Genomic DNA, 54,985 nt, shown 5'->3' with positions numbered 1-54,985 from the left:
CGAGGGCAAGGTGCGTGGCACGCCGCAGCAGATCATCGACAAGTACAACCAGCTGGCGCGTGACGCACAGTTGGCGAACGATCGTGTTGCGACCGAGAATTTCCAACAGCACGCAGAACATTATCAGCGCATGCTTTCCGAGGCGCAGCGCGAAATGGACGCCCGCCGCGAAGAGCAGGAGCGTCAGAACCGCGAACGCCAAGCAGAGCGTGACCGCGAGCGTCAGGAACGTATGGACCGTCAGGAGCGCGAGGCCAATGCGTCGGCACCCGCCGCCGATCCCGGCAGCGCGGCGCAACCTGATGTGATTGACGTGAACGAAAGCGGCGACACCGGTCTGGTTGAAACCCCCGAGGCCAAGGCCGAGGAAAAACCAAAATCGACACGCAAGCCGCGTCGTTCCTCTCCGCGCAAAAAGCCCGAGCCGAAAAAGGCCGAGGACGCGCCCGAGAGCAGCGCCAAGCCCGCCGAAGGCGACAAGCCTGAAGCCGCAGAATAAGAACAAAGCCCGGGCAATGACCCGGGCTTTTCTTTAGATCGCGTCCACCTGTCGGGCGAGGGCGCAGAACTCTTCGAGAGATACCTGCTCTGCACGTTCCGTTGGCTTGATGCCCGCGGCCAGGAGGCGATCTTCGATATCTGGTGCCACGCCCTTGAGGGACGCCCGCAGCATCTTGCGACGCTGATTGAAGGCTGCGGCAACGACGCGGCTCAGCGTGGCTGCCTCGGCCTCGAAGCGGGGCTTTTCAAGGGATTTGAGATGCACGACGGCGCTGTTGACCTTTGGCGGCGGCGTGAAGGCGCCGGGCGGAAGGCTCAGCACGATCCTGGCCTCGGCCCGCCATTGTGCGAGGATTGCCAGGCGACCATATGCCTTTGATCCCGGCTGCGCGACGATACGCTCGGCGACTTCGCGTTGGAACATCAGCGTCAGGCTTTGCCAGAAGGGCGGCCATTCCTTGGGTGTCAGCCAGCGCACGAGAAGCTCGGTCCCGACGTTGTAGGGAAGGTTGGCAGCGATACGGATCGGCGGGGTGAGATGCGAGAGCGGGTCGATTTCAAGCGCATCTCCGTTGATGACCTCAAGGCGTCCGGGATAGGCCACGGCGATTTCGGACAGTGCCGGAATGCAGCGGGTGTCCTTCTCGATGGCAAGCACCTTGCGTGCGCCTTCGGACAAGAGTCCGCGTGTCAAACCGCCGGGGCCCGGACCGATTTCAAGAACGTCACATTCGCTCAGATCGCCCGCCTGCCGCGCGATCTTGGCTGTCAGGTTGAGGTCGAGAAGAAAGTTCTGCCCAAGGGACTTGCGTGCAGAGAGGCCGTGATCGGCGATGACTTGCCGCAATGGTGGAAGATCGTCAATTGCGCTCATCAGGCAGTGTTTCCTTGGTTCATTGAACGTGCAGTGGCCATTTCAAATGCCATCCGCAAGGCTTCGATCATGCTTGAGGGATTGGCGATACCTTGTCCCGCGATGTCAAAGGCGGTGCCGTGATCGGGCGACGTGCGGATAAAGGGAAGGCCCAAGGTCACGTTTACCCCCTTGTCGAAGTCCAGAGTCTTGATCGGGATGAGCGCCTGATCGTGATACATGCAAATCGCTGTGTCATACTTGCTGCGGGCAGCGGCGTGAAACATGGTGTCAGCCGGCAGTGGGCCAAGCAGATTGTAGCCTTCGGCACGCAGTTCATCGACCAAGGGCGCAATCATGGTGATCTCTTCGTCTCCCATCGCGCCGCCTTCGCCAGCGTGCGGGTTCAGACCTGCAATGGCGATGCGCGGTTTCGGGATGCCGAACTGATCCTGTAGGGCGCTGTGGGTGATTTCGATCGTTTCCCGAAGGAGTTCCGGCGTCAGGGCATCGGGAACGTCAGAAACGGCAATGTGAATGGTCGCGGGAACCACGCGAAGTTGCGTGCTGGCCAGCATCATCACAACCCTGTCGATACCAGCCAGATGGGCAAGATACTCTGTATGGCCGGGGAAGGGGAAATCAGCGCCATCCTTCAGCGCCTTCTTGTGGATCGGTGACGTGCAAAGCGCCGAGGCTTCACCGTCCATGGCCATTTGCGCCCCCATCGCGATGGCATCCATGACGCCGGAGGCATTGTCGGGGTCCGCGGTGCCTGGCGTCGCGACACCGTCAAAGGCCAACGGCATAACGGGAAGGGCCGTCGCCATTGTTTGGGCGGCTTCGGAGGGATCAGTGATGACCTGTGCAGGAACCGAACCGGGAAGGTGAGAAGGATCGCAGATCACGAAAAAGGCAAGCTCGTCTTTCAGAGCTTGCCAGGATTTCTCCACCAGTTCCAATCCGATCCCGGCGGGTTCGCCACAGCTTAGGGCAATTGGGGCAGGGTTCATTTCACGACGATCGTGTTTTCTGCGCGAAGTTGCTCGAGGTAGCTTTCTGCATAAGACTGCAAGCGCTGGTTTCGCAAGCGGGCCGCAACGTCTTCACGCTCGATTTCTTCCCGCAGTTCCGCAGAACGCCCACACAGCATGAGAACTGCCAGCGCAGGTTGCCCATCCGACATCGTTGTCGCGAGGGTTGTCGAGATCTCGTTGTCGTCCAGCTTGGCCAACTCAAGAGCGATGTCGCGTGGTACCGCTGCGGGTTCAACGGCCTGGCGAAGCAGACGGTCTTCTGGCAGGTCAACTGCTTCGCCATAAAGGTCATCGCAAGTGTCGACACGTGCCTTCAGCTCTTCCGCATCTTCCAGTGCTTCCGGTGTACGTCCGCCCGGAATCTTGAACATGGCGTAGTCGATGGCCGAGTAGCGCGGCGCCGGAACATCGGTCTCGCGCTTGCCGCGCATCATGAAAATGGCCACTGCATTGGGAAGTGCGACGGGCTCGCTGACATCGCCGGGGCCAAGGGCCAAAACAAGGGGGCGAATTTGAACAGGGAGCCGCGTGATCGACAGCCAGTTCAGTCGGCCACCTTTGTCTTTCGTTGCCGATTGCGAATAGCGGCGCGCGGCCTCTTCGAAGTCGGCTTGACTCTGGACTTGAGCAATCTGGTCCGCGATCGTCTGGACCTGCTCCGCAGTTTGCGGTGTTACCGGAATGACAATCTCGGACAAAAGGACGTTGATGCCGCTGCTTCCAACATTTGATGCGATTGCGCGGTCGATTTCAGCTTCAGAGACTTGCACCGCGCCGCCGTATAAGGCCTGAACAACGGCACCCCACTCAATTCCAGCGCGAACGAACGCCTGAAGTGTTTCCTTGTGAACGCCGGCTTGTGCCAGAACCTTGTACAGTTGCTCGGGATCTTCGATGTTCCCACGTTTGCCAAAGTCGATGACGCCCCTTTCAATCCCCTCTTGATTGGCTTCGATGCCAATAGTGTCGGCTGCCTGTTTTTGCAGACGCTCGTTGATCAACTGCTCTTGGGCGAGTTTGTAGGTGTCGCCGGGCGCATTCATCAGAGCAAGCAACAAAGCGCGTTGTTCAACCTCGTAGTAGGTCACCACTTTGTCACCCACGACAACCGCCGGAGAAAACGCACTTTGGGCGCTTAGCTGGGTGGTTGTCAGACCTAGACAAAGTGCTGCTGCGGCTGCCAGATTGGTAAGAACACGATGCGGTTTCATTTTTTGTTTATCCTGCGCTCTGTTTGCACGTGCGGCTGTAACTCTTATCACCAGAGTTGACGCTGAAGCCCAAGAGGGCGACCGTCAATCCGATTGATGTACTGGGCTGAACTGTATTGGACGTTGTGAAGTTTCGCGAGAGAGAAAGGCCAACTTTCACACATTCGTTTCGGTACTCAAGACCGACGCCCGCTTCGGCAGTTTGGTTCGAGCCGGTATCATACCGCCAGTCAGCCAGTGCAGTCCAATGGCGATCTAGCCGGTAGCGGCCGTCGATGTTCCACTCGGACAGTGTGCCTGTGCGGTTTTCGGCTACATCTGACCCCAGCCAAATATAGCTTGCGTCCAACCAAACCTTGTCATTGGTCCATGCGACCCGGGTTGCTGCCTTATCGACACCAGTGTCCCAATCGAACAACCCGCGGGCCATGAAAGAAAACCCGTTTTGCATCGCGATCTGACCAGCAACCAGCAGATCCGAGCGCTTGCCGGAGAGGCCGGAGCTCTGCGTGAAATCCGGTTGCGTTTCCCAGTGGTAGACCTGTCCCAGAGAGAAATGTGCGTTCCAGCTGTTTTCAGCAAACCGAGACCAGTTGAGGCCTACGGCCGCTGTTGCACCGCGTTCGCGCCGATCACTTGACGGAAACCGAGACAAAGCCAGCAGGTTGCCCTCATCGAATTCTACAAAAGTGCTTTCTTCGTTCTCAACGTTGAGCGTGTTTCCACCAACCCAACCAACCTGGGCGAGGGGTTCAAGAATATAGGTTTCGCCGTTCGGACCAACTTTGCTCATCGGATACCGAAGGTGCGCCGCAATTGCGGGTGTAACCTGCGTTTCTGTTCCGACAAAGCTGGCATCCTGATGGGTATCGATAGCATCAAATGCAAGAGATGAACTCAGGCCCGGACGCAAACCGTTGGCTAGGCTCCAGTTGCGTTGCCAGGACAGCGAGGCGGTCGCTCTTGCGACATCGCGGCCGATCACGTCGGCATCAGCTTCTCGGTAGTGCCCGTGAAGTTGCAGGCTGAGGCGGGCTTCACCGCCAATAGAGGTGGGAAAGAAGCGCTGTTCTGTCTCTGCGACACCGACAACCGATGGAATCGTATTGTTGTTCTCGTTTGCGCGCAGTGATTCAAAGTGAATGAGCGAAAAACGGGTGTTTTCATCCCGTTCGATGCGGCGCACCGTTACATCGCTTTCCAGACGATCAAGGTCTGAATAGTCGTAGTCAAGAAGATAGGCGTTATCTGACACGGTGCGAAGTTTATACGTGAGCGTATAGTTGCGCGGGAGCAGTTGCCAGCCGTGGATGAAGCCATAGAACCTTGGCTGGTTGGGGTATATTGAATCATCGGAAATCGCACCATTGATTTCAATGCCGCCACTCCTGAATGCTTGGCGATACCGGAATTCAAGTGTGTTGGTATGCTCTGCCAGATAGGGAACGAGCGTCAGGTCCCGGTGATCTCCAAGAGTGATGAAATACGGAACTTTGAAGCCGAAACCGAGGTCACTGTTCTGAGTGATCTCCGGGATAAGGAAACCCGTTGCACGTTCCAGAGTAGGGTCGGGCAGCCGTAATTGCGGGAAGTACGCCACTGGCATATCCATAATACGGAACTGCGCGTGATCGAAATAGATCTGCCGCTCCTCTTGGTCATGTACGACACGCTTAGCACGAATTTGCCAGATTGGTGGGCGGCCATCGTCACACACTTTGCACGAGCTGACGGTTGTTTTGTGCAAAACGTTGTAACGCCCATCGACGCGGTTCATCTGCGCGGAGGCCATTTGTAGCTGCTGATCGAGAACGACGCGCGCGCTCTTCAATAGGGCTGTGCGGAATCCGTCACTTAGTTCCGCGTAGGATGCAAGCACGTGAACGGTGTCGCCTTGCTCAAGTCGGATTGGGCCCGTAACCCGAACAATGTCTGACTGGCCGTTATATTCGATCCGATTGGCGCGGATGCGAACATCGCCTTGGAGGGCTTCAACATGCCCTTCGGCAACAAGAAGGTTTGACCGGGTCATGTAAACCCGATCCGCAATCAAGACCATGTTCCCACCATTTGGCAGGGATTGGGCAGTTGCAGGTGTGGTGCCGGCGACGAGCAGAGCCAGCGACACCGATGTAATGGCAGCTTTCATCCATCCTCCATATGCAACAACAAGCCCAGTGCCAACATGACACTTGCGAAGGGGGGTGCCCATGCGGCGAGATATACCGGAATTTCGCCATTTTCCCCCAGGATCTGTGCGAAATTCCGAACGTAATACAATGCAAAACCCGTCATCACAGCCGTCAATACGGCCAAGCCAGTGCGTCCAAATCGGGTATGACGCATGGTGAAGGCCGCTGCAATCAATACCATCGCTGCAAGGAAAATTGGTTGTGCAAGTTCCATCTGTAACCAGACGCTGTGGCGGCGTGCGGAAAAGCCTGCCTCTTCAAGTTCGCGAATGAACTGCGGGAGATCCCAGACGGAGACGACCGATGGCGTACCAAACCGGTCTCGGATTCGATCTCGTGTCAGGCTTGTTTCAATTACTAGGGTTTCATGGTCCTTTTTTCCGGCTTCCGGGTTGATACCCGGTATCAGCGGCCAGACCCGCGCATTCTTCAATTCCCAGCCTCCGTCGACAAGTGTCGCCGAGTCGGCGACGATGCGGTGAGACGGGGTGCCTCCCGTGGCATAGGAAAGGATCGTCACATCAAAGAATGTGCTGGCATCAGGGTTTGTTGACTCCGCGTGAATGACGGCTTGGCCGCCCACGCCCCCCTGACGCAACCAAAGACCCTCGCTGCTGATAGACAAGGTGCTGCCGCCTCCGGAACGGAAGCGATCTGCGAGCGCGTGATACTGATCGGACGTTGCCGCAACGATAGGGTTGAACGTTGAAACCGCCAGCAGTCCCAAGATAAGCGCCACCGATACCGGTGACAGAAGGGATACTAGCGCAGACCTCCCTGTTGCGCGGACAACAACAAGCTCGCTGCTGCGTGCAAGGCCGATAAAAAGGGTGACCGTGGACAGGATGACCAAGAGTGGCAGGATCTGGTAGAGGCCCTCTGGCGCGCGCAACAAAGTCAGACGCAGGATTTGAGCAAAGCCGATCTCATCCACGTTGAAGCGCCGCAGCTGCTCCATAAGGTCGATGAGGGCCAGCAGTGCAAAGAACACGGCAGTCATCCCGAGAAGGATCAAAAGAAAACGCCGCGCGAAATAGAGATGAATGGTCATGCCGTGACCCTCCCGCGGAGTGCGTTTGGGTGGGACGCCAGCCACAACAACACGAAACTGAGGGTGAAACCAAGCATCGCCGGTACGTACATAAGCGCCCATAGGGAGGCATCGGATCGCACGGGATCAATTGTGGCGCTGCGGACGATTTCCATGAAGATCAACAGCACGAAAGCCACGATGATCTGCCTCCAGACGCCGAAACGGCTGTAGCTGCCAAGCAGCAGGGTCGCGAAACCGATGATGGCGGCGGAAATAACCATGAGCGGGCGATTGATGCGCCCATGCGCTTCTTCGGCGATCCAGCCAAGAGGGATATTCAAACGCTGGGAAATGGCACCGGCGTCGCTTAGAAGAGCTGCCGTGCCTATGAATTTGATGTCTTCACGCCGCTTCGTACTGGCGTCGATCAAACCGCTGATGTCATAGGTAAAGTCCGAGAAGTTGGTCGTGAAGAGGCGTTCGTCGCCGGACACTTCAATCTGCGAAAGGCCGTCAACCATAACCAGCTTGGGGCCGGTCTCGGTTCGCAGAAGGTATGCTTCGGACGCTGTATAGGTCCAGACTTCGCTATCGCGACGTCGATCCGACAAATAAACATCCTTCAAAATCCCCTCGGGTGAGATTTCACGGATGTAGAACGTAACCCCTTCGGTCGGATGGAGGAATGTGCCTTCGGTCAGAAGGCGCGCGGTGATGTTCTCGGTGATTTCGCGCTGTCGCTGGTCCAGTTGCGATGAACTGCTTGGGACAAGGAAATGGGTTAGCATGCTCATCATGAGAGCGACAAGAACGCCAAAGAACATGACCGGCCGCGCCAGCCGCCAGGGGCTGAACCCCGTGGCCTGCATCACGGTCAGTTCGCTTTCACTGCTCAACCTGTTGGTCACATAGACCGTGGCCGCAAATACGGACATGGGCAGCACAAGCCGGATCACGTTGGGCAGGCTGAGCAGGGTGAACTCAAGGAACACTACCGCCGACTGGCCGTTGGCAAGAATCTGGTCGAACAGCGAAACCGCCCGGTTGATCCAGTAGACTGAGACCAACACGAGGGCAAAAAAGCTGAACAGAACCAAAAGCTGCGACAGCAGGTATCTGTCGAATCTGCTCACGTTTCCAGAATCCCCCACGGTTTCTTTTCTTTTGCCAAACCTTAGAGGAAATGCCCGACCTGGAAAACTGCTATCTGGTCATCCAGCGGACAGCGCGGTAGGACTCGTTGTAACAAACAGGGGAGTAGTCCATTGCTTAAGCCGGCATCCATTCAGTTCAAGGAAACAGATATTGATCTCTTGGCAGAGGTGGAGGGGCGCGTGGCATTACTTGTCGCACCGGACGGATCGCTGGACAAAGCCGCGCGACGCGTTAACCGACTGACGAAAGGGGCCGTTGCACGTCTGGTAGAGGCAAAGGCAGAAGCGGCGTCGACAGGCCAGACCTTTTCACTGGCCTTTCCAGTTGGGATGAAAGCCGAGAGTGTTGACGTGGTTTTCCTGCCGCGCCGTTGCACGGACGTCGAAGCGCGCAAGGCGGGTGCCGCCTTGGGAAAAATCCGTTCGGGGGCCGCCCTTACAATCTGCGCTGGTAGCCAAAAACGCGCTTCACAACTGGCTTTGGGGGTCGCTCTTAGGGATTACTCCTTCAATGCACACAAGGCAGGCGAGCAGGAAGAAACACGCGCGGCAGTCACGCTGTTGGTCTCCAAGCCGGAAGAGTTCAACCACGCTGCCGTCACGACCCAAGCGATTGCTGAAGGTGTTTTCTTCACCCGCGATCTGGTGAATGAGCCCGCGAATGTGCTTACCACGACCGAGTTTGCCAAGCGCATCGAGGACATGTCTTCGCTTGGCCTTGAGGTTGAAGTTCTGGAAGAGGCGGACCTCAAGAAGCTCGGGATGGGTGCACTTCTGTCCGTTGGCGAAGGATCTGAAAGCCCCTCCAAAGTGGCGATCATGCAATGGAATGGCGGCGAAAAGGGAGAGGCGCCTTTGGCGTTGGTGGGCAAAGGCGTCGTCTTTGATACCGGCGGCATTTCGCTCAAACCGGCGGCCGGCATGGAAGACATGACAATGGACATGGGTGGTGCCGGGGTTGTGGCGGGCGTGATGCGCACGCTTGCCATGCGCAAGGCCAAAGCCAATGTTGTGGGTCTTGTCGGGCTGGTTGAAAACATGCCATCGGGTCGTGCGACGCGCCCGGGCGACGTCGTCACCTCGATGAAGGGCGACACCATCGAAGTCATCAACACGGACGCCGAAGGCCGTTTGGTACTTTGCGATGTGATGCACTATGCGCAGGAGCGGTTCAAACCGCAGGGGATGATCGATCTGGCGACTTTGACAGGTGCGATCATCATTGGCCTTGGTCACGAAAAGGCGGGTGTGTTCTCGAATAATGACAAACTCTGCGCCCAGTTTCTGAAGGCGGCCGAAGCAGAAGGCGAAGGCGCGTGGCGCATGCCGCTTGGAAAGGCCTACGCCGACCAGCTCAAGTCGCGGATTGCCGATCTGAAGAACACCGGCGGTCGTCCGGCCGGTTCCGTTACGGCTGCCGAATTCCTCCATCGTTTCGTTCAGGAAGACACGCCCTGGATTCACCTCGATATTGCAGGTGTGGCCAGCGTGAAGGCCGACACGGACTATGCGCCCAAGGGTGCAACGGGTTGGGGTGTGATGGCTTTGAACCGTCTTGTTCAGGATATGTGTGAAAAGGCCGAGTGATCGTGGGAGGGGTCTATTTCTATCATCTGACGCGACAGCCCGTGGACGTGACGCTTGCTACCCTTATCGGCAAGGCGCGCGGGCAGGGCTGGCGCATTCTGGTGCGCGGGACCGCCAAGGATCGACTGGAGTGGCTGGATCAGAAGCTGTGGCTGGGCGGTGATGAGAGTTTTCTGCCGCATGGCGTGTCTGGTGGCCCCCATGACAAGGATCAGCCGGTGTTGCTCACGACCACTGCGGAAAACGCGAACGAGGCCAATTGCGTCATGAGCATTGACGGTGCCGAACTTACCGCGGAAGAGATCAATGCCGCAGACCGGTGCTGCATTCTGTTTGACGGGTTTGACGAGGGTGCGGTGCAGCACGCACGCGTCCAATGGAAAACGCTGACGGATGCCGGCTGTGCGGCGCAATACTGGTCGGAAGAAAGCGGTAATTGGCAGAAGAAGGCCGAAAAGGCGGCCAGCTAACCTATTGCACGAGAATGAGTTTCCCGCTTGCAATGGTGATCTGGCTGTACCGTCCTAGGTAACTCATCCCCAAAAGAGATTCATCCAATTCGCCTCCGTTCACCGCGGCGACAACATTCCTTTCTGTTACCCCCTGCAGGCTGAGCGTGTCGATCGTGATGGGTGCCGTGCGAACTTCGCCATTTGCGGTTCGTGCGCGGCCAAAGAAGGGGAGGGTGTCCGGATCAAACCCTGCGCGTTCGGCGTCCCGTTTGCTCAACACGACATTGCTTGCGCCGGTGTCGACAATAAAATTCACTGGCGTGCCATTCACATCCAGCGAGAGGCGATAGTGTCCGTCCGGACTTTGCGGGATTTCAATCCGGCCTTCCGCAGAATGCACCGATGCAGTTGGGATGACCGTTGAACGTATATCTCCCCACATGCCATAGGCGGCAATGATCCCGACGAAAATCAGGACCCAGACGAGAATTTGCTGAACCGTCTTCGAGAGGCTTTGGCGGTTGCTGGCCACGAACCAGAACACGATAGCAGCCCCTAGGACCGCAAAATAACTTAGTTGTGCAATCTGGTCGCCGCTCATGACACCCTCAATCCTTTCCCTTGATATAGTGTCGGGCAGGGGAGCACAGAAGGGCCTAGCCCATAAATCCGAAGTCGCGAAGACCTTCGAGCACGAATTGAACAGCGAGGGCCGCCAACAGCATCCCCAGCAATCGTGTGGCGACATTGATGCCGGTCTTGCCAAGGGCACGTGCCAGAAGCCCGCTTGCCATGAACAGAATGAACACGACCGCCAACACCGCCAGGGCAACCGCCAGAACAAGTACCGTGTTTTCGATTCCCGAGTGCTGACCAGACAAGAGAATGACGGTGGCGATTGATCCGGGCCCGGCAATCAGCGGAATCGCCAGTGGGAAAACCGACGGGTCAGGGCGCTCGTCCGCCTGATCCTCACGACGTTTCGTGCGCCTCTCGAACAACATGTCTAAAGCGGTCAGGAACAACAGGATCCCGCCAGCGATCCGGAATGCCGGCATTGAAATACCGATGAAGCCGAGAACCGCTTCGCCAAAGAACGCGAAGACCGACAGGATGATGAACGCGATGACACAGGCGCGAATGGCAATACCACGACGATGGGCCGAGTCCATGTCGTGCGTCATGGTCACGTAGAGCGGTGCCAGTCCAAGGGGGTCGATGATCACGAAGAGCGTGACAAAGGCCGTGATGAGCGCGGGTGTATCCATGAGACTAGGCTACCGTTCAAGCTTCGGCGGTTTCAAGCTTTTCGAGGGCGTCCATCCAAAGCGCTTCGGCGCGTTCGAGACCGTCCAGAACTTCGGCATGTTTCTTCTGCCACTTGGCAATGTCATCGGTCTTGCCCACCTCGTAGAGAGTCGGATCGGCGAGTTTCTCATCCAGCTTCTCGCGCATCTCGGTCAGTTTTTCGACCCGCGCTTCGCACTTGCGCACATCTGAGCGCAGGGCAAGGATCGTGTCACGCGACGCTTTCTTGGGGGCTTGGACGTCGGCCTTGGGCTTTTGCACAGGTTTGTCCGAGGCAAGCAGTTCGGCGCGGTAGGTTTCGAGATCGCTCTCGTAGGGTTTTACTGTTCCGTCTGACACAAGCCAAAGACGATCAGCGGTCATGCTAAGCAGATGCATGTCGTGGCTGACAAGGATCACCGCGCCCGAGTAATCGGTCAGTGCCTCGACAAGCGCTTCGCGGCTTTCGATGTCGAGGTGGTTGGTGGGTTCGTCGAGGATCAGAAGGTGCGGCGCATCCAGTGTTGCAAGCAGCAGCGATAGCCGCGCTTTTTGTCCGCCGGAGAGCTGAGCCACCACGGTTTCCGCCTGATCCGCGCCAAGGCCAAAACCCGCGAGGATGGCGCGGAGTTTCGCCGGAAGATGATCGGGACGTTCCCGGCGCAAGTGATCAAGAGGCGTTTCGTCGAGATGCAACTCGTCCACCTGGTGCTGCGCAAAGTACCCGATGCGCAACTTGTTCGAGCGCACCATCTGTCCGTCCATCAGCACAAGGCGGTCGGACAGAAGTTTTGACAGGGTGGATTTCCCTTGCCCGTTCTTGCCGAGAAGCGCGATGCGGTCGTCCTGATCAATCCGCAGGTTCAGACGTTTGAGGACAGGAGTCTCGGTGTACCCAACGGACCCGCTTTCAACCCGGATGATCGGAGGAGAAAGCTCTTCCGGTGTTGGAAAGGCAAAACTGCGCAGCGCGGCTTCTTGCGGAGAAGAAATCGGTTCCATTCGGGCAAGGGCCTTCAGACGGGATTGCGCCTGTTTGGCCTTGTCCGCCTTGTAGCGGAAGCGGTCGACATAAGACTGAAGGTGCGCGCGCCTGGCTTCCTGTTTCTTCGCCATCGCCTCGGCCTGCGCGAGTTTCTCGGCGCGTTGCTTGGCGAACTGATCGTAGGGCCCCTGATAGAAGGTGAGCTTCTTGTCTTCGAGGTGCAGGATCGAGCTCACGGCACGGTTCAACAGGCCGCGGTCGTGACTGATGATGATGACGGTGTGCGGATATTTGGCGAGATAGCTCTCAAGCCAAAGCGCGCCTTCAAGGTCGAGATAGTTGGTCGGTTCGTCGAGCAAAAGGAGGTCGGGCTGTGAAAACAGAACCGCGGCCAATGCGACGCGCATACGCCAACCGCCCGAGAAATCGGAACAGGGGCGCGACTGATCGCCGAAATCGAACCCGAGCCCCTTGAGGATCGAAGACGCCCGCGCCTCGGCACTCCAGGCGTCGATGTCGGCAAGCCGTGTCTGTATTTCCGCAATGCGGGCAGGGTCTTGGGCGGTGTCCGCCTCGGCCATCAGGGCAGAGCGTTCGGTATCGGCGGCCAAGACCGTGTTCAGCAGTGACACATCGGTCGACGGAACCTCTTGGGCGACGCCGCCAATACGGGCGCGTTGCGGTATCGACAGCGATCCGGTTTCAAGGGCCAGCTCGCCCCGGATCAAACGGAAGAGGGTGGTTTTGCCCGTGCCATTGCGCCCCACAAGGCCAACCTTGTGACCTGTCGGAATGGTCGCCGAAGCGTTCACGATGAGCGGCCTGCCAGCCACCGAATAGGAGATATCTTCAATCCGCAACATGGCTGAGACAAGTCTATCAGGGGATGGGGCTTGTCAATGACGGATCAGCGTTGTCAGAGCGGCAAATCAAGTTGATTTCGACGCTTGGCCTCCCCGGCTTTGCGCAGGTCCTCTTCTCCCCAGGCTTTCATGGCCTTGACCAGTGGCATGATACTGCGGCCACGCTTGGTGAGGGAATACTCAACACGTGGCGGTATTTCCGCAAAAACCTTCCGGTTCAGGATGCCGTCGGCCTCCAGCTCGCGCAGTTGCTGCGTCAGCATCTGTTTGGTGATGCCGGGGATTGCGCGGTGCAGGGCACCGAAACGGTTCAGTTTGCCGGAAATCCTGAACAGGATGATCAGCTTCCATTTGCCCCCGACAAGGCGAGAGCAATGTGTGACGGCGCATAGTGCATCCTGTGTTTCTTCAATTTGTTCCAAAATTAGACCAAGTTAGTTTTTCAGTATTAGTTTGATATTTTTAGTTAGAGAGAAATTTCGATTTAAGTCAATTATCTGTATTTTCGCGTTGGAAGACTTTCGTCGCGCTTTGGGTGGCACCTGGTCGTAAGAGGGCTGTTGGGAAGTTGGGGAACACTTTGGTTGCAAGGGTCTTCCCAAAGCAGCGCCTGCATGTTACTGCCCGCGCAATTTCAACTTTCAAGCCGAGGGAAAATCATGGCTCTGGAACGCACCTTCTCGATCATCAAACCCGATGCAACCCGCCGCAACCTGACCGGTAAAATCAACGCCAAGTTCGAAGAAGCGGGCCTGCGCATCGTTGCTCAGAAACGCATTCACCTGACCAAAGCGCAAGCGGGCGAGTTCTACGCCGTTCACAAAGAGCGCCCCTTCTACGACGAACTGTGCGAGTTCATGGCTTCGGCTCCGATCGTTGCACAGGTCCTGGAAGGCGAAGGTGCCATCGCGAAGAACCGCGAAGTCATGGGCGCAACCAACCCGGCCGACGCGGCTGAAGGCACCATCCGCGCAGAGTTCGCTGAATCGGTAGGTGAAAACTCGGTTCACGGTTCCGACGCTCCGGAAACCGCAGCTGTCGAGATCGCTTACTTCTTCTCGGGCCTCGAGCTGGTAGGCTAAGCCAAATAAATTAGAGTTTCCGGGGGATTACCCCGATCTCATCAAGGATCGCTTCGAGTTCGGGGCGATCCTTTTTCTTTTTTGCTGCATGTTCGGTTTTGAGGGCGTCAAACCGAATGCGCAAATCGTCTTTTTCTTTGCCCTGACAGTCATTCCAAGGTCGTCCTTGAAGTGCCATTACAAGAACGTAGTACCCGATGAAGTGGGGTTTGGTGCCGTTTGCGAGCAAACGCCGATATGTCTCGTCCGCACCTAGGGCAATGAGATCTTCGGCAGAGTGTATGCCAGCCCTGGCGCAGGCGGCCTCTACGGCTGGGCCGAGATTGCGGAGTGACGAAACGGGACGGGACATTCGCAGACAATACGAGGCCCCTTTGACCTTGTCACCGATTCAGATGGAGGCCCAATCCGAAAAAGTCGGCTTGCGCGGCTCATCTTTGGGCGCCTGCGGTTTTTGCTGCGCAGGTTGCTTGGGCGGTGTTTCCTGGCCTGTGAATGGCATGGGACTGCTCCTGTTTTGTGCAGGCCAGCCGGTATGCGCCGACTGGCGCGCGAGGGTTTGTTATCCCTTAAGTAAAGCAGATCAATGTGGCCCAAATTTGCCGGGAATCGGGAATTCGAGTTCCAGCTCTGATGAGACCTCGGGCGACCGAGACAGTCTGGGATTATGCGAGGAGAGGGAGAAGATTGGCTCCGGCGGTAGGGATCGAACCTACGACCAATTGATTAACAGTCAACTGCTCTACCGCTGAGCTACGCCGGAACATCAATCTTGTAGCACCTTCCGAGGAAGGTCTGGCTCCGGCGGTAGGGATCGAACCTACGACCAATTGATTAACAGTCAACTGCTCTACCGCTGAGCTACGCCGGAACACGAGGCACCGTATAGCCAACGATATTTGCGGCGTCCAGAGGGGGCGTCATATTTTTTTCGTTTTCGTTTCAAAAAGTCAGGTGAGTTCGAAAATGGCTTCTGATTCAAGGGTTTGCTGTGGTCTGACAATGCCTCTTCCTGTCAGGTCGACGAGGTGCGCAAAGACATTTCGCGTCGCGGCCCCCATCAGCGCCGTCGGGGTTTCCGTGTAAATCTGGCAGGCGAGGTCATAGGCTCTGGCCGCGCCTGTCTTGCCAAGGGTCTCCAAAATTTCGCGTTCGCGCCCCTCGCGGTGGGCAATCAGCCAGTCCAACCGGTCGTTCGGCGCTTCGATCGGTGCGCCGTGTCCGGCGTGAAAGACGCGCCACTTTCTTTGGTTGAGGCGGCGACAAGAGGTCATGAAGTCGGTCAAATCCCCGTCGGGGGGCGAAACAAGCGAGCTTGCCCATCCCATGACAAGATCCCCTGTGAAACAGGCATCGCCCCAGGCAAATGCGAGGTGATTACCAAAGTGGCCCGGTGTGTGGATGGCCTCGACTTCCCAGCCGTCGGCCGAGATGATCTCGCCTTCGCGGACAATCTGGTCGGGAACGAACTCTGCATCAACGCCTTCGCCGCCCCCTGCAAGGCCATGCGCCGCGAGATCGGCCATGACGGGGCTACGGCCGGCGAGAACGTCACCAAAGGCCAGAACCGGCGCGCCGGTTGCTTTTGCGAGTTTTCGCGACAGGGGGGAGTGATCCACATGTGCGTGAGTTACAAGGATATGTGAAATCCGCTGATCGCCCGTGATGGACGCAAGGATGGCGTCGAGATGGTCATCAAGGTCAGGGCCGGGATCGATGACGGCGATCTCCTTGGTGCCAAGAAGATAGGTATTGGTACCACGGAAGGTCATCGGCGATGGATTTGGTGCAAGAAGGCGGCGCAGACCGAGTTCCAGATCTTGTGCTACGCCCGCAGGGGGATCGAATTTCAGGATTTCCGCGTCCATAGTCTTTCCTTCCAGTACTGCTCACGGCATGGTTTAGCTCATGAACTTCAGGTGGCTCAAACTCTATTTACCCAGAGGGCTTTATGGTCGCGCGGCGATGATTCTCATCCTGCCGGTCGTGACGCTGCAATTGGTGGTGTCCTTCGTATTCATCCAGCGACATTTCGAGGACGTGACGGAACAGATGACGCGTACTGTTTCGCGTGAACTGGTTCTGCTCATCGATACCCTTGCGCAGTCCGACAAGGGGGGCGACATGGCGGGGTTTGTGCGTCTTGCCGATTCTCTAGAGTACACGGTGGTGCTTGGGGAGCGGCCGCCCCAGGAGGACTTTCGGCGTTGGTACGATTTCTCGGGCCTCGTTGTCATAAGAACCTTGGAAAAACTGGTGCCGTCGGTACGTGGGGTCGAGCTTCCGGACAACAGGAAAATTCTCGTTTATGCCGCGACCGCTCAAGGTTTGGCGACGTTCGAGTTTGACCGCCTGCGCGTTTCTGCGACCAATCCTCACCAGCTTTTGGTGAATATGGTGTTTTTTGGCGGATTGATGACCTTGATTGCTTATGTCTACCTGCGCAATCAGTTGCGCCCGATCACCCGTCTCGCCGCTGCGGCCGAGGCCTTCGGACGCGGGCGGCATGTTGCCTATACTCCTGGCGGCGCGATTGAGGTCAGGTCTGCGGGCAATGCCTTTCTTGATATGCGTGCGCGGATTGAAAGGCAGATTGAACAGCGCACCCTGATGCTTTCCGGAGTGAGCCACGACCTGCGCACCCCCCTGACGCGCCTGAAACTAGGCCTTAGCCTTTTGGATCACGACGAAGCCGAACCCCTTGAGCGGGATGTAGAAGACATGCAGCGTTTGCTTGACGAGTTCCTGAGCTTTGCCCGCGGCGCGCACGAAGGGGAGCCGGAACTTACGGATCCGATCCAGTTCGTCAAAAGTGCCGTAGAAGATGCCGCGCGAGGCGGCACGAATGTGACCGTGGGATCGGTCGAAGGTGCGGGCACGATTCCGCTTCGTGTGGTCGGTATCAAGCGGGCGCTGGAAAATCTGATTGGCAACGGCGTACGCTATGGGAATGCCGTGCGTGTTTCGGTGCGTCTTTCAGATAAGTCACTTCGTATTCGTGTGGAAGATGACGGCCCGGGCATCCCGGCGGAAGCCCGCAGCGAGGCGATCAAGCCCTTTGCCCGCCTTGATCCCGCGCGGAACCAGAACAAGGGAACGGGTGTCGGTCTTGGGCTGTCCATCGCGGCAGATGTCGCGCGTGCCCATGGCGGTGTTCTGCGCCTTGGTGAAAGCGAGGACATGGGCGGGCTTTGCGCCGACATCGTCATTGCGCGGTGATTTCGATTCGGGAAATTTGGTAGGCCCGGCAGGACTTGAACCCGCAACCAAAGCGTTATGAGCGCTCTGCTCTAACCAATTGAGCTACAGGCCCTACCTTGAGGCCCTTTTGCTACCAGAAGCCGCGCCCGCGTCAAGGCTTACCGTTGCCTCTGGTGCAGCTATGGTCTAGTGCCTGCGCAAGCGAAATACGGAGTGGACGATGAGCGACGGCAAGAACGGTATCACCTATGCAGACGCGGGCGTGGATATTGACGCGGGCAACGCCCTTGTGGATCGGATCAAACCGGCAGCGAAGCGCACCATGCGCTCGGGTGTCATGGCGGGCCTTGGCGGGTTCGGGGCATTGTTTGACCTGAAAGATGCGGGCTATGTCGATCCGATCCTCGTTGGTGCGACAGACGGCGTTGGTACCAAGCTGCGCATTGCCATCGATACGGGCAACGTCGATGGCGTGGGTATCGATCTGGTCGCCATGTGTGTGAACGATCTGGTCTGTCAGGGCGCCGAGCCGCTGTTCTTCCTCGACTACTTTGCCACTGGCAAGCTGGAGACCGAAAAGGCCGCGCGTATTATCGAAGGCATTGCCGAAGGCTGTTATCAGTCGGGCTGTGCGCTGATCGGTGGTGAAACTGCGGAAATGCCCGGCATGTATGAAGCGGGCGACTTTGACCTCGCGGGGTTTGCCGTTGGCGCGATGGAGCGTGGCGCGGATCTGCCGGCTGGCGTCAAGGCGGGCGATGTCCTGCTGGGCCTGGGGTCGAATGGTGTTCACTCGAACGGCTATAGCTTGGTGCGTAGGCTGGTTGAAATCTCCGGACTGGGCTGGGATGCCGACTGTCCTTGGGGCGAAGGTACCCTGGGCGAAGCGCTGCTGGCACCGACGCGTCTCTATGTGAAGCAGTCTCTAAATGCCGTGCGGGCAGGGGGCGTGCATGCTCTGGCCCACATCACCGGCGGTGGTCTGACCGAGAACCTGCCGCGCGTGCTGCCTGATGATCTGGGGGCAGACATCGATCTTGGCGCTTGGGATCTGCCGGCGGTTTTCCAATGGCTGGCGAAGACCGGTGGCATGGAAGAAGCAGAAATGCTCAAGACCTTCAACTGTGGCATCGGCATGATCCTTGTCGCGGACGCCGAGCAGGCAGATGCGCTTGCGGCTGGCCTCGAAGAGCAGGGCGAAAGTGTGTTCCGTCTCGGGACCGTCACCGAAGGCGCGGGCATGCGCTTCTCGGGCAAGCTCCTGTGAAGAAACGCGTAGCGATCTTCATCTCCGGGGGCGGTTCCAACATGGTCCGCCTCGTCGAAGATATGCAAAGCGGCGACCACCCGGCAGAGCCCGTTCTTGTGCTTGCCAATGATGCAGAGGCAGGCGGTCTGAAAAAAGCGGCGGACATGGGTGTTGCAACCGCGGTTGTCGACCACCGCCCCTTCAAGGGAGACCGGGAAGCCTTTCAGAAGGCGCTGCAAGCAGAGTTGGACGGGGTTCAGCCCGATATCCTCTGCCTTGCCGGTTTCATGCGTGTCCTGACCGAGAGCTTTGTGGCGCCCTGGGAAGGTCGGATGCTCAATATCCATCCTTCTTTGCTGCCCAAGTACAAGGGGCTTCACACGCATGCCCGAGCGCTTGAGGCTGGGGACGCCGAGCATGGTTGCACGGTGCACCTGGTGACGCCCGCGCTTGACGATGGACCGATGCTTGGTCAGGCCCGTGTGCCGGTTCTCGACGGGGATACCCCCGACGCCTTGGCCGCGCGGGTTTTGACGAAGGAGCACAAGCTTTATCCTGCGGTGCTGCGTAGATTTGCGGCAGGCGACACGAGCTTTCTCGAGCTTTGATGCGACCTTCCGGGGGCGCATTTGCAATTCACCTGTTTTCCCCGTAAGGCTTGCTTCAGGGAATACAGAACAACAAATGAAGACGCCCCGAGTATGAAAACTCTGACCACGACCGAGGAACTGGCCCAGTTTTGTGAACTGGCGCGGACCAAGCCTTATGTAACGATCGACACCGAGTTCCTGCGAGAGCGGACATACTATTCGAAGTTGTGTCTGATCCAGCTTGCGGTGCCCGATCACGACGGCGATGATGCCGTTCTGGTTGATCCTCTGGTGGGCGATCTGTCGCTCGAGCCGCTTTACGAACTGTTTCGGGATACATCTGTCGTCAAGGTGTTCCACGCCGCGCGGCAGGACCTGGAAATCTTCTTTGTTGAGGCCAAGGTTTTCCCTGAGCCGCTGTTTGACACGCAGGTCGCTGCGATGGTCTGTGGTTTTGGTGAACAGGTTGGCTATGAAACCCTAGTTCGCAAGATCGCCAAGCAGGGTCTTGATAAATCGAGCAGATTTACGGATTGGTCGCGCCGTCCCCTGACCGAAGCACAGCAGAAGTACGCGATTGCCGACGTGACACACTTGCGCAAGATCTATGAGTTCCTTGCTGCCAAGATTGCTGAAAATGGCCGTACGCATTGGGTGGCCGAGGAAATCCAGATCCTTACCAATCCCGAAACCTACACAATCCGTCCGTCGGAAGCGTGGAAGCGGGTAAAGACACGTACGACGACACCAAAGTTTCTTGCGGTCGTCAGAGAGCTTGCGCGGTTCCGTGAAGGCTATGCGCAAAGCCGGAATATTCCCCGCAATCGCGTGTTCAAGGATGATGCGCTCATCGAGCTTGCGTCGACGAAGCCTCGCAGCATGCAAGACCTGGGGCGCTCGCGCCTTCTGCTGCGTGAAGCCCGAAAGGGCGAAATCGCAGACGGTATTCTGGCGGCGATCAAGGTTGGCACCGAATGCAAGCCGGAAGACATGCCTCGTGTAGATACCTCGCGTGAAAAGCTTCAGGTTAATCAGGCCTTGGCTGATCTTCTTCGCGTTTTGCTTAAGGCGAAAACCGAGAGTTCCGGTGTGGCGTCCAAGTTGATTGCAACAGCGTCGGATCTGGATCTTATTGCCGCTGGCGAGAGAGATGTGCCGGCACTCAGCGGTTGGCGTCACGAAGTCTTTGGTGAGGAAGCACTTCGCCTGTGCGAAGGGAAAATTGCCCTCGCGGCTAAGGGCAATTCGGTAAAGACCATTCGCTTGAACTGATCAACGGCGGCGCGTTTGACGCGCGTTGCTTTCTCCAACCACCTGAATTGTACGGACGCCCTCAAGCTGCTGATCGGTCATCTGGATCGCACCGGTGAGCAAGCGCGTGGCTTCCGGTCCGCCTTGGGGCGCGCGTGGGTGCTGCACCGCAAGGAAATCAAAGGTGAGTACACCTTTCTCGGGAATACCACCATTGCGGGCCTTCAGTACAACATCATGGGCGCCCTGAACTTTTGCCACCCCTTCTGCGCGGATAATGGCCCCTCCGGGAACACGCTCAACAGCCATTTCCTTGATCTGGAGAACCGGTGTACCTGCGTATTCGGCTTCGGGGCGGCGAAACAGGCTGGTTTCGCGGGTTGGAATAAGGGGATTGATTTCCCTGGCTTCGCCTGCGGGTACAACGACCTCTTCGCTACGGCCAAACCAGTTGAACGGGTTCAGCCGCGTCGAGCAGGCGCTGAGACCCGTCGTTGCAATCAAAATGGCAAAGAGCAGTTTCTTGTTCATCGGCTCGACCTCGTCAACTTTTGCAGGAACAATTATCGTATCCCAAGCCAGTTGAAAAGCATCCATCGGGGGCTGGACCTTTTCCTTTTTGCGGCCTAGTTGAAAAGAAAGCCAAGAGGGAGCAGAACATGGCCACTGCCGCATTCGAAGAGATCGTCGAGGACTTCGAGTTCATCGAGGATTGGGAAGACCGATATCGCCATGTCATCGAGTTGGGCAAGGCGATGGATCCGTTGGATGATGCGCTGAAAGTTCCGGCGACCAAGGTGGATGGCTGTGCCTCCCAGGTCTGGCTGCATCCCAAGATCGAAGGTGGCGTGTTTTCCTTTGATGGGGATAGCGACGCGATGATCGTAAGAGGTTTGATCGCGGTCCTCCGTGCTCTTTATAACGAGTTGCCCGTTGCAGAGGTGGGCAAGGTTGATGCGCGTGCCGAGATGGAACGGCTTGGCATGAACGAACACCTGTCGTCGCAACGCTCAAACGGTCTGCGCGCCATGATCGAACGCATCCGGCTTGTGGCGAGCGAGGCTGCCTGAGACTTCAGGTTTCAGATTTGCGTTTGTAGTGATCGAGTACAAAGAGCCGGATGGCAGTCGCCAGTCCGGTTTCCAATTCGCGTTCGGCATCAATATCGGCCGCCAAGGCGTTGATTGGCTGTTTCTTTTCTTCAGCGATATCTTTGAAGGCATTCCAGAAGGCATCTTCAAGCGAGACGCTGGTGCGGTGGCCGCGGAGCGTAAGGGAACGTTTGACAGGACGCGCGTTCATGGTTCTTCACGCTTGTGATCGTCGATGCGCCGGATGGATTTTTCGCGCTCTGCCGTTTCGCGTTGTTTCTCGGCCTTCGTCCGGCCGAATTTTACCGCGTTTTCGTCAGCGCGGGCCTTTTTCTCGGCCCGCGCTTTTTGTTTTCTGAACCGGTTCAGATTGACCGGCTCTGACATCAGTCTTTCGGCCCGATCATCTGCTCGGGGCGCACAACCGCGTCGAAGGTGGCTTCGTCAACAAAGCCAAGCGCGATGGCTTCTTCCTTGAGCGTGGTGCCGTTCTTGTGGGCGGTCTTGGCAACGGTGGTTGCGTTGTCATAGCCGATGGTGGGTGCCAGGGCGGTGACCAGCATCAGCGACTCTTTCATCAGTTTGTCGATGCGCGGCTCGTTGGCCTTGATGCCCAGCAGCATACGCTCGGTAAAGCTGTCTGCGACGTCGCCCAGCAGCTGCATGGATTGCAGCAGGTTGTAGGACATCATCGGGTTGTAGACGTTCAGCTCGAAGTGGCCCTGCGAACCAGCAAAGGTCATCGCGGCGTTGTTGCCCATGACATGCGCGGCAACCTGCGTCATCGCTTCGGCCTGGGTCGGGTTGACCTTGCCCGGCATGATCGACGAGCCGGGTTCGTTCTCTGGCAGGATCAGTTCGCCAAGGCCCGAACGGGGGCCCGAGCCGAGGAAGCGGATGTCGTTGGCGATCTTGTACATCGCACCGGCAACGGTTGCCAGAGCGCCGGACATGAAGACCATCGCGTCATGTGCTGCCAGAGCTTCGAACTTGTTGGGGGCCGTCACGAAGGGAAGGCCGGTGATTTCTGCCATGTTCGCGGCAACGGCTTCGCCCCAGCCTTTCTGGGTGTTCAGGCCGGTGCCAACCGCGGTGCCGCCTTGTGCGAGCTCATAGATGCCGGGCAGGGCGGCTTCGACGCGGGCAATGCCCTGACGGATCTGGTGGGCGTAGCCGCCGAATTCCTGGCCCAGGGTCAGCGGAGTCGCGTCCTGGGTGTGGGTGCGGCCGATCTTGATGATGTCCTTGAATTCTTCGGACTTCTGCTCGAGGCCCGCAGCCAGCTTGTTCAGGCCGGGAAGCAGAACGTCACGCACGGTCATCGCGGCGGCGATATGCATCGCGGTCGGGAAAGTGTCGTTCGAGGACTGGCCCATGTTGCAGTGATCGTTGGGGTGAACCGGATCCTTGGACCCAATTACGCCGCCGAGGATTTCGATGGCACGGTTGGCGATCACCTCGTTCGAGTTCATGTTCGACTGGGTGCCAGACCCCGTCTGCCAGACGACGAGCGGGAAGTTGTCGTCAAACTTGCCCGCAACCACTTCGCTTGCGGCCTGAATGACGGCGTCTGCAATCTTTGCGTCCATCTTGCCGGTTGCCTTGTTCTGCATTGCGCAGGCCTGTTTGATCACGCCCAGCGCGCGGACGATGGCGACGGGCTGCTTTTCCCAGCCAATGGGGAAGTTCATGATCGAGCGTTGGGTCTGGGCGCCCCAATACTTGTCGGAGGGCACCTCGAGAGGGCCAAAGCTGTCGGTTTCGGTGCGGGTGTTGGTCATCGGTCAGGCTCCGTAACAGTGTCAGCCCGTTTCATAGAGAAACCGGCGAGAATTTCAATGCGGTATACAGTGGAATACAATGGGCGTTAGGCGGCAAATTGGCCCAGTCGCAGGATTTATCCCTTGCGGAAGCTGTCAAGGCTGACAACGTCGGCTTCTTTGCGTTCGGGTTCGTCCTCTGCTTCGATCTCGTCTTCTTCGACAATGTCTTCCAGATCTTCGAGATCATCGTCATCGTCCTGCGTTTCAAAGCGCAGACCGAACTCGACCGAGGGATCAACGAAGGTCTTGATGGCATCGTAGGGAATGTAGAGCGGTTCCGGAGAGTCGCCGAAGTTCAGCGTGACCGAGAACCCTTCGTCGGTGACATGCAGGTTTTCATACCAGTGCTGCATGACGACGGTCATTTCGCCGGGGTAACGATCCACCAGCCAATCCGCGATCTGAACGTCGGGGTGGTGGGTGTCAAAGGTGATGAAAAAGTGATGCTCACCCGGAAGACCGTTCTTTTCAACGTCGCATAACACATCCTGAATCAGGCTGCGCATGGCACGGTGCATAAGGTTTCCGTAGTCGATAGTTCGGGGCATCGGTTCACCATTGGATGATCTGTCTCCCACCATAGAAGATTCGGAGGGAAACAAAAGAGAGGCAGGCAAATTTTACGTGGCCTGTACGGGATTAATTTACGTAAGGGAAATTCCGGTTGCGAGCACCGCCATGGCGGCGAGAGTTGCCAGAAGGGGCAGCCTTAAAGCGAGCAGAAGAAGCGCGGCAACGCCTGCAAGGAAAGCTGGCATCATCGCGAAACTGTCAAGTTTCGGGACCGCGCCAAAGACTGTTTGGGACACTTCGTCGAACAGGAAGTGCATTGCAAACCAAAGGCTTAGGTTTGCGATGACGCCAAGTACGGCGGCAGAAATCATTTTCAGAGCGCCTGTGAGCCTGGGTTGAGAAAGCAGGTTTTCCACGTAAGGAGCCGCTGAGAAGATCCAGAGAAAACACGGTGTGAAGGTGCACCATAAGGTGAGAAGGCCTGCCAGGATCGCCAGCGAAAGGCCGCCTTGGGCGTTGCCTGCAAGGATACCGGTGAACTGGGTGACGAGGATGAGCGGACCGGGAGTCGTTTCAGCAAGGCCGAGAGCGTCCATCATTTGGGCAGTTTCCAGCCACTGATAGTCGTTCACCACGGCCTGAACCATATAGGCAAGCACTGCGTAGGCACCTCCGAAGGTGACCACGGCCAGTTTCGAGAAAAACAGGGCGAGAGTCAGCAGGAACTGGTGGTCCAGCATCCATACCAACAGGATGGGGGCAGCCCAGAGACCGGCCCAGGTCAACACGGTCGAAAGGGGCCGATTGTGCATCGGTGACGCGGGCGCGTCAGAACTTACCTCGGGTTGTGCAAGCAGGGCGCCCAATACACCCGCAAGCAGGATCACCGCCGGGAAAGGCAGGAGGCCCGTGTAAAGGCAGAGGAAACTGAGTGCCGCAACGATCAGGTTTAGCGCTCCGTTCAACACCTTGAAAGACAGGCGAAACATCGCCTGAACTATGATCGCGATCACCGTTGCCTGAATGCCCAGAAAGGCCGCCTCAACAGCGGGGACCGAACCGAAGGCAATATAGAGGTAGGCCAGTAAAGAAATGGTAAGCGCGCCGGGCAGAACGAAAAGCAGGCCACCGATTAGCCCGCCGGGGACACCGCGTAGCTTCCAGCCGGCGTAGGTGGCAAGTTGCATCGCTTCGGGGCCGGGAAGGAACATGCAGAAGGACAGGGCACCAAGAAACTGCTCTTCCTTGATCCAGCCGGTGCGATCGACCAATTCGCGGTGCATCAGGCTGATCTGGGCCGCAGGCCCGCCAAAGGACAGGATGCCGATGCGGCCAAAGACGCGGAAGAGGTCGGGCAGTGTCGGTGTGGTGCTCATGTAGGGCAAGCAACACGGTGTCGCGATTCACGCAAGCAAAATCGGTGACAGGATCAGCCGATGGCCTGTCCCGTGAGGCAAAGGGCCATGGATTGCTCGGGCAGGAGATCGAGTTGTTCAAAGAAGCCCATGAAATCAAAGCAATTGTAGGTTTCGACCATTGTATCCCCCTCGAAACGGGCAAAAAGCTGACCGGTGGCGAAGACGGGTTTTCCGGTGGCGGAAACGGTGGCATTGACGGACAAGAGCGCCGCGGCCCAATCGCCGTCTTCCATGACCTTGTCGAGGGTGAATTTCGGGCTGTCGACCAGTTCGAGGAACATCGGGACAAGTTCGCGAAACTCGGTAGGGCCCATGCGCATTTCGGGGATTAGCCCGGCGGCCTGGGTGTCTGGAGCGAACAGTTCATCTATTGCTTCAAGTTCGCCCTCGCGCCAGACGCGACGATACCATTCTTCCAGAATTTCTTTTTTTCCCATTGGGTTAAATGCTCCTGTGCAGGTCGCGCAAGAAGCAGGCTAAGCCAGAGGTCTGAGGATTTGGTTAAGGGAAATGAGTGCAGGTTTCTGTTGCCAGGTACCTGCGAACCCCGCCTGACGCGGCTAGGCATCAGGGCTTAAAGTCGGTTCGACTCGAACTGCTTACGCAGCCAGAGCAACCGGAGCACGATTGTCGTTTGCAATTGTACTAGTTTCGCCGATAACGGTGGCAGACAGCCGAGACAAAGCTAACCCCTTTAGACGTTCGTCGATCCTATTTCGGCCCCTTGATCCCCAAACGAAGGATGTTGGTGGAGCCGCCGGGTACCGCCCCCGGGTCCGATCCGCTTATTATGAGCGCGTTTATGTCCATAGTTCCCGAGGGAACAGGGCTTAGATAGGCGGCAATCGGGGCGGTTGCAAGGGGTTTGAGGGCTGTCGTGTTAACGGTGAAACCCACGTCGGTATTGCGTCGGTATCATGTCGGTATTGCGGAGGTGCGCCGTCGGGGAATCGCAAAACCCTAATGGAAAGTGCGGTGATTTCCAGCAGTTACCAATTCAATAACCGGATGGGCCTTGGGCGTTCGGGTCGTGGGATTCCGTGCCCGTCAGGGGCGGGTTAAAGACGCTCACCAGAACAAGATCGCCCGCATCATCGGCGGTGAGGACATGTTCATCGTGTTGGTCGAGCGCATAGAGGGTGCCCGGTTCAATGCGATGTGTTCTGCCGCCGCTGCTGACCCAGCCTGCGCCCTGAATGCAGTAGCAGGCCTCGAGATGGTTTTCGTATTTCAACTCGGTAGAGGTGCCCGCGAAAACGATCGTGTGGCACAGGGTGAAACCCATGCCGTCGGATTCCACCAAAAAGCGGTGGCTGGTGCCGTTGCCCCAGTGGACGAACCTGTCGGTCTGTTCGATGTCAGTGCGCTTGCGGATGATCATCGGGGCGCTCGTTTCATTTGGCCGTGCGCGCTTCACGCGCTTTCATGGCCTCTTCACCCAGTTGCAGGGTGTAGGCCGTGAGTTCCGCAAGGGCTGTGTCTGCGTCTTCGGCATTCCGGGCTTCGAGGGCGTCGGCGATGCGGGTGTGCAGGCCGACGATCATCTCGCGGTTGCGTTCGGTGAAGGTGATCATGTTCATCAGCGGCTGCATGGCCTCGACCGCGCCGGCAAGTTGATAGGAGAGTACGGGGTTGTCGGCGCCATCGACCAGTGCGCGGTGAAAGGCGACGTCACTGTCGCAGAAACTCTCGTCGGTCAGGCCGGGTTGGGACTGGCGGTGAATCTCGGCGCGCATGGTGGCGAGGTGGTCGGGTGAGCGGCGCTTGGCGGACATCGGGGCGCAGGCCCGTTCAAGGGCATAGCGGGCTTCGCAGGCGGTTTCGAAATCCACTGCGTTCATCGACAGAAGAAGTGTCGAGGTGGTGATGTGGTTGGCGTAGGCGTCTTCATAGGACAGACGGCGCACGAAGGCGCCGCCGGACGCGCCGCGTTGGGTGCGGATCAGGTTCTGGGCTGCAAGGCGTTTCAAGGCTTCGCGCACGGTGGGGCGCGAGACGTCGAACTGTTCGGACAGTTCCGCCTCGGACGGCAGGCGTTCGTCGACGTCCATCTCTCCGTTGATGATGGAGTCGCGGATCGCCTTGGCAATCTGGGCAGAGAGGTCGGCGCGGCTTTTGGGGTCTATTTTCATTTGTCTGACATTTATTGTTTGATCTGAGTTTAATTGTCTGACAATTTAAATACAAGGATTGAGTCGTCGGAGAGACTGCCGTGGTAGCAGCGCGCATCAGAGCTATGACCGGTTGGCACTGGCTTGCCCTGTTCGGGGGCATTCTGGCGGCATGGGCGGTGCTTTTCGCGATGGCCCTGCCTGCCGAAATGCGCGAGGCGGGCATGATCTATGGGGCGGAGTTCTGGGAGAGCCTGTGCACGGTGACGCCGGATGCGGCCGGATTCCTGCGCGTGTTCCTGATGTGGGTCCTGATGTCGGCGGCGATGATGGCGCCGACCGCATTGCCCGCTTTCGCGACCTATGAAGAGCTGAGCAAAACCACGTCCAGCGGGCGGTTTGCGCATCTGGTCTGGGGCTATCTCGTGGTCTGGATCGGGTTTTCGGTGATTGCCGCGTCGGTGCAGATGGCGCTTTTCGCAGCTGATCTGGTCACGACCTTTGGTGACAGCCGTTCGGTGCTCTTGTCGGCCTTCTTGCTTTTGGTCGCGGGCGGTTACCAGTTTTCGACCGTCAAGGAAGCCTGCCTGAGCAAGTGCCGCGCGCCGATGATGTTTTTCATGCAGCACTGGGACGAGGGGGCGCTGCGCAATGGGGTGCGGCTTGGGCTGGTCTGCCTGGGATGCTGCTGGGCGCTGATGCTGCTGGCGTTTGTCGGCGGGGTTATGAACATCGCTTTCATGGGGCTGGCGACAGTGATCATGGTTTTGGAGAAACTGCCCGATATCGGGCGTTGGGTGACACGGCCGCTTGGGTTCGCGCTTATTGGAGGCGCGGTCTTTGTCGGGGTGGGCGCCTTTTGAATTGTGAGATGAGGAGGAAAGCCAATGGCATCTGATCGTATCGAGGCGCCTGTCAAGATTGACAACCGCCACCCGGAGGCCGCGAAGTCGGGTCTCGGCACCATTCCATGGGGCATCAAGGGCGAATTGATCCTGAACTGTAACTGTACGGTGTTCTGCCCCTGCGTTGTGTCGCTGGGTCTGCATCCGCCGACAGAGGGCCACTGCCAGACCTGGGGTGGTGTGCGGATCGACGAAGGCCATTATGGCGACGTGGACCTGTCGGGGCTGAACATCGGTCTGCTGATCGAGATCCCGGGCATGATGAGCCGCGGCAACTGGAAAGTCGCGCTGTTCATCGACGAACGCGCCAGCACCGAAGCCTATAACGCGCTGATCGACATCTTCTCGGGCAAGGCCAAGGGCACGACCGGTCTTTTCAGCGTTCTGGTCGGCGAGATCATCGGCGTTGAGCGTCAGCCGGTCAGCTATGAGACCGACGGCAAGACCCGCCACATCACCGTGGGCCGCAAGATCGACGGCGTTGTCTTCCCGGTGGAAGGCAAGGACAAGGACGAAGAGATCGTCATCAAGAACACCAAGTACTGGATGGGTCCGGACATCACCGTGGCCACCGCGTCGAAGGGCCGTGTACGCGCCTATGGCCGGGTCTGGGACTTTGATGGACGGTCGGCCGAGATCTGCCAAATTGATTGGCACGGTCCGCGCTGATCCAGAGGTAGGTACGGCGGAGCGGGAAGACATTCCCGGTCCGTCGGAAACGCAAGCGAACAACGAGCGGCCGCTTTTGGAGCGGGACCGCTGGAGATTGACAGATGGCCATGATCTTTCCATCGCGCCGGGTGCGGCGTACGCCATTCAGTGAGGGTGTCAAAGCGGCTGGCATGACCGTTTGCACGGTATACAACCGCATGATCCTGCCCTCGGTCTTTGCCTCGCAGGAGGAAGACTATCGTCACCTCAAGACCCATGTGCAGGTCTGGGACGTGTCCTGTGAACGCCAGGTGGCGGTGCAGGGGCCGGACGCGCGCAAGCTTCTGGATATGCTGAGCCCGCGTGATCTAGACAAGATGGCGGCGGACCAGTGCTTTTACATGCCGGCGATTGATCGCAACGGCGGTATGCTCAACGATCCGGTGCTGGTGAAACTGGCCGAGGATCATTTCTGGATCTCCATCGCGGACAGCGACTACCTGCAATACGTGGCGGGGGTGGCGGATGCCCTTGGGCTGGACGTGCGTGTTTGGGAGCCTGACGTCAGCCCGCTGGCGGTGCAGGGGCCGAAGGCGGATGAGCTGATGGCGCGGGTCTTTGGCGATGCCGTGCGGGATATCCGTTTCTTCCGTTACAAGAAGCTGGCTTTCGAGGGCCGCGAGATGGTTGTCGCGCGCTCGGGTTATTCCAAGCAGGGCGGTTTCGAAATCTACCTCGACGGTTCGGACTATGGCATGCCGCTGTGGGACGCGCTGTTCAAGGCAGGCGAAGACCTTGAGGTGCGGGCCGGGTGCCCGTCGACGATGGAGCGCACAGAGGGTGGTTTGCTGAGTTATGGCAACGACATGAACCAGAACAACACGCCTTTCGAGATCGGGTTGGGCAAGTTCGTGAATTCGCCCAAGGACTATATCGGCAAGGCGGGCCTGATGGCGCGGTCCCAGCCGGAGCGTCAGATCCGGGCGGTCGAGATCGGTGGAGAGATCCCGCTGATCGACAAGGAATGGCCGCTTCTGGCGGATGGCAAATGGGTTGGGCAGGTCACGACGGCGGCATGGTCGCCGGATTTCCAGACCAACGTGTCGATTGCCATGGTCGAAAAGTCCCATTGGGACGCTGGCACCAAGCTGGAAGTGGAAACGCCGGACGGGATGCGTCCGGCAGAAGTGAAGGCGCAGTTCTGGGCCTGAGACATGCGTCTGCGGGGTTCGGCTCGCGGCGTGGAATTTGGATGAGATGAAGCCGGGGCGCAGGCCGCGGTCAAGAGTGGGAGATAGACATGTTCAACGCATTGATCATGGAACAGAACGAAGAGGGCCTGGCGTCGGCGTCGATCAAGGAGATCGGTGAGGAACAGTTGCCCGAGGGCAATGTCACCGTGGCCGTCGAGTATTCGACGGTGAACTACAAGGACGGGCTGTGCCTTTCGGCGAAGGGGGGCGGCCTTGTGCGCAACTATCCCCACGTGCCGGGCATCGACTTTGCCGGAACCGTCGAGTCGTCGGACGATGATCGCTACAAGCCGGGTGACAAGGTTGTTCTGACCGGCTGGCGTGTTGGTGAGATGCACTGGGGTGGCTATGCCCAGAAGGCGCGTGTGAATGCCGACTGGCTTGTGCCGCTGCCCGAGGGTCTGAGCCCGCAGCAGGCGATGGCCGTGGGGACCGCTGGTTTCACCTCGATGCTGGCTGTGATGGCGCTGGAAGACCACGGGCTGAAGCCTGGCAATGGTCCGGTTCTGGTGACCGGCGCGGCAGGTGGTGTGGGGTCGGTTGCGACCGCGATCCTCGCCAACCTTGGTTATGAAGTTGCCGGCGTCACCGGCCGTCCGGACACCGAGGACTATCTGAAATCGCTGGGTGCGACGCAGATCGTTCCGCGTGAAGAGCTGAACGAGACCACCAAGCGTCCGCTTGAGAAAGAGACATGGGCGGGTTGTGTGGATGCCGTGGGCGGCGACATGCTGGCGCGTGTTCTGGGCCAGATGCAGTATGGTGCGAGCGTTTCGGCCGTGGGTCTTGCCGGTGGTGCCGGTCTGCCTGCCACGGTGATTCCGTTCCTGCTGCGCGGTGTGAACCTGCTGGGCATCGACTCGGTGATGCAGCCTTACGACAACCGCCTGCGCGCGTGGGAGCGGATTGCCAAGGACCTGCCGATGGACAAGCTTGAGGCGATGATCCGTCCGGCGGTTCTTTCGGACCTGCCGCAGCTTGGCGCCGATATCCTCAAGGGTCAGGTGCAGGGCCGCGTTGTTGTTGACGTGAACGCATAAGGGCAATCCGGGCCGCGGGGTTGACCGCCGCCCGGTTCCCGACTTAGGGTGCAACGCATGATGTACCTGAACCAAACCCCTTTCTTTTTTGCCACCTCGACATAGGGTTGGCGGGAACAGGTATGTGTGATGAGACCGCCGCGAGGCGGTCTTTTTGTTTCTGGTCTCGCGGCACAGGAGACTGGAGACACGAGATGACACAGAACATGGCTATTCGCGGCGCAAAGGTGGCGGACATGGAGCCGCTTTTGGCGCTGATCCGGGCGGATGCGAAGGAACGCGGGCAGGCCGCCGAGGTGGATGCCAACGGGCTTTGGCGCGAGGTGTTCGGCGCACAGGGTATGGCGACGCTGTTGGTGGCGGAAACCCGTGGGGAACTGACCGGGTATGCGGTGACCGAGCCGCGCCTAGACCTGTTCAGCGGGCAGAGAGGTGTGGAACTGCGCTATCTGTACGTGGTGCCGGGGCGACGGACCAAGGGGGTGGCGCGCTCTCTGGTGGCGGCGGCGCGGGCGCAGGCCTGCCAGAACGGCGAAGGCTGGCTGTCGCTTGCCAAGGCGGCGGGCTAATCTTGGGGCAACCAAGTGATTCTGGAGAGGCCGATGAGCTACGACACCGACAATATTTTTGCCAAGATCCTGCGGGGCGAGATCCCCAGCGAGAAGCTGTATGAGGACGAGGACACCTATGTGTTCATGGACATCATGCCGCGCGCGGACGGGCATTGCCTGATCATTCCGAAAACGCCCTGCCGCAACATGCTGGATGCGTCGGACGAACAACTCGCGGCCTGTCTGAAGACCGTGCGTCGGATGGGCCACGCGGTGATGAAGGCCTTTGGCGCGGAAGGGGTGACCGTGCAGCAGTTCAACGAGGCCGCGGGCGGGCAGGAGGTGTTCCACCTGCATTACCATGTGCTGCCGCGCCACGAGGGCGTCAAGCTGCGTCCGCCGGGACAGATGGCGGATTTCGGGGTTCTCAAGGAGCATGCCGATAAGATCCGGGCGGCCCTGGGCTGACGCGCGCAAGAAATATTCCAAATTCAGCATTTATTTGATCTGGATCATGTTGCCGACTCGCAAGGGTCGGCAATTGTCGTTTTGTAAGGTGTGTTCGGGATGTATGTTTCCTCCGCAATCCTGACAGAGTTTCGGGCGCGCCTTACGTGCTTCTTAGTGGTGAAACGGGCCTTGATCCCCAGAAAGGCCTGTCTTCGGTGAGCGGCGCTTCCTCCGTGGAAGCGCCGTCTTTTTTCTGTCCGGTTTCCGTTAAACTTTGTCGCTTTTGTCTAGATGAAGTCCATTTTGTCAGGCGCGTTTCCGCCGATCTGGCCGATCACTGCTCCACTACAGAGGAGTAGAGTCATGTCTGACAAGAAAGAGGCCGACTATGAAGTCGGCCAGGACAATATCCAGATCATGGGACTGGATATTCACAACCCCGTTTTCGGGGTTTCGGGCCTGACCATCATTGCATTCGTGTTCTTTTCGCTGGTTTTCCAGGAAGAGGCAGGCGAATTCTTTGGCTGGTTGCGCCCCGCTTTGACAAGCAATTTCGACTGGGTGTTCATGATCGCATGTAACATCTTTGTCCTGTTCTGCCTGTTCCTGATCGTGACGCCCTATGGCGGTATCCGTCTGGGTGGCAAGGATGCCAAGCCTGACTACAGCTATGCGGGGTGGTTCTCGATGCTGTTCGCAGCCGGTATGGGCATTGGCCTCGTGTTCTGGGGTGTTGCAGAACCGATTTCGCATTACGGTTCGTCGATTGGCGGAACGGCCGCAGAAAACGGTGTTCGGACCGACTGGGCACCGCTTGGGGCCGCTGCCGGAGACGCGGCGGCATCGCGTGATCTGGCAATGGCCGCGACGATCTTCCACTGGGGGCTGCACCCCTGGGCGATCTACGCCGTTGTGGCGCTGGCGCTTGCCTTCTTCAGCTTCAACCGTGGTTTGCCGCTGACCATGCGTTCGGTTTTTTACCCGCTGTTCGGCAAGTACACCTGGGGTATCCTGGGTCATGTCATTGACGTTCTGGCCGTGTTCGCGACCATCTTCGGTCTTGCGACCTCGCTGGGTCTGGGGGCGAGCCAGGCGCTGGCCGGTCTGAACTATCTGTTCGGTGTGCCGGTAAGCGATGGCATGAAGGTTCTGCTGATCATCGTGATCACCGTCTTTGCGCTGGTCTCGGTTGTGGCCGGTCTGGACAAGGGTGTGAAGCGCCTGTCCGAGGCCAACATGATCCTTGCCGCTGTGCTGCTGCTTCTGGTGCTTGTTTTGGGGCCGACTGTCGCGATCCTGACCGGGTTCTTCGACAACATGGTGGCCTATGTGAAGGAACTGCCTGCGCTGTCGAACTGGGTTGGTCGTGAAGACACCAACTTTATGCAGGGCTGGACCACCTTCTACTGGGCTTGGTGGATCAGCTGGTCCCCGTTCGTCGGCATGTTCATCGCGCGTATTTCGCGTGGTCGTACCGTGCGCGAATTCATTGTCTGCGTTCTCGTGATCCCGACCATCGTCGGCGCGCTGTGGATGACCGTTTTCGGCGGTGCCGCGCTGGAGCAGATCATGGGTGACGGCGGTGCCGCGCTCAAGGATGCGGCGCTTGAGCTGAAGATGTTCAAGATGTTCGAGGCCTTCCCGCTAACCGGCATCCTGTCGTTCATCGGTATCATCCTCGTTGTTGTGTTCTTCGTGACCTCGTCGGATTCGGGCTCGCTGGTGATCGACACCATCACCGCAGGTGGCAAGACCAACGCACCGACCGCGCAGCGCGTGTTCTGGTGTGTTCTGGAAGGTGCGATCGCGATCGTGCTGTTGCTGGGTGGTGGTCTTGGTGCATTGCAGGCCGCAGCGATTGCAACGGGATTCCCCTTTGCCATCGTTCTGGTGCTGATGTGCCTGTCGATCTTTATCGGTCTGACCCGCGAACGCCGCAAGTAAGAGGCGCGTTTTCACGCAGGGAGAAGGGGCCGTTCGCGGCCCCTTTTTTCGTTTTCGACAGGTGCGTGACTTGACCGGTTCCACAAGCCCGGATAGCAATTTGCCATTGTCGCGTGATGCGCGGCTGCCCACGGAGAGACATCCCGTGCGGCTGGCTGGAAGACCTGCCGGATTGGGTAAATTTGCGCGCCCGTCTGGTCACCTGTCGGACCGGTGCGCTTCTGAGGACACAGGAGCGAAGATGACCTCACTCGATATCAACTGGGTCCGGGATCAGTTCCCGGCTTTTGCGGAACCTGCTTTGCAGGGGCAGGCGTTTTTCGAAAATGCGGGCGGGTCCTATACCTGCCAGCCGGTGATTGATCGCCTGATGCGGTTTTACCACCAGCGCAAGGTGCAGCCCTATGCGCCTTACGAGGCCTCGCGCCTTGGGGGGGAGGAAATGGACGAGGCCCGTCGCCGTCTTGCCGCGCTGATGGGGGTGGAGACAGATGAGCTGTCCTTCGGCCCGTCGACCACGCAGAACACCTATGTTCTGGCGCAGGCCTTTCGGCAGTGGATGACACCGGGGGATGCGATCATCGTGACCAATCAGGATCACGAGGCCAATACCGGCCCGTGGCGGCGGCTGGCGGATGCGGGCATCGAGGTGCGCGAATGGCAGATTGATCCGGAGACCGGGCATCTTGACGTGGCAAAACTTGATGACTTGCTGGATGAGAAGGTGCGGCTGGTGTGTTTCCCGCATTGTTCCAACGTGGTGGGCGAGATCAATCCGGTGGCAGATACTGCCGCGCGGGCCCATGCGGCGGGGGCGTTTGTCTGCGTCGATGGTGTGAGCTATGCGCCGCACGGCCTGCCGGATGTGGGGGCGCTTGGGGCGGATATCTACCTGTTTTCAAGCTATAAAACCTATGGGCCGCACCAGGGTTGCATGGTGATCCGGCGCAACCTTGGCATGATGCTTCCCAATCAGGCGCATTATTTCAATGCCGACGTTCTCTACAAGCGGTTCACGCCGGCAGGGCCGGATCATGCGCAGGTGGCGGCCTGTGCGGGGATGGCCGACTACATCGACGCGATGGCGGCCCATCACGGGGTTTCAGCCGAGACCGATGCGGGGCGTGGCGAGGCGGTGCATGACCTGATGCGCGCGCAGGAGGTGACGCTTTTGCAGCCGGTGCTGGATTTCGCCAAGGCGCGCAATTCGGTGCGTCTGTTGGGGCCGGATCAGGCCGAGAAACGGGCGCCGACCGTGGCGCTGGCCTGCGAGAAATCGGCAGAGGATCTGGCCGCCGAACTGGCCGGTCACGGCATCATGGCCGGAGGCGGCGATTTCTATGCGGTACGCGCGCTTGAAGCGCAGGGTGTCGACATGGAGAAGGGGGTGCTGCGCGTGAGTTTCGTGCATTACACCTCGCAGGCCGAGGTCGACCAGTTGCTGAACGCGCTGGAAGCGGTGCTGTAAGGCCGAAGTGGCCGCGCTGGAGGCGCCCTTGGGATGCCTCCGGCGGGAGTATTTACGGTGCTTTGAAGCAAGGGCGTCCGGTTTCGGGCGCCCTTTTCCGTTTCAAGGCGCTGGAAACACAGTGTTTTCCCGGATTGGTATGAAAATCTTGCCGAATTGCGACAATCCGTCCTAGCATCGGGGCATAACCGCGAGGGGAGGATGCGGATGATCCTGACGACGACCGAGGGGCAGGAGGGCCTGCCGAGGTATTTTTCCAACGTCTTTGATGTTGCCACCAAGATCAACCGGGGGCGGATCGATTTCGTGATGCCCGATGGGCGTGTGTTCCGGGCCGAGGGGCCGGAGGCGGGGCCTGTTGCGGAACTCAGGGTGCATGACGAGGATACCTTTGCCCGGTTGGTGCGCGAGGGGGATCTGGGGTTTTGCGATGCCTATATCGAAGGCGGGTGGAGCACACCGGACCTTCAGGCGTTTCTGGATTTCCTGCAAAGTGACAATGACGTGCTGTATGACGGGTTTCCCGGCATGTTTTTTGTCCGGATTTACGAACGTATGCGCCATTGGATGAACCGCAACACCAAGGAGCAGGCCAAGAAGAACATCTCGTATCATTATGATCTCGGGAACGAATTCTATGCCCTGTGGCTGGATGAGACGATGACCTATTCCTCGGCGCTGTTCCAGACGGGACAAGAGAGCATGGAGGCGGCGCAGACGGCGAAATATGCCTCGATGGTGGACGAGATGGGGGCGCAGCCGGGTGATCACGTGCTGGAGATCGGATGTGGCTGGGGCGGGTTTGCGGAATATGCGGCCAAGGAACGCGGGTTGCGGGTGACGGGGCTTACGATCAGCGAAGAGCAGCTCAAGTTTGCCAAGGAACGCATTGAAAAGGCAGGACTTTCGCATCTTGTTGATTTCAAGCTTCAGGATTATCGCGACGAGCAGGGCCAGTATGACGGGATTGCCAGTATCGAGATGTTCGAGGCGGTCGGAGAGAAATACTGGCCGGCCTATTTCGAGACCGTGCGAGACCGCCTGCGGCCCGGAAAGAACGCGACCTTGCAGATCATCACCCTGACCGAGGCGCGCTTTGAGACCTACAGGAAAGGTGTTGATTTCATACAGAAATACATCTTTCCCGGTGGTATGTTGCCAAGCCGGACGGCCCTGAAGGACGAGGTGGCCAAGGCGGGGTTGCATTTCGTGAAATCGGTGGAGTTTGGCGAGAGCTACAGCCAGACGTTGCGGCGCTGGCACGAGACATTCAATGCGCAGTGGGACCGGGTGCAGGATCTCGGGTTTGATGACCGGTTCCGGCGGATGTGGAATTTCTATCTCACCTCTTGCGCGGCGGCGTTTCACAGCGGAAACTGTGACGTGACACAAGTGACTATCAGCAGGCCGGAATAGCATATGCCCACAGGTTCGAAATTGGTTGCCGCCCTTTGTCTTGGGATCCTTGGTGCCGTGGTGGCAGAACTGGTGAAGGCGGTGATCCTGCGCGAAATCTCGATGAACTTTGGTTATTTCACTCCGGTTTCGGCGGGTCTCGGCCTCTTTGTCGGTTGGAAAATGCTGGGGGCGAAGGCCGGGGGATCGGTGACCGATGCGATCAACAATGGCATCACATCGGTGATTGCTCTGCTGTTCCTGGGTCTGTTTGTGTTTGGCACTTACGAGATGCTGGACCAGGCGCTGCGCAATGCCTATTCGGAGCCGATGGAGGCGCTGCGCGGGATTATCCAGATCGCCATTGACTATGCGCGGTACCTGTTGGATGTGAAGGTGATTGCAGCCTTGGTGATCGGGGCGCTCCTGTCGGGGCTGCTTGCCGAGCTCGCCCATCGTCACTGGAGATAACCACGTGAAATCCCTGTTTTTCTACGGCACATTGCGACATGTGCCGCTGCTGTCGATTGTGCTTGGCCGGCCGGCGGACTTGATCGAGATGCGGGCGGCCAGCCTTGCGGATCATGCCGTGCACTGGGCCGACGGACAGGCGTTTCCGATGATTGTCGAAGGTGGTGACGGGGCTGAAGGCGTTGTCGTGTCGGGCCTGAGCGATGAGGATGTGGCGCGTCTAAATTTCTATGAGGGCGGCTTTGATTATGCCCTGAAGCCGGTGACGGTGGACACCTCGGTGGGCGCCATTGCGACCGAAGTCTATTTCCCGGAGCCGGGAAGCTGGCCGCAGGGGGAGCTCTGGAGCCTTGAGGCTTGGAGCGAGCGTTGGGGCGAGATGAGTTGCTTTGCGGCGCGGGAGGTCATGGGGTATTTCGGCGAGAAGACCGCGGGCGAGGTGGCTGATTTGTTCCCGATGATCCGTGCCCGGGCGACGGCCAAGGTGAATGCGAAGGCGCGTAACCTTGCCCATAGCCCCAGCGGGTTTGGTGCGCAGGATGCGCGGGTCCACAGGGTGAAGCGCCCTTATGTGAAATACTTCGCGCTGGATGAATACGACCTGACATTCCGCCGCTATGATGGCGGTCAGAGCGAGATGGTGAACCGGGCCGTGTTCCTTGCGACCGACGCGATGATCGTGCTGCCCTATGATCCGGTGCGGGATCGGGTGCTCTTGGTCGAGCAGTTTCGCCCCGGCCCTCTGGCGCGGGGGGATGAGCGTCCGTGGCAGCTTGAGCCGATTGCGGGGCGGGTGGATGCAGGCGAGACGCCGGAGAAGACCGCCCATCGCGAGGCGCAGGAAGAGGCGGGGATCGAACTCCGGGAATTGCATGACGTGGCGCATTGCTATGCCTCGCCGGGGTGTTCGACCGAGTATTACGACATCTATATCGGGATTGCCGATCTGCCGGATGGCATTGATGGCGTGTCGGGGCTTGAAAGCGAGGCGGAAGACATCAGATCCTACCTGTTCGGCTTTGAGGACCTGATGGAGATGGTGGACACCATGCAGGCGGTCAATGCGCCGCTTGTTCTGGCGGCCCTGTGGCTTGCACGGCATCGTGATCGGTTGCGCAACGCTGCTTGAGTTCGGGATGCGGGCGTCCTACACAGGATGCCAAGAGATTTAGAAGGAACGCGCTGATGCGAATTGCTGCCGACCTGGCTGCTGCCGTTGGAAACACTCCCCTGATCCGCTTGAACAAGGCCAGCGAGGCCACGGGCTGCGAGATCTATGGTAAGGCCGAGTTCATGAACCCCGGCCAGTCGGTCAAGGACCGGGCCGCGCTGTTTATCATCAAGGATGCCATTGCGCGCGGCGATCTGCGCCCGGGCGGGACCATAGTTGAGGGCACCGCGGGCAATACCGGGATTGGCCTTGCGCTGGTGGGTGCGTCCATGGGGTTCAAGACGGTCATCGTGATCCCGGAAACCCAGAGCCAGGAAAAGAAGGACATGATCCGTCTGGCGGGGGCCGAGCTGGTTCAGGTGCCGGCGGCGCCGTACTCGAACCCGAACAACTATGTGCGCTATTCGGGGCGTCTGGCCGAGGAGCTGGCCAAGACCGAGCCGAACGGCGCGATCTGGGCGAACCAGTTTGACAATGTTGCCAACCGTCAGGCGCATGTCGAGACCACGGGGCCGGAAATCTGGCAGCAGACCGAGGGCAAGGTTGACGGCTTTGTCTGTGCTGTCGGCTCGGGCGGCACGCTGGCCGGTGTTGGCGCGGCGCTTCAGCCCAAGGGCGTGAAGGTAGCGCTGGCTGATCCGGGCGGATCGGGCATGTTCAAGCTTTATACCGGTGAAGATCACGGCGGCGACTCGATCACCGAGGGCATCGGCCAGGGCCGGATTACCGCGAACCTGGAAGGGTTTACGCCGGACATGTGCTATAAGATCCCCGACGAGGAATCCCTGCCGGTGGTCTTTGGCCTGTTGCAGGAAGAGGGCCTGTGTCTTGGGGGATCTTCTGGTGTCAACGTGGCCGGTGCGATCCGCATGGCCAAGGAAATGGGGCCGGGCCACACCATTGTGACGGTGCTGTGCGACTATGGTACGCGCTACCAATCGAAGCTGTTCAACCCTGACTTCCTGCGTGAAAAGGGCCTGCCGACGCCGGAATGGCTGACGTCCGGTCCGGCGAGCATCCCGGGTGTTTTCGAGGACGTTTGAGGCCTGACATGACATTTCTGCGCCGCGCGCTTGCCGTTCTTCTTCTCGTTGTTCTACCGGGATTGAGCGGCCTTGCGGCGCAGACGGATCCGCCAGATTTCGAACGTTGGGGGCGGGTATCTGCGCGGGCAGCCGAAGCCATTGACGCGGGGCGGGCCTCGCAGGTGGCGATGGAAACCCTGCGCGGGCAGCTGGTGGACTGGCGGTCCACATTTGCCAATGCGCAATCGGCCTATTCGGTCAATATCCAGACCCTGAAAGCGCAGCTTGACCGGTTGGGGCCAGTGCCGGAAGGCGGTGACACCGAAGCCGTGGCCGCAGAGCGTGCGCGACTGGAAACTGCGCTGGCGCAGGCACGCGAGCCGATCCTTCAGGCGGAACTTGCGGAAACCGAGGCCGATGAGCTCATTGCCGGGGTCGACAAGGTCTTGCAGGAGCGCCGGACAGCCGAGCTCTTGCAACGGGGTCCGACACCGCTGAACCCCGCGAACTGGGCGTCGGGTTGGGATGCGATCACGCAGTCGATGGTGCATGTCATCGGCGAAGTCCGCACGGCCTGGGCCTATGAGTGGACCAACAAGGAATTCCAACGCAATCTTCCGCGTATTCTGTTCCTGTTCCTTCTGGGCGCGCTCTTGGTGGTGCGTGGTCGCAACTGGACCGACCGGGCGCAGGCTTCATTGTATCAAGAGGGTATGTCGAGCGGTCGCTGGCTCGGGGTGTTCCTGATCTCGCTGGGGCACGTGATCCTGCCGCTGGTGGGCGTTTTCCTTGTGACCGAGGCGCTCTATGTCACCGATCTTGCGGGTATTCGCGGGGGCATCCTGTTGCAGGCGTTGCCGGTGGCGGCCTTCATGTCGTTGATGCCGGTCTGGATCGGTCGCAGGTTGTTTCCGATCCGCGAGGGAGAGCAGGGCGTTCTGGTTCTAAGCGAACAGCACCGCCGGGAAGGGCGGTACGACTGTTTACTGATCGGTGTGGTTCTTGGTGTCGAAACCATGATCAGGGACGTGTCGCGCTATGACAACTGGAGTGAGACCGCCTCTGCGGTCGTATATTTCCCGCTGATCCTTGTCTCCGGTCTTCTGATGTTGCGGTTCGCGCGCATCTTGCGGGCGCATGTCGATACCGTGCGGGCCGATGCAAAGGCCGACGGCGCGATTTCGGCGCAGGTGGTCTCGTTGCTGGCCAAGGCGCTGCGTGCGGTTGCCATCGTTGGCATGGTGCTGGTTGCCGTGGGCTATGCCCGTGGCGCGGCGGCGCTGGTGTTTCCTGCGATCTACACGGTGTTCCTTGGCGGGTTGATCGGTATCCTGCATCGCGGGCTGATCCGGTTCCTGTCGCTCTTGTCCGGAGATCAGGAAAGCGTTGAAAGCTCCTTGTGGTCGGTGCTTCTTGCCTTCCTTCTGCTGATTGCCGCCGTGCCGCTGGTGCTTTTGTTCTGGGGAGCAGGGCCACAGTATATCTCGGAGCTGATCCAAAAAATCGGCGCGGGCCTGCGGGTGGGCGATGTCACGATTTCGCCGCGCGAGGTGCTGATCTTCATCGCGGTCTTCGGGGTTGGCTATGGGCTGACGCGCCTTCTCCAGAGCACGCTGCGCAACTCGGTTCTACCGCGCACCAAGCTGGATGCGGGCGGGCAGAATGCGGTTGTGGCGGGTGTGGGCTATGTCGGCCTGACCGTGGCCGCAATCATCGCGATTCAGAACACCGGGATTGATCTTGGCTCGATCGCGCTGGTGGCGTCAGCCCTCTCTGTCGGGATCGGTTTCGGCCTGCAGACCGTGGTGTCGAACTTTGTCAGCGGTATCATCCTGCTGATTGAACGTCCGATCGCCGAGGGCGACTGGATCGAGGTGAATGGCCAGATGGGCTATGTGCGCGATATTTCCGTGCGCTCGACGCGGATCGAGACCTTTGACCGGACCGATGTCATCATTCCTAACAGTGATCTCGTGGCGGGAACGGTGACGAACTATACCCGTGGCAACACGGTGGGGCGTGTGATCGTGCCCGTGGGCGTGGCCTATGGCACCGATCCGCGTTTGGTCGAGAAAATCCTGCTAGACGTGGCCAATGCCCACCCGATGGTGCTGGCGACGCCCGCGCCCTATGTCGTGTTCCAGGGGTTCGGCGCCAGTTCGCTGGACTTTGAAATCCGCGCCATCCTGCGGGATGTGAACTGGGTTCTGAGCGTGCGGTCGGACATGAATTATGACATTGCGCAGCGTTTCATGGAGGCGGGGATCGAAATCCCGTTCCCGCAACAGGATATCTGGCTGCGCAACCCCGAAAAACTGAATACATCCCATCCGGTGCAGGTTGAGCCCGTGAGCGTGGCGCAGACTGCGGCCATGCCGCCGGACCTGTCGGATGTGGACGCGCCGGATGGCGATGGAGGAGACCGATGAGCGAGTTGTTGTTCCGTGAGGACGCCTATCTGCGCGAGGCCGAGGCGGTTGTCGTGGCGCATACGCCGGAGGGCGGCATCGTTCTTGATCGCACGCTGTTCTATCCCACGGGGGGCGGTCAGCCGGGCGACAGCGGGATGCTGCGCTGGAGCGGGGGCGAGATGAAGATCGCCACCACGGTCAAGGCCGAGGGCGATCAGGTGGCGCTGGTCGCGGCCGAGCCGGCGGGCCTTCCTGCGGTGGGCACGACCGTGACGCAGGAGCTCGACTGGGAGCGCCGCTATCGTCACATGCGCATCCACACCGCGCTGCATATCCTGTCGGTGGTGATTCCGCTGCCGGTGACGGGCGGGTCGATCAGTGCCGAAAAGGGGCGTCTTGATTTCGACATGCCGGATGCGCCGGAAGAGAAAGAGGCGCTGGACGAGGCGCTGAATGCGCTTATCGAACTGGACCTGACCGTGGGCCAGGACTGGATCACCGATGATGAATTGAAGGCCAATCCGGGGCTGGTGAAAACCATGTCGGTCAAGCCGCCAATGGGGCAGGGGCGTGTGCGCCTAGTCTATATCGGCGAAGGGGCGAACCGGATCGACCTGCAACCCTGCGGCGGCACCCATGTGGCACGCACCTCCGAGATCGGGCGGGTGCGGATTGGCAAGATCGAGAAAAAAGGCCGTCAGAACAGGCGCGTGAACCTGCATCTGGACAGCTGATTTCGACAAAACGCGCGAAGGGTGGTTTTGCCTCTTGCGCATCCCTTCCCTGAAACGCTAAAGAGCGTCGCACGGAGCGGTGGCCGAGTGGTCGAAGGCGCACGCCTGGAAAGTGTGTAGGCGGGAAACCGTCTCCAGGGTTCGAATCCCTGTCGCTCCGCCATTTTCCTTCTTTTTCTGTTTGTCCTGTGAGATGTGCGCCAAAAACCGCAGTTGACACTCTGGCGTCAATAGACGTCAGGTATAGGGGCGCGCCCTTCTGGGGCCATGAACGCTTTGCGCTGATTTACTCACTTTATTGCACCCTAAATTGAGAGACCAATATGACGAGGATCTTTAGGCACGTCGCAGTTTTTGTCCTCATGGTCGGGGTTCTCTCGGGATGTAAAATTTCAGCACTTGAGATCACAAACAAGCTTGGGTTTGTCACCGTGCGCGAGCATTGCTTGGCGGACTTCCGTCCGGAGAGTAGCCGAAACCTACAACATATCGACTACTACCCCTTCTTTTTGGCGGATGTGAAAAGCAGTGATCTTGAGGTCTATACACTGGATGATCGCGCTTTGTTTGTTGCGCATAGAGACGATTCATGTGGTGCCCTGATCGTGTCCAAAAGGCCAATTGAGGCGTTGCTCGAACCGGATGGGATGTTGATGGATCTACATCAGGATTCGGTATCGATGGAAATCGAACGTTTGTTATTTGCTGAGTGGGACGATTGCGTTGATGAACTCGAGACCAACAGGGTGCTTGCCGAAAAATACGCAAAGAAGTCAGGTTCTCGACCGGAGAATGTAATATATCTTTGTAGAATTCGGATGGCATTGAACACGTTCGAAGGTATCCTTCGAACGGCTTCGGGAGACATCAAAGTCTTTGTTTACGACAAAAACGTTATTGTCTGGTGAAGACTGACCTTTGGTGATCCCACGGACCTGCACGTCGGTGTGACTGTGACAGGGGCGCAGGGTTTTCGCTTCTGAATTTACTGACTCCTCCTCCCTGAAGTTTGCGAAGGTTCATGCAGGCGGCGTGGGCGTTGATGCAGCCTTCCTTTTGATTTCAAAGGAGTTTGTGAATTCGAATATCCTTTCGTTGACATGAATGGTGATTCATGTTTCATTTTTGGTGCGACAAGGATGGGAGGAGTCTTTCTTGAAACGCTTTTTGAAACTCGGTGTAGCCACTGCCGTGCTGGCGCTTGCCACGGCGGCTTCGGCTGAAATTCGTATTGCTCATGTCTATGGCAAAACCGGCCCGTTCGAGGCCTACGCCAAGCAATCTCATGATGGCCTGATGATGGGTCTGGAATATGCAACCGGCGGGACCATGGAAATCAATGGTGAGCCGCTGGTAGTGATCGAAAAGGACACCCAGCTTGATCCGGCCAAGGGCCGCAGCCTGCTGGCGGAAGCCTATGGTGACGACGACGCGCATATCGCGGTCGGTCCGGTCAGCTCGGGCGTGGCGCTGGCGATGCTGCCGGTGGCCGAAGAATACGAGCGCGTGCTGATCGTTGAGCCCGCGGTGGCGGACTCGATCACCGGCAAGGCGTGGAACCGCTACATTTTCCGCACCGGCCGCAACTCGTCGCAGGATGCGATTGCCAACGCGGTGGCGCTTGGCGGCGAAGGGGTGACCATCGCGACGCTCGCGCAGGACTATGCCTTTGGCCGTGACGGCGTGGCCGCCTTCAAGGAGGCGCTTGAGGCCACCGGTGCCAAGATCGCCCACGAGGAATACGTGCCGACCGACACCACGGACTTTACCGCGGCGGCAGAGCGTATCTTTACCGCGATGGAAGGGGAAAGCGGCGAGAAGAAGCTGTTCCTGATCTGGGCCGGTGGCGGCAACCCGATGAGCAAGATCAACGCGATGGATCCCTCGCGTTTCGGCATCGAGATTGCAACCGGTGGCAACATCCTCGCGGCGCTGAAGGCCTACAAGGAAATGCCGGGTCTCGAAGGCGCGACCTATTACTACTATGAAATCCCCAGCAATCCTGTGAACGACTGGCTGGTTGAAGAGCACTTCAAGCGCTATGACAGCCCGCCGGATTTCTTCACCGCAGGTGGCATGGCAGCCGGTATCGCGGTTGTCGAGGCGATCAAGAAGGCCGGTGGCGCCGAGGATACCGACGCGCTGATCGGTGCGATGGAAGGCATGGAGTGGGAGACCCCGAAGGGCACCATGAAGTTCCGCGCCGAAGACCATCAGGCGATGCAGTCGATGTATCACTTCCGTACCGAAGTGCAGGACGGCAAGGATTACGGCGTACCGGTGCTGGTACGTGAACTGGGCATGGACGAGATGAACATTCCGGTCCGCAACCAGTAACACACCACGGGCGGGGCGCCTTTCGCGCCCTGCCACTTTCGATTTTCCAATCAAGAGCGAAACCATGACCCAGACGCTTCTGGAAACCCACGGGCTCACCGTGCGGTTTGGTGGGCATGTGGCAGTGGATGCTGTCAGCAGCGCCTTTCATGCCGGTGAGTTGACCGCGATTGTCGGGCCGAACGGTGCGGGCAAGACCACTTATTTCAACCTGATCTCCGGCCAGATTCCGGCCAGCGAAGGCCGTGTCGAACTGATGGGCGAGGATATTACGCGCCTGTCGGTCTCGGAGCGGTGCCATCGCGGTTTGGGACGGGCCTTTCAGCTGACCAACCTGTTTCCGGGCCTAAGCGTTCTTGAGAACGTGCGTCTGGCCGTGCAGGCGCATCGCGGGGCCGGGATGTCGCTCTTGACGATGGCGGACAGCCATACGGCGCTGACCACCGAGGCGATGTCGGTGCTTGAGCGGGTGCGGCTGGATACGCTGAAGGATCAGCTTGTCTCGGAGCTGAGCCACGGCAACCAGCGCAAGCTGGAGGTCGCGATGCTGATCGCGATTGATCCCAAGGTCTACATGTTTGACGAGCCGACCGCTGGCATGAGCGTGGACGAAGCGCCGGTGGTGCTTGATCTGATTGCCGAGCTGAAGGCGGACCGGGATCGCACGATCCTGTTGGTGGAACACAAGATGGACGTGATCCGCGCGCTGGCGGACCGGATCATCGTGTTGCACAACGGCGCGCTTGTGGCGGACGGGGAACCGGGTGAGGTGATGGCGTCGGATGTTGTCCAGAACGCCTATATGGGCAAGGAGCTGGAAGATGTCTGATGCGATCCTGACCCTTGAGGGCGTCTATACCGACATTGCCCAGTATCACATCCTGCATGGCGTTGATCTTGCGGTGCCGCGTGGTGCGGTGACCATGTTGTTGGGTCGCAACGGCGTTGGCAAGACCACGACATTGCGCACCATCATGGGCCTTTGGGTAGCCAAGCAGGGCCGTATCACCTTTGACGGGGAGGATATCACCCAGGCGGCCACACCGGCGCGGGCGCGGGCGGGTATCGGGTTTGTGCCCGAAGACATGGGCATTTTCACCGACCTGACGGTGGAAGAGAACATGATGCTTGCGGCGTCGACCGGACCTTTGGATGCAAAGCGGTGCGAGTGGATTTTCACGGCTTTCCCGCCGCTCAAGACCTTCTGGACATCGGAAGCCGGCAACCTTTCGGGGGGACAGAAGCAGATGCTGTCGATTGCCCGTGCGATGGCCGAAGACAGGTCGCTGTACCTGATCGACGAGCCGACCAAGGGCCTTGCGCCGGCGATTGTTTCGACGATGGCCTCGGCCCTGAAGGAGCTGAAGGCGCAGGGGGCGTCGATCCTGATGGTCGAGCAGAACTTTGGCGTTGCCAAGGCGATTGGCGACTATGCCGCGGTGATGGATGACGGGCGGATTGTCTGGACTGGCGAGATGCGTGAACTGGCAGAAAGCGCCCAGCTGCAAGAGCAGTTGATGGGCCTGAGCATGGAGGCGGGATGATGACAGCAGCCCCCGATCATAAACCTACTTTTGCGGATGTTCCGCTTTCCGCGCGGATCGCGCAGGCGATGCCGTTCCTGCTGATCCCGATCCTTGTGGTGTTCGGCTTTGTGGCGATTGGCAACCCGTCCAGCTGGCTGACGCTGACCGTTTCGGGGCTGGCGATGGGGATGATGATCTTCATCATCGCATCCGGCCTGACGCTGGTCTTTGGCCTGATGGACGTGATCAACTTTGGCCACGGTGCCTTTATTTCGGTTGGCGCCTTTGTCGGGGTCAGCGTGTTGTTCGCCTTTGGGCAATGGGCGGCGGCACCCTCGCTTGTTCTGAACCTGACGGCGATTTTGCTGGCGGTTCTGGCCGCGATGGCGGTCACAGGCCTGCTTGGGTGGGCCTTCGAGAAGGTGATCGTAAAGCCGGTTTACGGCGCTCACCTCAAACAGATTCTTGTCACCGTGGGCGGCCTGATCGTGATCGAGCAGATGATCCACGTGATCTGGGGGCCGGAAGAGATTTTCCTGACGCGCCCGGAGATGTTCAAGGGGGCGGTGACCTTCTGGGGCGCGGCGCTTGAGAAATACCGTCTGTTGGCCGTGGCTGTCGGGTTGGTTCTGTTCGTGGCGATGCGCCTTGTGTTTCGCCGCACCAAGATCGGCCTGATTGTGCGGGCCGGTGTCGAGAACGGCGAGATGGTCGAGGCGCTTGGTTATCGGCTGCGGGTTGTCTTTGTCGGCGTGTTCATCGCGGGATCGGCGCTGGCCGGTCTGGGCGGTGTGATGTGGGGCCTATACGAAGAGGTGATCACCGCCGGAATGGGCGAGGAGATGATGATCCTTGTCTTCATCGTGGTGATCATCGGCGGCCTTGGATCGGTGGAAGGGGCCTTTATCGGCGCGCTTCTGGTGGGCTTGATGCAGAACTATATCGCCTTCCTCGAACCCAAGCTCGCGCTGATTTCCAACATCGGCCTGATGACCGTGATCCTGTTGTGGCGACCCCAGGGCATGATGCCCGTGGTCAAGGCGAAGTGAGGACCAAGAGATGATCATGTCCCTGATTTCCGGCGATGCGCCGCGTTCCAAGACCCTGACGCTGGTGTTGATCGCGATTTTCCTCGGGCTGGCGCTTGCGCCGTTCCTGTTCCCCGGTGTCCGGTCGCTTGATACCGCCGCACGCATCGCGATTTTCATCGTGCTGGCGGCGAGTTATGACCTGTTGCTGGGCTATACCGGCGTCGTGAGCTTTGCCCACACCATGTTCTTCGGCATTGGCGCCTATGGGGTTGGCCTTGCCTCGCAGCACATGGGGCGCGGCTTTGGTGCGCTGATTGTCGGCTCGCTCTCCGGTGCCCTGCTTGCGGCGGCGCTGGCCTTTGTGATCGCACTGTTTTCGCTGCGTGTACGGGCGATTTTCTTCGCGATGATTACCCTTGCGGTGGCATCCGCCGTGGCGGTGCTGGTCAGCCAGCTGTCCTGGCTGACGGGCGGCGAAGACGGGTTTACCTTCAAGATCCCCCGCGCGCTTGGTCCGGCCAACCGGATGGGCGAATTTGCCGGTGTGAAGATCAATGGCAAGCTGCTGAACTACTATGTGGTCTTCTTCTGCTCGCTCATGCTGTTCCTGCTGATGCTGCGGGTGGTGAACTCGTCCTTTGGCCGTGTGTTGCAGGCGATCCGGGAAAACGATTTCCGCGCCGAGGCGATTGGCTATCGGGTGGTGGCTTACAGGACGATTGCGACCTGTCTGTCGGCGGCGATTGCGGCGCTGGCGGGGAGCCTTTTTGCCCTGTGGCTGCGCTATGTCGGGCCGGATACGACGCTGAGCTTTGCGATCATGCTGGATATCCTCTTGATGGTGGTGATTGGCGGCATGGGCACGATCTGGGGGGCGGCCATCGGGGCGACGCTTCTGGTTCTGGCTCAGACCTATTTGCAGGACCTGATGGGAAGTGCGGCGGCGGCGACCGAGGCGATCCCGCTGTTGTCGCGCCTGCTTGATCCCGATAGGTGGCTTTTGTGGCTGGGCGTTCTGTTCATCCTGAGTGTGTATTTCTTCCCGACGGGGATCGTGGGGCGCTTGCGGTCCGGTAAATGATGACGACCAAACCTAACGACCGGCCAGTCCTGTTCCTGCATGGGTGGACGATGCGGGGATCGGTGTTCGATCCGCTTGTTGACGCCCTTGGACCACGGGCCATGGCCCCGGATTTTCCCGGCCATGGCGACAATACGGTCCATCCGACCGGCCTTGATGCCTGTGTTGCGCAGGTCGATGCGTTGATCCGTGCCACGGGGCGTGAGGACGTTCTTTTGGTGGGATGGTCGATGGGGGCGGCGGTGGCGTGGTCCTATATCCGCGATCACGGGACCGCGCGCCTGTCTGGCCTCGTGACCCTCGACATGAGCCCGCGTCCGGCAAATGGTTCGGATTGGGATCTGGGGTTGCTTGGCTCTACGCCGGAACGCCTTGCGGCCTCGACCCGCGAAATCCACGAAGACTGGGCCAGTGCGGCGGAAAAGATCGCCACGACCATGTTCGCAACCCGCGAGGGCGCGCCCGCCTTTTCGCGTGACGCCGCCCTTTCGCAGGTGCTGTCGAATGATCCCGCGATCATGGCGGCCTACTGGGATGACCTGATGGCGCTGAATCTGTGGGATGTGGTTGCCAGGGTCGATGTGCCCTGGCTGGTTGGCTACGGCGAAAGGAGCCGTGTCTACCCGGAGGCGACGGCGCTCTGGATGGCGAACACCGCGCCGCGGGCGCGTTCGGTCGGATTTGCGCAGTCGGGGCATTCGGCGAACCTTGAGGAGCCGGAGGCCTTTCTGGCCGCGCTTCGGGCGTTTGAAGACGGTCTTTGATCGCCCGCTCTCTGGTTTTCGATCTTACCAAACACCAAGGGCTGTGCCTGCTTTCAGCGGACACAGCCCTTGGTGTTTTAGTCTTGTGACGTGATTACACGTGGCCGGTGTCGGCGTATTTCACCAGCGACCGGCCTTCGGCGACAACGGTGCCGTCGGGCAGGGTGGCCTTGGCCCAGAGATCCACGATCTGTTTTTCGGGCCGCAGGCGGGTGACTTCGACCGAAGCGGTCAGAGCCATGTCCAGCGGGGCCTTTTCGGGGAAGGCGATCTCTTGTTTCAGGTAGTTGGTTCCGGGGCCGGGCAGTTTGACGCCTAGGAGATAGGAAAACAGCGCCGCGATCAGGGGTTCGGGCACCTGGCCCTCTGTGCGGCCCGACGCGAGCGCGTCATATCCCGCGATGTCCTCGGGGGTGAAGGTGCGGGTCAGTTCCGCCTTTTGTCCAACCTCCATTATGCGACCTCCGCTTCGCCAAGAAAGACCTCTGCGCCATCGGCAACCCGAACCGCGCGCATCTCGATGTGGCCGGGAATGGCGCCGGTGACCATGAGGCGGATGTCTTCACCGGTGTAGGTGGGGTTCGGGAACATCATCTTCTGTTCCACCGACCGCGCGCCGGGATGATGGGCGCAGACCATGCCCCAGAGTTTCGAATAGATCAGCATGCCGTGGCTGACCGTGCGCCCGAAGGCCGAGTTGCGCGAAAACTCTTCGTCGACGTGGATCGGATTGTCGTCGCCGGAGACTTCGGCGAAGAGGTTGAAATCATCCTGAGTAGGGCGCCAGAGGGCGCTAAGCTCGGTCATGCTGAGAATTCCTTGCGAAGATCGGGTTTGCGGATTTTGCCGGCGGCTGTGCGGGGGAAATCGTCAACCTGTGCGACGTGCGCCGGAACCTTGTAGGCGGCGAGGCGTTCGCGGCACCACAGGCGCAAGGCCTCGCCATCAATGGCGTGGCCGGGGCGGGGCATCAGGTAGGCCGCGCCAACCTCGCCCCACTTGCTGTCGGGCACACCGATCACGGCCGCCTCGAGGACATCCGGGTGTTGCACGAGGATGCGCTCGACTTCGGCCGGATAGACGTTTTCGCCGCCCGAGATGTACATGTCCTTGATGCGGTCGACGATGAAATAGAAGCCATCCGCGTCGCGATGGCCGACATCGCCGGTCTTGAGCCAGCCGTCCTTGGTGAACGCGCCCCTGGTGGCCTCGTCATTCTGGTAGTAGCCGGGGGTGATGTTGGGGCCGCGAAACTGAATTTCGCCCTCGCCGGTCTCGCCGTCCGCCACGCCGTCGAGGCGGCATTCGGTGAGCATCTGCGGCCGCCCGACCGAGCCGATCTTGGCCTCGGCGTTTGCCTCGTCCATCAGGAACACCGTGGGGCCGGTTTCCGTCATGCCGAAACCGTTCAGAACGCGCGCGCCGCGGTCGGCGAAAAAGCGGATCAGAGGTTCGGGCAGAGGCGCACCGCCACAGCCGCAGCGGATGGTAGTCCAGTCGACGCGATCAATGTCGGGTGACAGGCTGAGGGCCTGATAGATGGCGGGGACGCCGAAAAACTGGCTGATGTCGCCCGCCTGAAGCATGGTCAGGACGGTGGCATCATCGAACTTGGACAGAACCGTGGAGCAACCTCCATTGAGGAACACTGGCAGGGTGTAGAGGTTGATGCCAGCGGTGTGGAAGAGGGGCAGGAAGTTGACTGCGCGGTCCTGGCTGGTGAGGTCGATGGCCTGCCCGATGTTGACGGCATTGGCCCAGCTCATGCGGGCGGTCTGGATCACCGCCTTGGGGCGGCCCGTGGTGCCGGAGGTGAACAGCAGATACCAGAGCCTGTCGGCGGGGATGACGCCTGCAGAGCCATCGGTGCCGGCGTCGATCCATTCGGTGACCTGCCCCTCAAACGCGACGGCAGGGATCGAGAAGGCCTCGGCCACGTCATAGGCCGGTCCGGCGAAGGTGGTGTCATGCAGGATGACACGTGGCGGAAACGGGGCCAGCGTGTCGATCAGTTCGGGGGCGGGTTGACGCCAGTTCAGCGGGCACAGGACCAGACCGGATTTCTGGCAGGCAAAGAGCGCAATGAAGAAGGTTGTCGTATTGGGGCAGAGGATCGCGACACGGTCACCTTCGCTCAGGCCCAAGTCCATCAGGCCTGCTGCCATGCCATTGGCGGCGCGGTTGATCTCAGAAAAGCTCCAGTTCCGGCCGGTGGCCTGTTCCACGAAGGCGATACGGTCCGGCGTGATCTCGGCGCGCTTGGCGGCCATGTCGGTGACGATGTCGAACATGTTTTTCAGGCCTCTTGTGGCGACAGGAATGCGGTCATGCCCTTAAGGGTGTCGGGCTGGTCAATGCGTTGGTAAAAGGCTTCGGTCTCGGCCTTGAGACGGCGATCGAGACGGGCAAGGCGCTCGGCATCCCAGACGAGGGTTTTAGCGGTTGCGAGCGTTGCCAGATTGACGTCGTCCAGAAGCGAAAACGCCTTTGCCTCGGGGGTGTCGGAGACGTGGCTCGCGAGGCCAAGGGCGCGCAGGTCGGCGCAGGATTTGCGCGCGTCTTCCTGAAGCCATGCCAAGGAAGGTCCGGCACCGATCCGTTCTGGCAGAAGGGCTGTCCAGCCTCCGTCAGGGGCAAATCCGACGCGGGCGTAGTAGGGCTGCACAAAGCTTGTCGGGTGGATGACGGCCAGATCGGAGGCAAAGAGAAACCCGCATCCGCCGCCCGTGTTGGCACCACGCGCGGCGATGACGACGGGGGCGGGCAGGGCGGTGAGACGCAGGACGATCTCTTGCAGCACGGGCACGACGCTTTGGGCATAGGCCTTGCCTTGGCCGGCCTTGACCGCTTCGAAGAAGCGCGCCACGTCACCGCCAGAACAGAAGTTGCGCCCGGCCGTCATGACAAGGGCGCTTGGCGCGGTGGTTTCGATCTGGTCCAATGCCGCACGGATGGTATCCAGAAACACCGGCTCAAGTGCATTGGCGCGGGGTGCCGAGAGCTTCATGTGCCAGATACCGTCGCGGTGCTCGGTCAGGGACAGGAGATCGCTTCCTTGGGTCACGGGGCCAATCCGTTCTTGATCATGTCAAAGGCTTCGTCTGTGACGGCGTCAAGATCGGCGCTCTGGTCAAGCAGGACGTAGCGGTCGCCAAGGTTCTTGGCGATGCCCATAAGAACCCAAGCGCGGACTTCGGCGTTGCCGGGGCTGATCTCGCCGGACGCGGCGGCTTTTTCAAGCTGGTCGCGGTAGCCCTGTTCGAACAGCGAGAAGTAATCGCGATAGGCCTCGGGATCGACAAAACGGGCCTCTTCAACGATGCGATAGAGGTGGGGGCGTTCGGATACAAAGCCGAGAAAGGCGCGCAGCCCGAGGCGTTCGGCCTCGAGACGGTTGGGGGCGCTTGCGATGGCCTCGCTCATCACTTTCCGGATGAGCGCGCCCATTTCCAGAACAAGTTCGCGGAAAACTTCGGCCTTGGAGGCGAAATAGAGATAGAATGTGCCTTGGGCGGTGCTGGAATCGCGGGTGATGTCGGCGATGGATGCAGCGGCATAGCCCTTTTCGCCGATGACTTTCTCGGCGGAACGGAGCAGGATTTCACGGCGCGCGGTGCCGCGTTTGGTCTTGGGGGCTTGAATAGTCATGAAACATGAATACTGATTCATAATTCATTTTGCAACAATTTCAGGCAGACATAAAAAAGGCCCGCGCCAATACTGGCCGGGCCTTTCCTGTGGGTGGTTGCGCGGCTTAGTTGCCCGCGATCTGCTTGGCTTTTTCCACCAGCACTTCGGCCTGGCGGATCGAGGCATAGTCGATCAGGCGTCCGTCGAGAGAGACCGCGCCTTTTCCGGCGGCTTCGGCTTCGGCCATGGCTTCGAGGATGCGCTTGGCCTTGGTGACCTCTGCCTCGGAAGGCGACATGACTTCGTTGGCCAGCGCGATCTGCGAGGGGTGGATGGCCCATTTGCCCTCACACCCCAGAACGGCGGCGCGCTTGGCGGCGGCGCGGTAGCCGTCGGCATCCTGGAAGTCGCCGAAGGGGCCGTCGATCGGGCGCAGGCCATTGGCACGGGCCGCCACGACCATGCGGGCCAGCGCATAGTGCCACATGTCGCCCCAGTGGGTTTCACGCGATCCGTCGGCGGCCGGATCGGTCAGGACCGAATAGTCGGGGTTCACGCCGCCGATGATGGTGGTGCGGGCACGGGTCGAGGCGGCATAGTCGGCGACGCCGAAGTGCAGGCTTTCGTTCCGCTTGGAGGCGGCGGCGATCTCGTGCACGTTCTGCATGCCAAGCGCGGTTTCGATGATGTGTTCGAAACCGATGCGTTTTTTCAGGCCCTTGGCGTCTTCGATCTGGGTGACCATCATGTCGACGGCATAGACGTCGGCGGCGGTGCCGACTTTGGGGATCATGATCAGGTCGAGGCGTTCACCGGCCTGTTCGACCACGTCGACCACGTCGCGGTACATGTAGTGGGTGTCGAGACCGTTGATGCGCACCGACATGGTCTTGTTGCCCCAGTCGATGTCGTTCAGGGCTTCGATGATGTTCTTGCGGGCCTGTTCCTTTTCGTCCGGCGCAACCGCGTCTTCGAGATCAAGGAAGATCACGTCGACGTCCGATTGGGCGGCTTTTTCGAACATGCCGGGCTGGCTGCCGGGAACGGCCAGTTCGGAACGGTTGAGACGGCCGGGGGCCTGCTCGATGGGGAAGAAACTCATGTGTTGGACTCCTGGAATGCGTTAATGCGCGTGGTTTTTCAGTGGTTCGGATAGAGCGGGAAGCGGTCGCAGAGGGTTTTGACCTTTGCGCGGACGTTTGCTTCGACTTCTGCGTTGCCGTCTTCCCCGTTGGCGGCGAGGCCGTCGACGACTTCGACGATCAGGTCGGCGATCTCGCGGAATTCCGCTTCGCCGAAGCCGCGGGTGGTGCCCGCCGGGGTGCCGAGGCGGATGCCAGAGGTCACGGTCGGCTTTTCGGGGTCAAACGGGATGCCGTTCTTGTTGGTGGTGATGTGGGCGCGGCCCAGGGCCTTGTCGACGATGTTGCCGGTCACGCCCTTGGGGCGCAGGTCAACCAGCATCACGTGGGTGTCGGTGCCGCCGGTGACGATGTCGAGACCGCCCTTGATCAGCTGGTCGGCCAGGGCCACCGCGTTGGCGCGTACCTGCTTCTGGTAGGCCTTGAACTCGGGACGCAGCGCCTCGCCGAAGGCCACGGCCTTGGCCGCGATCACGTGCATCAGCGGGCCGCCCTGGATGCCGGGGAAGATCGCCGAATTC

At 59.4% G+C, this 54,985-nt stretch carries 57 protein-coding genes, 4 tRNA genes, 1 other RNA gene and 1 pseudogene (1 of these 63 cut by a window edge); 31 read left to right on the top strand and 32 right to left on the bottom strand.

From position 1 onward, the window contains the following. Positions 1–499, top strand: the 3' portion of a protein-coding gene (locus NNA36_RS13785) for a DUF4167 domain-containing protein (protein WP_255107982.1). Its footprint begins 92 nt before the window's first position; only the last 499 of its 591 coding nucleotides appear in the window; its start codon lies beyond the left edge, outside the window; the stop codon is at positions 497–499. Between the two features lie 33 nt (positions 500–532). On the opposite strand, the gene rsmA is transcribed toward NNA36_RS13785, so the two are convergent. From rsmA to lptF, 6 genes are read right to left on the bottom strand one after another with little or no spacing between them, the layout of a single operon-like run. Then, entirely contained in the window at positions 533–1,375 is an 843-nt protein-coding gene (gene rsmA, locus NNA36_RS13780; RefSeq protein WP_255107980.1) for a 16S rRNA (adenine(1518)-N(6)/adenine(1519)-N(6))-dimethyltransferase RsmA, read from the bottom strand. After that, positions 1,375–2,367 carry a 4-hydroxythreonine-4-phosphate dehydrogenase PdxA gene (gene pdxA / locus NNA36_RS13775; protein WP_255107977.1) on the bottom strand — a complete coding sequence of 331 codons (993 nt, stop codon included), beginning with the start codon at positions 2,365–2,367 and terminating at the stop codon, positions 1,375–1,377. The genes rsmA and pdxA overlap by 1 nt, the downstream gene beginning before the upstream one ends. Next, positions 2,364–3,653 carry a peptidylprolyl isomerase gene (locus tag NNA36_RS13770; protein WP_255107975.1) on the bottom strand — a complete coding sequence of 430 codons (1,290 nt, stop codon included), beginning with the start codon at positions 3,651–3,653 and terminating at the stop codon, positions 2,364–2,366. The genes pdxA and NNA36_RS13770 overlap by 4 nt, the downstream gene beginning before the upstream one ends. Next, complete coding sequence (locus tag NNA36_RS13765; RefSeq protein WP_255107973.1) at positions 3,610–5,751, bottom strand: LPS-assembly protein LptD; 2,142 nt, start codon at positions 5,749–5,751, stop codon at positions 3,610–3,612. Before NNA36_RS13765 ends, NNA36_RS13770 begins: the two co-directional genes overlap by 44 nt. Continuing rightward, entirely contained in the window at positions 5,748–6,845 is a 1,098-nt protein-coding gene (gene lptG / locus NNA36_RS13760) for an LPS export ABC transporter permease LptG (RefSeq protein WP_255107962.1), read from the bottom strand. The genes NNA36_RS13765 and lptG overlap by 4 nt, the downstream gene beginning before the upstream one ends. Next, entirely contained in the window at positions 6,842–7,960 is a 1,119-nt protein-coding gene (lptF, locus tag NNA36_RS13755) for an LPS export ABC transporter permease LptF (RefSeq protein ID WP_255107960.1), read from the bottom strand. Before lptF ends, lptG begins: the two co-directional genes overlap by 4 nt. A gap of 132 nt (positions 7,961–8,092) precedes the next feature. Between lptF and NNA36_RS13750 the strand changes: the two genes are divergently transcribed. Further along, positions 8,093–9,568, top strand: a complete 1,476-nt coding sequence (locus NNA36_RS13750) for a leucyl aminopeptidase (RefSeq protein ID WP_255107958.1) — start codon at positions 8,093–8,095, stop codon at positions 9,566–9,568. Positions 9,569–9,570: 2 nt separating this feature from the next. Then, complete coding sequence (locus tag NNA36_RS13745) at positions 9,571–10,038, top strand: DNA polymerase III subunit chi (protein ID WP_255107956.1); 468 nt, start codon at positions 9,571–9,573, stop codon at positions 10,036–10,038. Position 10,039: 1 nt separating this feature from the next. Here the strand turns inward: NNA36_RS13745 and NNA36_RS13740 are convergent, their stop codons facing one another. From NNA36_RS13740 to NNA36_RS13725, 4 genes are read right to left on the bottom strand one after another with little or no spacing between them, the layout of a single operon-like run. Then, positions 10,040–10,621 carry a TIGR02281 family clan AA aspartic protease gene (locus NNA36_RS13740; protein WP_255107953.1) on the bottom strand — a complete coding sequence of 194 codons (582 nt, stop codon included), beginning with the start codon at positions 10,619–10,621 and terminating at the stop codon, positions 10,040–10,042. Between the two features lie 55 nt (positions 10,622–10,676). After that, complete coding sequence (locus NNA36_RS13735) at positions 10,677–11,288, bottom strand: MarC family protein (RefSeq protein WP_255107951.1); 612 nt, start codon at positions 11,286–11,288, stop codon at positions 10,677–10,679. A 16-nt stretch (positions 11,289–11,304) separates the two neighbouring features. Beyond that, positions 11,305–13,155 carry an ABC-F family ATP-binding cassette domain-containing protein gene (locus tag NNA36_RS13730; RefSeq protein ID WP_255107949.1) on the bottom strand — a complete coding sequence of 617 codons (1,851 nt, stop codon included), beginning with the start codon at positions 13,153–13,155 and terminating at the stop codon, positions 11,305–11,307. 53 nt (positions 13,156–13,208) lie between these two features. After that, positions 13,209–13,577, bottom strand: coding sequence for a helix-turn-helix domain-containing protein (locus NNA36_RS13725; RefSeq protein ID WP_255107946.1), 369 nt, complete (start codon positions 13,575–13,577; stop codon positions 13,209–13,211). A 237-nt stretch (positions 13,578–13,814) separates the two neighbouring features. Between NNA36_RS13725 and ndk the strand changes: the two genes are divergently transcribed. After that, entirely contained in the window at positions 13,815–14,237 is a 423-nt protein-coding gene (ndk, locus tag NNA36_RS13720) for a nucleoside-diphosphate kinase (protein ID WP_255107945.1), read from the top strand. A gap of 10 nt (positions 14,238–14,247) precedes the next feature. On the opposite strand, the gene NNA36_RS13715 is transcribed toward ndk, so the two are convergent. The 4 genes from NNA36_RS13715 to NNA36_RS13700 all read right to left on the bottom strand — a co-directional run bounded on the left by NNA36_RS13715 (position 14,248) and on the right by NNA36_RS13700 (position 16,105). Continuing rightward, positions 14,248–14,589: a TfoX/Sxy family DNA transformation protein gene (locus NNA36_RS13715; protein WP_255107944.1), complete on the bottom strand. Its 342-nt coding sequence runs from the start codon at positions 14,587–14,589 to the stop codon at positions 14,248–14,250. 336 nt (positions 14,590–14,925) lie between these two features. Next, positions 14,926–15,000: transfer RNA gene (locus NNA36_RS13710), tRNA-Asn, on the bottom strand. 33 nt (positions 15,001–15,033) lie between these two features. Next, a tRNA-Asn gene (locus NNA36_RS13705) sits at positions 15,034–15,108 on the bottom strand. A 79-nt stretch (positions 15,109–15,187) separates the two neighbouring features. Next, entirely contained in the window at positions 15,188–16,105 is a 918-nt protein-coding gene (locus tag NNA36_RS13700; protein WP_255107943.1) for an MBL fold metallo-hydrolase, read from the bottom strand. Between the two features lie 40 nt (positions 16,106–16,145). On the opposite strand from NNA36_RS13700, the gene NNA36_RS13695 reads away from it, so the two are divergent. Further along, entirely contained in the window at positions 16,146–17,456 is a 1,311-nt protein-coding gene (locus tag NNA36_RS13695) for an ATP-binding protein (RefSeq protein WP_255107941.1), read from the top strand. A 17-nt stretch (positions 17,457–17,473) separates the two neighbouring features. On the opposite strand, the gene NNA36_RS13690 is transcribed toward NNA36_RS13695, so the two are convergent. Beyond that, positions 17,474–17,550, bottom strand: a tRNA-Ile gene (locus NNA36_RS13690). 108 nt (positions 17,551–17,658) lie between these two features. Between NNA36_RS13690 and purM the strand changes: the two genes are divergently transcribed. From purM to rnd, 3 genes are all read left to right on the top strand, one after another. Continuing rightward, entirely contained in the window at positions 17,659–18,705 is a 1,047-nt protein-coding gene (purM, locus tag NNA36_RS13685; RefSeq protein WP_255107938.1) for a phosphoribosylformylglycinamidine cyclo-ligase, read from the top strand. Further along, positions 18,702–19,295 carry a phosphoribosylglycinamide formyltransferase gene (purN, locus tag NNA36_RS13680; RefSeq protein ID WP_255107937.1) on the top strand — a complete coding sequence of 198 codons (594 nt, stop codon included), beginning with the start codon at positions 18,702–18,704 and terminating at the stop codon, positions 19,293–19,295. The genes purM and purN overlap by 4 nt, the downstream gene beginning before the upstream one ends. 93 nt (positions 19,296–19,388) lie before the next feature. Beyond that, a complete protein-coding gene (gene rnd, locus NNA36_RS13675) occupies positions 19,389–20,549 on the top strand; it encodes a ribonuclease D (protein WP_255107935.1) in 1,161 nt (386 codons plus the stop codon). Here rnd and NNA36_RS13670 read toward each other — a convergent pair whose 3' ends face one another. Then, positions 20,550–21,203, bottom strand: a complete 654-nt coding sequence (locus tag NNA36_RS13670; protein ID WP_255107933.1) for a hypothetical protein — start codon at positions 21,201–21,203, stop codon at positions 20,550–20,552. It abuts the gene before it with no gap. On the opposite strand from NNA36_RS13670, the gene NNA36_RS13665 reads away from it, so the two are divergent. Then, positions 21,188–21,598, top strand: a complete 411-nt coding sequence (locus NNA36_RS13665; protein WP_255107931.1) for a SufE family protein — start codon at positions 21,188–21,190, stop codon at positions 21,596–21,598. The two genes, NNA36_RS13670 and NNA36_RS13665, sit on opposite strands and share 16 nt — an antisense overlap. Positions 21,599–21,602: 4 nt before the next feature. Here NNA36_RS13665 and NNA36_RS13660 read toward each other — a convergent pair whose 3' ends face one another. The 9 genes from NNA36_RS13660 to NNA36_RS13620 all read right to left on the bottom strand — a co-directional run bounded on the left by NNA36_RS13660 (position 21,603) and on the right by NNA36_RS13620 (position 27,505). Continuing rightward, entirely contained in the window at positions 21,603–21,830 is a 228-nt protein-coding gene (locus tag NNA36_RS13660; protein ID WP_255107929.1) for a ribbon-helix-helix domain-containing protein, read from the bottom strand. Next, complete coding sequence (locus NNA36_RS13655; RefSeq protein WP_255107927.1) at positions 21,827–22,006, bottom strand: DUF4169 family protein; 180 nt, start codon at positions 22,004–22,006, stop codon at positions 21,827–21,829. Before NNA36_RS13655 ends, NNA36_RS13660 begins: the two co-directional genes overlap by 4 nt. Further along, complete coding sequence (fumC, locus tag NNA36_RS13650; RefSeq protein ID WP_255107926.1) at positions 22,006–23,400, bottom strand: class II fumarate hydratase; 1,395 nt, start codon at positions 23,398–23,400, stop codon at positions 22,006–22,008. Before fumC ends, NNA36_RS13655 begins: the two co-directional genes overlap by 1 nt. 116 nt (positions 23,401–23,516) lie before the next feature. After that, a complete protein-coding gene (locus tag NNA36_RS13645) occupies positions 23,517–23,990 on the bottom strand; it encodes an SspB family protein (RefSeq protein ID WP_255107925.1) in 474 nt (157 codons plus the stop codon). A gap of 96 nt (positions 23,991–24,086) precedes the next feature. Further along, the gene (chrA, locus tag NNA36_RS13640; RefSeq protein WP_255107924.1) at positions 24,087–25,331 is read right to left on the bottom strand and encodes a chromate efflux transporter; all 1,245 of its coding nucleotides are present in this window, start codon (positions 25,329–25,331) and stop codon (positions 24,087–24,089) included. A gap of 53 nt (positions 25,332–25,384) precedes the next feature. Continuing rightward, on the bottom strand, positions 25,385–25,810 hold the full coding sequence (locus tag NNA36_RS13635; protein ID WP_255107923.1) for an ester cyclase: 426 nt from the start codon (positions 25,808–25,810) through the stop codon (positions 25,385–25,387). Positions 25,811–25,886: 76 nt separating this feature from the next. Then, positions 25,887–26,237: a transfer-messenger RNA gene (gene ssrA / locus NNA36_RS13630) on the bottom strand. Positions 26,238–26,370: 133 nt separating this feature from the next. Beyond that, positions 26,371–26,754 carry an ectoine synthase gene (locus tag NNA36_RS13625; RefSeq protein WP_255107922.1) on the bottom strand — a complete coding sequence of 128 codons (384 nt, stop codon included), beginning with the start codon at positions 26,752–26,754 and terminating at the stop codon, positions 26,371–26,373. Positions 26,755–26,767: 13 nt separating this feature from the next. Further along, positions 26,768–27,505 (bottom strand): FadR/GntR family transcriptional regulator, encoded by a 738-nt coding sequence (locus tag NNA36_RS13620; RefSeq protein ID WP_255107921.1) that lies wholly within the window; start codon positions 27,503–27,505, stop codon positions 26,768–26,770. A gap of 104 nt (positions 27,506–27,609) precedes the next feature. Here NNA36_RS13620 and NNA36_RS13615 point away from each other — a divergent pair, with 104 nt between their 5' ends. From NNA36_RS13615 to NNA36_RS13510, 22 genes are all read left to right on the top strand, one after another. After that, entirely contained in the window at positions 27,610–28,347 is a 738-nt protein-coding gene (locus NNA36_RS13615; RefSeq protein WP_255108324.1) for a DUF2182 domain-containing protein, read from the top strand. Positions 28,348–28,371: 24 nt separating this feature from the next. Beyond that, complete coding sequence (locus NNA36_RS13610; protein WP_255107915.1) at positions 28,372–29,058, top strand: DUF1326 domain-containing protein; 687 nt, start codon at positions 28,372–28,374, stop codon at positions 29,056–29,058. Positions 29,059–29,162: 104 nt separating this feature from the next. Further along, positions 29,163–30,251, top strand: coding sequence for a dimethylsulfoniopropionate demethylase (locus NNA36_RS13605; RefSeq protein ID WP_255107913.1), 1,089 nt, complete (start codon positions 29,163–29,165; stop codon positions 30,249–30,251). An 89-nt stretch (positions 30,252–30,340) separates the two neighbouring features. Next, positions 30,341–31,333 carry an acryloyl-CoA reductase gene (gene acuI, locus NNA36_RS13600; protein WP_255107912.1) on the top strand — a complete coding sequence of 331 codons (993 nt, stop codon included), beginning with the start codon at positions 30,341–30,343 and terminating at the stop codon, positions 31,331–31,333. A 194-nt stretch (positions 31,334–31,527) separates the two neighbouring features. Beyond that, positions 31,528–31,902 carry a GNAT family N-acetyltransferase gene (locus tag NNA36_RS13595; RefSeq protein ID WP_255107910.1) on the top strand — a complete coding sequence of 125 codons (375 nt, stop codon included), beginning with the start codon at positions 31,528–31,530 and terminating at the stop codon, positions 31,900–31,902. A gap of 33 nt (positions 31,903–31,935) precedes the next feature. Continuing rightward, positions 31,936–32,352 carry an HIT family protein gene (locus tag NNA36_RS13590; protein ID WP_255107908.1) on the top strand — a complete coding sequence of 139 codons (417 nt, stop codon included), beginning with the start codon at positions 31,936–31,938 and terminating at the stop codon, positions 32,350–32,352. Positions 32,353–32,697: 345 nt separating this feature from the next. Continuing rightward, the gene (locus NNA36_RS13585; RefSeq protein ID WP_255107905.1) at positions 32,698–34,278 is read left to right on the top strand and encodes a BCCT family transporter; all 1,581 of its coding nucleotides are present in this window, start codon (positions 32,698–32,700) and stop codon (positions 34,276–34,278) included. A gap of 241 nt (positions 34,279–34,519) precedes the next feature. After that, positions 34,520–35,746, top strand: coding sequence for an aminotransferase class V-fold PLP-dependent enzyme (locus NNA36_RS13580; protein ID WP_255107904.1), 1,227 nt, complete (start codon positions 34,520–34,522; stop codon positions 35,744–35,746). Between the two features lie 207 nt (positions 35,747–35,953). Beyond that, entirely contained in the window at positions 35,954–37,162 is a 1,209-nt protein-coding gene (locus NNA36_RS13575) for a cyclopropane-fatty-acyl-phospholipid synthase family protein (RefSeq protein WP_255107902.1), read from the top strand. A gap of 3 nt (positions 37,163–37,165) precedes the next feature. Next, complete coding sequence (locus NNA36_RS13570) at positions 37,166–37,612, top strand: TrgA family protein (protein ID WP_255107900.1); 447 nt, start codon at positions 37,166–37,168, stop codon at positions 37,610–37,612. 4 nt (positions 37,613–37,616) lie between these two features. Beyond that, entirely contained in the window at positions 37,617–38,741 is a 1,125-nt protein-coding gene (locus NNA36_RS13565) for an NUDIX domain-containing protein (protein ID WP_255107897.1), read from the top strand. A gap of 56 nt (positions 38,742–38,797) precedes the next feature. Then, complete coding sequence (locus NNA36_RS13560; protein ID WP_255107896.1) at positions 38,798–39,826, top strand: cysteine synthase A; 1,029 nt, start codon at positions 38,798–38,800, stop codon at positions 39,824–39,826. Between the two features lie 8 nt (positions 39,827–39,834). Further along, positions 39,835–42,237 (top strand): DUF3772 domain-containing protein, encoded by a 2,403-nt coding sequence (locus tag NNA36_RS13555; protein WP_255107894.1) that lies wholly within the window; start codon positions 39,835–39,837, stop codon positions 42,235–42,237. Beyond that, positions 42,234–42,953 (top strand): alanyl-tRNA editing protein, encoded by a 720-nt coding sequence (locus NNA36_RS13550; RefSeq protein WP_255107893.1) that lies wholly within the window; start codon positions 42,234–42,236, stop codon positions 42,951–42,953. Before NNA36_RS13555 ends, NNA36_RS13550 begins: the two co-directional genes overlap by 4 nt. Positions 42,954–43,026: 73 nt before the next feature. Further along, positions 43,027–43,116, top strand: a tRNA-Ser gene (locus NNA36_RS13545). A 160-nt stretch (positions 43,117–43,276) separates the two neighbouring features. After that, positions 43,277–43,861, top strand: a complete 585-nt coding sequence (locus tag NNA36_RS13540) for a hypothetical protein (RefSeq protein WP_255107892.1) — start codon at positions 43,277–43,279, stop codon at positions 43,859–43,861. Positions 43,862–44,108: 247 nt separating this feature from the next. Next, positions 44,109–45,290: a substrate-binding domain-containing protein gene (locus NNA36_RS13535; RefSeq protein ID WP_255107890.1), complete on the top strand. Its 1,182-nt coding sequence runs from the start codon at positions 44,109–44,111 to the stop codon at positions 45,288–45,290. A gap of 64 nt (positions 45,291–45,354) precedes the next feature. Then, a complete protein-coding gene (locus NNA36_RS13530; RefSeq protein ID WP_255107889.1) occupies positions 45,355–46,119 on the top strand; it encodes an ABC transporter ATP-binding protein in 765 nt (254 codons plus the stop codon). Continuing rightward, positions 46,112–46,834, top strand: a complete 723-nt coding sequence (locus tag NNA36_RS13525) for an ABC transporter ATP-binding protein (protein WP_255107888.1) — start codon at positions 46,112–46,114, stop codon at positions 46,832–46,834. Before NNA36_RS13530 ends, NNA36_RS13525 begins: the two co-directional genes overlap by 8 nt. Further along, positions 46,834–47,865, top strand: coding sequence for a branched-chain amino acid ABC transporter permease (locus tag NNA36_RS13520; protein WP_255108322.1), 1,032 nt, complete (start codon positions 46,834–46,836; stop codon positions 47,863–47,865). Before NNA36_RS13525 ends, NNA36_RS13520 begins: the two co-directional genes overlap by 1 nt. A gap of 10 nt (positions 47,866–47,875) precedes the next feature. After that, positions 47,876–48,928 (top strand): branched-chain amino acid ABC transporter permease, encoded by a 1,053-nt coding sequence (locus NNA36_RS13515; protein ID WP_255107886.1) that lies wholly within the window; start codon positions 47,876–47,878, stop codon positions 48,926–48,928. Then, a complete protein-coding gene (locus NNA36_RS13510; RefSeq protein ID WP_255107883.1) occupies positions 48,928–49,692 on the top strand; it encodes an alpha/beta fold hydrolase in 765 nt (254 codons plus the stop codon). Before NNA36_RS13515 ends, NNA36_RS13510 begins: the two co-directional genes overlap by 1 nt. Positions 49,693–49,786: 94 nt before the next feature. On the opposite strand, the gene NNA36_RS13505 is transcribed toward NNA36_RS13510, so the two are convergent. From NNA36_RS13505 to glyA, 7 genes and pseudogenes are all read right to left on the bottom strand, one after another. Next, positions 49,787–50,146 carry a phosphate acetyltransferase gene (locus tag NNA36_RS13505; RefSeq protein ID WP_255107881.1) on the bottom strand — a complete coding sequence of 120 codons (360 nt, stop codon included), beginning with the start codon at positions 50,144–50,146 and terminating at the stop codon, positions 49,787–49,789. Next, positions 50,146–50,499, bottom strand: a complete 354-nt coding sequence (locus NNA36_RS13500; protein WP_255107879.1) for a MaoC/PaaZ C-terminal domain-containing protein — start codon at positions 50,497–50,499, stop codon at positions 50,146–50,148. Before NNA36_RS13500 ends, NNA36_RS13505 begins: the two co-directional genes overlap by 1 nt. Beyond that, complete coding sequence (locus NNA36_RS13495; RefSeq protein WP_255107877.1) at positions 50,496–51,983, bottom strand: AMP-binding protein; 1,488 nt, start codon at positions 51,981–51,983, stop codon at positions 50,496–50,498. Before NNA36_RS13495 ends, NNA36_RS13500 begins: the two co-directional genes overlap by 4 nt. Positions 51,984–51,988: 5 nt before the next feature. After that, positions 51,989–52,756: an enoyl-CoA hydratase/isomerase family protein gene (locus NNA36_RS13490; protein WP_255107875.1), complete on the bottom strand. Its 768-nt coding sequence runs from the start codon at positions 52,754–52,756 to the stop codon at positions 51,989–51,991. Then, positions 52,753–53,340: a TetR/AcrR family transcriptional regulator gene (locus NNA36_RS13485; RefSeq protein WP_255107874.1), complete on the bottom strand. Its 588-nt coding sequence runs from the start codon at positions 53,338–53,340 to the stop codon at positions 52,753–52,755. The genes NNA36_RS13490 and NNA36_RS13485 overlap by 4 nt, the downstream gene beginning before the upstream one ends. Positions 53,341–53,446: 106 nt before the next feature. Further along, entirely contained in the window at positions 53,447–54,424 is a 978-nt protein-coding gene (locus tag NNA36_RS13480; RefSeq protein ID WP_255107872.1) for a CoA ester lyase, read from the bottom strand. 38 nt (positions 54,425–54,462) lie between these two features. Beyond that, positions 54,463–54,985, bottom strand: a pseudogene (gene glyA, locus NNA36_RS13475) (serine hydroxymethyltransferase); the annotation flags it as partial.

Origin of the sequence: Shimia sp. CNT1-13L.2, assembly GCF_024331145.1 — a bacterium.
Classification (GTDB): Bacteria; Pseudomonadota; Alphaproteobacteria; order Rhodobacterales; family Rhodobacteraceae; genus Shimia.
Note: the sequence above shows the minus strand (reverse complement) of the source record. Positions and strands in the feature narration are given on the sequence as shown.

Excerpts from the sequence above, each read along its gene's own strand:
- rsmA (WP_255107980.1), bottom strand. The coding sequence starts at position 1,375 with ATGAGCGCAATTGACGATCTTCCACCATTGCGGCAAGTCATCGCCGAT.
- pdxA (WP_255107977.1), bottom strand. The coding sequence starts at position 2,367 with ATGAACCCTGCCCCAATTGCCCTAAGCTGTGGCGAACCCGCCGGGATC.
- NNA36_RS13765 (WP_255107973.1), bottom strand. The coding sequence starts at position 5,751 with ATGAAAGCTGCCATTACATCGGTGTCGCTGGCTCTGCTCGTCGCCGGC.
- lptG (WP_255107962.1), bottom strand. The coding sequence starts at position 6,845 with ATGACCATTCATCTCTATTTCGCGCGGCGTTTTCTTTTGATCCTTCTC.
- NNA36_RS13740 (WP_255107953.1), bottom strand. The coding sequence starts at position 10,621 with ATGAGCGGCGACCAGATTGCACAACTAAGTTATTTTGCGGTCCTAGGG.
- NNA36_RS13735 (WP_255107951.1), bottom strand. The coding sequence starts at position 11,288 with ATGGATACACCCGCGCTCATCACGGCCTTTGTCACGCTCTTCGTGATC.
- NNA36_RS13730 (WP_255107949.1), bottom strand. The coding sequence starts at position 13,155 with ATGTTGCGGATTGAAGATATCTCCTATTCGGTGGCTGGCAGGCCGCTC.
- ndk (WP_255107945.1), top strand. The coding sequence starts at position 13,815 with ATGGCTCTGGAACGCACCTTCTCGATCATCAAACCCGATGCAACCCGC.
- NNA36_RS13715 (WP_255107944.1), bottom strand. The coding sequence starts at position 14,589 with ATGTCCCGTCCCGTTTCGTCACTCCGCAATCTCGGCCCAGCCGTAGAG.
- NNA36_RS13700 (WP_255107943.1), bottom strand. The coding sequence starts at position 16,105 with ATGGACGCGGAAATCCTGAAATTCGATCCCCCTGCGGGCGTAGCACAA.
- NNA36_RS13695 (WP_255107941.1), top strand. The coding sequence starts at position 16,146 with ATGAACTTCAGGTGGCTCAAACTCTATTTACCCAGAGGGCTTTATGGT.
- purM (WP_255107938.1), top strand. The coding sequence starts at position 17,659 with ATGAGCGACGGCAAGAACGGTATCACCTATGCAGACGCGGGCGTGGAT.
- rnd (WP_255107935.1), top strand. The coding sequence starts at position 19,389 with ATGAAAACTCTGACCACGACCGAGGAACTGGCCCAGTTTTGTGAACTG.
- NNA36_RS13665 (WP_255107931.1), top strand. The coding sequence starts at position 21,188 with ATGGCCACTGCCGCATTCGAAGAGATCGTCGAGGACTTCGAGTTCATC.
- NNA36_RS13670 (WP_255107933.1), bottom strand. The coding sequence starts at position 21,203 with ATGCGGCAGTGGCCATGTTCTGCTCCCTCTTGGCTTTCTTTTCAACTA.
- NNA36_RS13660 (WP_255107929.1), bottom strand. The coding sequence starts at position 21,830 with ATGAACGCGCGTCCTGTCAAACGTTCCCTTACGCTCCGCGGCCACCGC.
- NNA36_RS13655 (WP_255107927.1), bottom strand. The coding sequence starts at position 22,006 with ATGTCAGAGCCGGTCAATCTGAACCGGTTCAGAAAACAAAAAGCGCGG.
- fumC (WP_255107926.1), bottom strand. The coding sequence starts at position 23,400 with ATGACCAACACCCGCACCGAAACCGACAGCTTTGGCCCTCTCGAGGTG.
- NNA36_RS13645 (WP_255107925.1), bottom strand. The coding sequence starts at position 23,990 with ATGCCCCGAACTATCGACTACGGAAACCTTATGCACCGTGCCATGCGC.
- chrA (WP_255107924.1), bottom strand. The coding sequence starts at position 25,331 with ATGAGCACCACACCGACACTGCCCGACCTCTTCCGCGTCTTTGGCCGC.
- NNA36_RS13635 (WP_255107923.1), bottom strand. The coding sequence starts at position 25,810 with ATGGGAAAAAAAGAAATTCTGGAAGAATGGTATCGTCGCGTCTGGCGC.
- NNA36_RS13625 (WP_255107922.1), bottom strand. The coding sequence starts at position 26,754 with ATGATCATCCGCAAGCGCACTGACATCGAACAGACCGACAGGTTCGTC.
- NNA36_RS13620 (WP_255107921.1), bottom strand. The coding sequence starts at position 27,505 with ATGAAAATAGACCCCAAAAGCCGCGCCGACCTCTCTGCCCAGATTGCC.
- NNA36_RS13615 (WP_255108324.1), top strand. The coding sequence starts at position 27,610 with ATGACCGGTTGGCACTGGCTTGCCCTGTTCGGGGGCATTCTGGCGGCA.
- NNA36_RS13610 (WP_255107915.1), top strand. The coding sequence starts at position 28,372 with ATGGCATCTGATCGTATCGAGGCGCCTGTCAAGATTGACAACCGCCAC.
- NNA36_RS13605 (WP_255107913.1), top strand. The coding sequence starts at position 29,163 with ATGGCCATGATCTTTCCATCGCGCCGGGTGCGGCGTACGCCATTCAGT.
- acuI (WP_255107912.1), top strand. The coding sequence starts at position 30,341 with ATGTTCAACGCATTGATCATGGAACAGAACGAAGAGGGCCTGGCGTCG.
- NNA36_RS13595 (WP_255107910.1), top strand. The coding sequence starts at position 31,528 with ATGACACAGAACATGGCTATTCGCGGCGCAAAGGTGGCGGACATGGAG.
- NNA36_RS13590 (WP_255107908.1), top strand. The coding sequence starts at position 31,936 with ATGAGCTACGACACCGACAATATTTTTGCCAAGATCCTGCGGGGCGAG.
- NNA36_RS13585 (WP_255107905.1), top strand. The coding sequence starts at position 32,698 with ATGTCTGACAAGAAAGAGGCCGACTATGAAGTCGGCCAGGACAATATC.
- NNA36_RS13580 (WP_255107904.1), top strand. The coding sequence starts at position 34,520 with ATGACCTCACTCGATATCAACTGGGTCCGGGATCAGTTCCCGGCTTTT.
- NNA36_RS13575 (WP_255107902.1), top strand. The coding sequence starts at position 35,954 with ATGATCCTGACGACGACCGAGGGGCAGGAGGGCCTGCCGAGGTATTTT.
- NNA36_RS13570 (WP_255107900.1), top strand. The coding sequence starts at position 37,166 with ATGCCCACAGGTTCGAAATTGGTTGCCGCCCTTTGTCTTGGGATCCTT.
- NNA36_RS13560 (WP_255107896.1), top strand. The coding sequence starts at position 38,798 with ATGCGAATTGCTGCCGACCTGGCTGCTGCCGTTGGAAACACTCCCCTG.
- NNA36_RS13555 (WP_255107894.1), top strand. The coding sequence starts at position 39,835 with ATGACATTTCTGCGCCGCGCGCTTGCCGTTCTTCTTCTCGTTGTTCTA.
- NNA36_RS13550 (WP_255107893.1), top strand. The coding sequence starts at position 42,234 with ATGAGCGAGTTGTTGTTCCGTGAGGACGCCTATCTGCGCGAGGCCGAG.
- NNA36_RS13540 (WP_255107892.1), top strand. The coding sequence starts at position 43,277 with ATGACGAGGATCTTTAGGCACGTCGCAGTTTTTGTCCTCATGGTCGGG.
- NNA36_RS13530 (WP_255107889.1), top strand. The coding sequence starts at position 45,355 with ATGACCCAGACGCTTCTGGAAACCCACGGGCTCACCGTGCGGTTTGGT.
- NNA36_RS13525 (WP_255107888.1), top strand. The coding sequence starts at position 46,112 with ATGTCTGATGCGATCCTGACCCTTGAGGGCGTCTATACCGACATTGCC.
- NNA36_RS13520 (WP_255108322.1), top strand. The coding sequence starts at position 46,834 with ATGACAGCAGCCCCCGATCATAAACCTACTTTTGCGGATGTTCCGCTT.
- NNA36_RS13515 (WP_255107886.1), top strand. The coding sequence starts at position 47,876 with ATGATCATGTCCCTGATTTCCGGCGATGCGCCGCGTTCCAAGACCCTG.
- NNA36_RS13510 (WP_255107883.1), top strand. The coding sequence starts at position 48,928 with ATGACGACCAAACCTAACGACCGGCCAGTCCTGTTCCTGCATGGGTGG.
- NNA36_RS13505 (WP_255107881.1), bottom strand. The coding sequence starts at position 50,146 with ATGGAGGTTGGACAAAAGGCGGAACTGACCCGCACCTTCACCCCCGAG.
- NNA36_RS13500 (WP_255107879.1), bottom strand. The coding sequence starts at position 50,499 with ATGACCGAGCTTAGCGCCCTCTGGCGCCCTACTCAGGATGATTTCAAC.
- NNA36_RS13495 (WP_255107877.1), bottom strand. The coding sequence starts at position 51,983 with ATGTTCGACATCGTCACCGACATGGCCGCCAAGCGCGCCGAGATCACG.
- NNA36_RS13485 (WP_255107874.1), bottom strand. The coding sequence starts at position 53,340 with ATGACTATTCAAGCCCCCAAGACCAAACGCGGCACCGCGCGCCGTGAA.
- NNA36_RS13480 (WP_255107872.1), bottom strand. The coding sequence starts at position 54,424 with ATGAGTTTCTTCCCCATCGAGCAGGCCCCCGGCCGTCTCAACCGTTCC.